Source organism: Sphingomonas yunnanensis (assembly GCF_019898765.1).
In the GTDB taxonomy this organism is placed as follows: Bacteria; Pseudomonadota; Alphaproteobacteria; order Sphingomonadales; family Sphingomonadaceae; genus Sphingomonas; species Sphingomonas yunnanensis.
In genome coordinates, this window is record NZ_JAIOKB010000002.1 from 451326 (window position 1) to 508520 (window position 57195).

Annotated in this window: 46 protein-coding genes and 1 tRNA gene (2 of these 47 running past the window's edge); 26 read left to right on the forward strand and 21 right to left on the reverse strand. The window is 71.7% G+C overall.

Going from position 1 to position 57195, the window contains the following annotated elements:
- Positions 1-195, reverse strand: partial view of a pyridoxine 5'-phosphate synthase gene (locus K7957_RS08305; RefSeq protein ID WP_223011501.1) — the 5' portion only. 546 nt of this gene lie to the left of the window's left edge; only the first 195 of its 741 coding nucleotides appear in the window; the start codon lies at positions 193-195; its stop codon lies off the left edge, out of view.
- Complete coding sequence (pyrE, locus tag K7957_RS08310; protein WP_223011502.1) at positions 195-779, reverse strand: orotate phosphoribosyltransferase; 585 nt, start codon at positions 777-779, stop codon at positions 195-197. Before pyrE ends, K7957_RS08305 begins: the two co-directional genes overlap by 1 nt.
- 196 nt (positions 780-975) lie before the next feature.
- On the opposite strand from pyrE, the gene coxB reads away from it, so the two are divergent.
- The 5 genes from coxB (at position 976) to K7957_RS08335 (ending at position 6834) form a co-directional block, all read left to right on the forward strand.
- The gene (gene coxB / locus K7957_RS08315) at positions 976-2214 is read left to right on the forward strand and encodes a cytochrome c oxidase subunit II (protein ID WP_246616843.1); all 1239 of its coding nucleotides are present in this window, start codon (positions 976-978) and stop codon (positions 2212-2214) included.
- A gap of 4 nt (positions 2215-2218) precedes the next feature.
- Entirely contained in the window at positions 2219-3886 is a 1668-nt protein-coding gene (gene ctaD / locus K7957_RS08320; RefSeq protein WP_223011503.1) for a cytochrome c oxidase subunit I, read from the forward strand.
- 200 nt (positions 3887-4086) lie between these two features.
- Positions 4087-4455, forward strand: a complete 369-nt coding sequence (locus tag K7957_RS08325; protein WP_223011504.1) for a hypothetical protein — start codon at positions 4087-4089, stop codon at positions 4453-4455.
- Between the two features lie 107 nt (positions 4456-4562).
- The gene (locus tag K7957_RS08330) at positions 4563-5864 is read left to right on the forward strand and encodes a UDP-glucose dehydrogenase family protein (RefSeq protein WP_223011505.1); all 1302 of its coding nucleotides are present in this window, start codon (positions 4563-4565) and stop codon (positions 5862-5864) included.
- A 91-nt stretch (positions 5865-5955) separates the two neighbouring features.
- Positions 5956-6834, forward strand: a complete 879-nt coding sequence (locus K7957_RS08335) for a M14 family metallopeptidase (protein ID WP_223011506.1) — start codon at positions 5956-5958, stop codon at positions 6832-6834.
- A 352-nt stretch (positions 6835-7186) separates the two neighbouring features.
- Here the strand turns inward: K7957_RS08335 and K7957_RS08340 are convergent, their stop codons facing one another.
- Positions 7187-8692, reverse strand: coding sequence for an HWE histidine kinase domain-containing protein (locus tag K7957_RS08340; protein ID WP_223011507.1), 1506 nt, complete (start codon positions 8690-8692; stop codon positions 7187-7189).
- Positions 8693-8813: 121 nt separating this feature from the next.
- Between K7957_RS08340 and K7957_RS08345 the strand changes: the two genes are divergently transcribed.
- Complete coding sequence (locus K7957_RS08345; RefSeq protein ID WP_223011508.1) at positions 8814-10103, forward strand: PQQ-dependent sugar dehydrogenase; 1290 nt, start codon at positions 8814-8816, stop codon at positions 10101-10103.
- A gap of 33 nt (positions 10104-10136) precedes the next feature.
- On the opposite strand, the gene K7957_RS08350 is transcribed toward K7957_RS08345, so the two are convergent.
- Positions 10137-11816 carry a PHA/PHB synthase family protein gene (locus K7957_RS08350; RefSeq protein ID WP_343228349.1) on the reverse strand — a complete coding sequence of 560 codons (1680 nt, stop codon included), beginning with the start codon at positions 11814-11816 and terminating at the stop codon, positions 10137-10139.
- 138 nt (positions 11817-11954) lie between these two features.
- On the opposite strand from K7957_RS08350, the gene K7957_RS08355 reads away from it, so the two are divergent.
- Positions 11955-13163 carry an LL-diaminopimelate aminotransferase gene (locus K7957_RS08355; protein ID WP_223011509.1) on the forward strand — a complete coding sequence of 403 codons (1209 nt, stop codon included), beginning with the start codon at positions 11955-11957 and terminating at the stop codon, positions 13161-13163.
- Positions 13164-13290: 127 nt separating this feature from the next.
- Here K7957_RS08355 and K7957_RS08360 read toward each other — a convergent pair whose 3' ends face one another.
- The 3 genes from K7957_RS08360 to K7957_RS08370 form a co-directional block, all read right to left on the reverse strand.
- Positions 13291-13995, reverse strand: a complete 705-nt coding sequence (locus K7957_RS08360; RefSeq protein ID WP_223011510.1) for a gluconate 2-dehydrogenase subunit 3 family protein — start codon at positions 13993-13995, stop codon at positions 13291-13293.
- Positions 13992-15725, reverse strand: a complete 1734-nt coding sequence (locus tag K7957_RS08365) for a GMC oxidoreductase (protein ID WP_223011511.1) — start codon at positions 15723-15725, stop codon at positions 13992-13994. Before K7957_RS08365 ends, K7957_RS08360 begins: the two co-directional genes overlap by 4 nt.
- Positions 15726-15832: 107 nt before the next feature.
- Positions 15833-17620: an aspartyl protease family protein gene (locus K7957_RS08370; protein ID WP_223011512.1), complete on the reverse strand. Its 1788-nt coding sequence runs from the start codon at positions 17618-17620 to the stop codon at positions 15833-15835.
- Positions 17621-18006: 386 nt separating this feature from the next.
- On the opposite strand from K7957_RS08370, the gene K7957_RS08375 reads away from it, so the two are divergent.
- The 3 genes from K7957_RS08375 to K7957_RS08385 all read left to right on the forward strand — a co-directional run bounded on the left by K7957_RS08375 (position 18007) and on the right by K7957_RS08385 (position 21721).
- Positions 18007-18999 carry a ferritin-like domain-containing protein gene (locus tag K7957_RS08375; RefSeq protein ID WP_246616911.1) on the forward strand — a complete coding sequence of 331 codons (993 nt, stop codon included), beginning with the start codon at positions 18007-18009 and terminating at the stop codon, positions 18997-18999.
- Between the two features lie 11 nt (positions 19000-19010).
- Positions 19011-20042, forward strand: coding sequence for a ferritin-like domain-containing protein (locus K7957_RS08380; RefSeq protein WP_223011513.1), 1032 nt, complete (start codon positions 19011-19013; stop codon positions 20040-20042).
- Positions 20043-20242: 200 nt separating this feature from the next.
- Positions 20243-21721 (forward strand): UxaA family hydrolase, encoded by a 1479-nt coding sequence (locus K7957_RS08385; RefSeq protein WP_223011514.1) that lies wholly within the window; start codon positions 20243-20245, stop codon positions 21719-21721.
- A gap of 190 nt (positions 21722-21911) precedes the next feature.
- Here K7957_RS08385 and K7957_RS08390 read toward each other — a convergent pair whose 3' ends face one another.
- Both K7957_RS08390 and K7957_RS08395 read right to left on the reverse strand, forming a co-directional pair.
- On the reverse strand, positions 21912-23009 hold the full coding sequence (locus K7957_RS08390) for a PepSY-associated TM helix domain-containing protein (RefSeq protein ID WP_223011515.1): 1098 nt from the start codon (positions 23007-23009) through the stop codon (positions 21912-21914).
- Positions 23009-25123: a TonB-dependent receptor gene (locus K7957_RS08395; RefSeq protein ID WP_223011516.1), complete on the reverse strand. Its 2115-nt coding sequence runs from the start codon at positions 25121-25123 to the stop codon at positions 23009-23011. Before K7957_RS08395 ends, K7957_RS08390 begins: the two co-directional genes overlap by 1 nt.
- 306 nt (positions 25124-25429) lie before the next feature.
- Here K7957_RS08395 and K7957_RS08400 point away from each other — a divergent pair, with 306 nt between their 5' ends.
- A complete protein-coding gene (locus K7957_RS08400) occupies positions 25430-26824 on the forward strand; it encodes an alpha-L-fucosidase (protein WP_223011517.1) in 1395 nt (464 codons plus the stop codon).
- A gap of 128 nt (positions 26825-26952) precedes the next feature.
- A complete protein-coding gene (locus tag K7957_RS08405; RefSeq protein ID WP_223011518.1) occupies positions 26953-29022 on the forward strand; it encodes a TonB-dependent receptor in 2070 nt (689 codons plus the stop codon).
- A gap of 9 nt (positions 29023-29031) precedes the next feature.
- On the opposite strand, the gene K7957_RS08410 is transcribed toward K7957_RS08405, so the two are convergent.
- Entirely contained in the window at positions 29032-29193 is a 162-nt protein-coding gene (locus K7957_RS08410; RefSeq protein WP_183922175.1) for a DUF1674 domain-containing protein, read from the reverse strand.
- Between the two features lie 87 nt (positions 29194-29280).
- Here K7957_RS08410 and K7957_RS08415 point away from each other — a divergent pair, with 87 nt between their 5' ends.
- Genes K7957_RS08415 through K7957_RS08425 form a run of 3 tightly spaced genes read left to right on the forward strand, consistent with a single transcriptional unit; the run spans position 29281 to position 33077 of the window.
- The gene (locus K7957_RS08415; protein ID WP_223011793.1) at positions 29281-30603 is read left to right on the forward strand and encodes an RsmB/NOP family class I SAM-dependent RNA methyltransferase; all 1323 of its coding nucleotides are present in this window, start codon (positions 29281-29283) and stop codon (positions 30601-30603) included.
- 31 nt (positions 30604-30634) lie between these two features.
- Positions 30635-31297 carry a ribulose-phosphate 3-epimerase gene (gene rpe / locus K7957_RS08420; RefSeq protein ID WP_223011519.1) on the forward strand — a complete coding sequence of 221 codons (663 nt, stop codon included), beginning with the start codon at positions 30635-30637 and terminating at the stop codon, positions 31295-31297.
- Positions 31298-31301: 4 nt separating this feature from the next.
- The gene (locus tag K7957_RS08425) at positions 31302-33077 is read left to right on the forward strand and encodes a heparinase II/III family protein (RefSeq protein ID WP_223011520.1); all 1776 of its coding nucleotides are present in this window, start codon (positions 31302-31304) and stop codon (positions 33075-33077) included.
- A 301-nt stretch (positions 33078-33378) separates the two neighbouring features.
- Here K7957_RS08425 and K7957_RS08430 read toward each other — a convergent pair whose 3' ends face one another.
- The 4 genes from K7957_RS08430 to K7957_RS08445 form a co-directional block, all read right to left on the reverse strand.
- Positions 33379-35508: a M3 family metallopeptidase gene (locus tag K7957_RS08430; RefSeq protein WP_223011521.1), complete on the reverse strand. Its 2130-nt coding sequence runs from the start codon at positions 35506-35508 to the stop codon at positions 33379-33381.
- A 281-nt stretch (positions 35509-35789) separates the two neighbouring features.
- Positions 35790-36566: a polyphosphate kinase 2 gene (ppk2, locus tag K7957_RS08435; RefSeq protein ID WP_223011522.1), complete on the reverse strand. Its 777-nt coding sequence runs from the start codon at positions 36564-36566 to the stop codon at positions 35790-35792.
- Between the two features lie 67 nt (positions 36567-36633).
- On the reverse strand, positions 36634-38073 hold the full coding sequence (locus K7957_RS08440) for a DEAD/DEAH box helicase (RefSeq protein ID WP_223011523.1): 1440 nt from the start codon (positions 38071-38073) through the stop codon (positions 36634-36636).
- Positions 38074-38359: 286 nt separating this feature from the next.
- Positions 38360-38833, reverse strand: coding sequence for a hypothetical protein (locus K7957_RS08445; RefSeq protein ID WP_223011524.1), 474 nt, complete (start codon positions 38831-38833; stop codon positions 38360-38362).
- Between the two features lie 31 nt (positions 38834-38864).
- Here K7957_RS08445 and K7957_RS08450 point away from each other — a divergent pair, with 31 nt between their 5' ends.
- The 3 genes from K7957_RS08450 (at position 38865) to K7957_RS08460 (ending at position 41771) form a co-directional block, all read left to right on the forward strand.
- Entirely contained in the window at positions 38865-40358 is a 1494-nt protein-coding gene (locus K7957_RS08450; protein WP_223011525.1) for an FAD-binding oxidoreductase, read from the forward strand.
- An 81-nt stretch (positions 40359-40439) separates the two neighbouring features.
- On the forward strand, positions 40440-41207 hold the full coding sequence (locus K7957_RS08455) for a SapC family protein (protein WP_223011526.1): 768 nt from the start codon (positions 40440-40442) through the stop codon (positions 41205-41207).
- A gap of 21 nt (positions 41208-41228) precedes the next feature.
- A complete protein-coding gene (locus K7957_RS08460) occupies positions 41229-41771 on the forward strand; it encodes a cytochrome b (protein ID WP_223011527.1) in 543 nt (180 codons plus the stop codon).
- 230 nt (positions 41772-42001) lie between these two features.
- Here the strand turns inward: K7957_RS08460 and K7957_RS08465 are convergent, their stop codons facing one another.
- The gene (locus K7957_RS08465) at positions 42002-42844 is read right to left on the reverse strand and encodes an N-formylglutamate amidohydrolase (RefSeq protein WP_223011528.1); all 843 of its coding nucleotides are present in this window, start codon (positions 42842-42844) and stop codon (positions 42002-42004) included.
- Positions 42845-42999: 155 nt separating this feature from the next.
- Between K7957_RS08465 and cpdR the strand changes: the two genes are divergently transcribed.
- Positions 43000-43377, forward strand: coding sequence for a cell cycle two-component system response regulator CpdR (gene cpdR / locus K7957_RS08470; RefSeq protein ID WP_223011529.1), 378 nt, complete (start codon positions 43000-43002; stop codon positions 43375-43377).
- A gap of 58 nt (positions 43378-43435) precedes the next feature.
- Positions 43436-43510 (forward strand) — tRNA-Val (locus K7957_RS08475).
- A gap of 229 nt (positions 43511-43739) precedes the next feature.
- On the opposite strand, the gene K7957_RS08480 is transcribed toward K7957_RS08475, so the two are convergent.
- The gene (locus tag K7957_RS08480; RefSeq protein WP_223011530.1) at positions 43740-46781 is read right to left on the reverse strand and encodes a PAS domain S-box protein; all 3042 of its coding nucleotides are present in this window, start codon (positions 46779-46781) and stop codon (positions 43740-43742) included.
- Positions 46782-46954: 173 nt separating this feature from the next.
- On the opposite strand from K7957_RS08480, the gene K7957_RS08485 reads away from it, so the two are divergent.
- Both K7957_RS08485 and K7957_RS08490 read left to right on the forward strand, forming a co-directional pair.
- A complete protein-coding gene (locus tag K7957_RS08485) occupies positions 46955-47953 on the forward strand; it encodes an SDR family oxidoreductase (RefSeq protein WP_223011531.1) in 999 nt (332 codons plus the stop codon).
- A 91-nt stretch (positions 47954-48044) separates the two neighbouring features.
- A complete protein-coding gene (locus K7957_RS08490; RefSeq protein ID WP_223011532.1) occupies positions 48045-48416 on the forward strand; it encodes a response regulator in 372 nt (123 codons plus the stop codon).
- A 13-nt stretch (positions 48417-48429) separates the two neighbouring features.
- Here K7957_RS08490 and K7957_RS08495 read toward each other — a convergent pair whose 3' ends face one another.
- A complete protein-coding gene (locus K7957_RS08495) occupies positions 48430-49014 on the reverse strand; it encodes an NADPH-dependent FMN reductase (protein WP_223011533.1) in 585 nt (194 codons plus the stop codon).
- 83 nt (positions 49015-49097) lie between these two features.
- Between K7957_RS08495 and alr the strand changes: the two genes are divergently transcribed.
- Positions 49098-50144, forward strand: coding sequence for an alanine racemase (gene alr, locus K7957_RS08500; RefSeq protein WP_223011534.1), 1047 nt, complete (start codon positions 49098-49100; stop codon positions 50142-50144).
- Positions 50145-50155: 11 nt separating this feature from the next.
- Here the strand turns inward: alr and K7957_RS08505 are convergent, their stop codons facing one another.
- Positions 50156-51235 carry an alpha/beta fold hydrolase gene (locus K7957_RS08505; RefSeq protein ID WP_223011535.1) on the reverse strand — a complete coding sequence of 360 codons (1080 nt, stop codon included), beginning with the start codon at positions 51233-51235 and terminating at the stop codon, positions 50156-50158.
- 13 nt (positions 51236-51248) lie between these two features.
- Here K7957_RS08505 and phaR point away from each other — a divergent pair, with 13 nt between their 5' ends.
- A complete protein-coding gene (gene phaR / locus K7957_RS08510) occupies positions 51249-51806 on the forward strand; it encodes a polyhydroxyalkanoate synthesis repressor PhaR (RefSeq protein ID WP_223011536.1) in 558 nt (185 codons plus the stop codon).
- 608 nt (positions 51807-52414) lie between these two features.
- Here the strand turns inward: phaR and K7957_RS08515 are convergent.
- Entirely contained in the window at positions 52415-53206 is a 792-nt protein-coding gene (locus K7957_RS08515; protein WP_223011537.1) for a class I SAM-dependent methyltransferase, read from the reverse strand.
- 41 nt (positions 53207-53247) lie between these two features.
- Between K7957_RS08515 and K7957_RS08520 the strand changes: the two genes are divergently transcribed.
- Entirely contained in the window at positions 53248-53442 is a 195-nt protein-coding gene (locus K7957_RS08520; protein ID WP_223011827.1) for a hypothetical protein, read from the forward strand.
- A 33-nt stretch (positions 53443-53475) separates the two neighbouring features.
- Here K7957_RS08520 and K7957_RS08525 read toward each other — a convergent pair whose 3' ends face one another.
- Both K7957_RS08525 and K7957_RS08530 read right to left on the reverse strand, forming a co-directional pair.
- A complete protein-coding gene (locus K7957_RS08525; RefSeq protein WP_223011538.1) occupies positions 53476-54690 on the reverse strand; it encodes an aspartyl protease family protein in 1215 nt (404 codons plus the stop codon).
- A 175-nt stretch (positions 54691-54865) separates the two neighbouring features.
- On the reverse strand, positions 54866-56239 hold the full coding sequence (locus tag K7957_RS08530) for a glutamate--cysteine ligase (RefSeq protein WP_223011539.1): 1374 nt from the start codon (positions 56237-56239) through the stop codon (positions 54866-54868).
- Positions 56240-56556: 317 nt separating this feature from the next.
- Here K7957_RS08530 and K7957_RS08535 point away from each other — a divergent pair, with 317 nt between their 5' ends.
- A protein-coding gene (locus K7957_RS08535; RefSeq protein WP_246616844.1) for a DUF5695 domain-containing protein crosses the window boundary here: on the forward strand, positions 56557-57195 show its start. The gene runs 2055 nt beyond the window's last position; only the first 639 of its 2694 coding nucleotides appear in the window; its start codon is at positions 56557-56559; its stop codon lies off the right edge, out of view.

Here is a 57195-nt window from a genome sequence, read left to right on the forward strand (position 1 = left end):
CCGCGCGATATCCTCGTCGGTGATATGGCGCCGGTCCTCGCGCAGGTGCGCGGTGATGCCGTCCGCGCCCGCCTCGGCCGCGAGCAGCGCGGCGCGGACCGGGTCGGGGAAGGCACCGCCGCGCGCGTTGCGCACCGTGGCGACATGGTCGATGTTGACCCCGAGGCGCAGCGGCGACGACGACGCGGGCGCCATCACGCGGCGGCCCGGCTGCCCGGCTTGATCGCCGGGATCGCCGCCAGCTCGGGCGGCAGCGAGTCGGCCTCATAGGTCGGCACGTCGAGCCGGATCAGCGGGAAGAAGGGGACGCCGATGTCGGCCTGGCCGTTCGAGCGGTCGACCAGCGCGGCGCCGGCGACGACTCGCCCGCCCGCCGCGGTGATCGCGGCGATCGCCTCGCGGCTGGAGAGCCCGGTGGTGACGACGTCCTCCATCATCAGCACCTCCTGCCCCGGCGCGAGTCGGAAGCCACGGCGCAGCTCGAACGTGCCGGTCGGCCGCTCGACGAACATCGCCTCGACGCCGAGCGCGCGCGCCATCTCGTGCCCCGCGATCACCCCGCCCATCGCGGGCGCGACCACCGCGCTGATCCGCTGCCGCAGCGCGTTCGGGAGGCGCGCGGCCAGCGCCTCGGCCAGCCGCGCGCCGCGGCGCGGATCCATCAGCACGCGCGCGCACTGGAGATAGCGCGGGCTGCGCAGCCCCGAGGAGAGGATGAAATGTCCCTCGAGCAGCGCGTCGGCGGCGCGGAACTCGGCCAGCACCTCGTCGTCGGTCATCGTCGCGTCACGCTCCTCCACGGCTCCCGCGCGGCATAGGAGGGCGCGCGGCCGGGCGCAACGCGCCGTACCCGCGAAAACCGCCGCGACGAGCAGCCCCTTGAGACAAGGGGTCGGTCTGCTATACGCCTAAGCAGGAGGGGCAGGTTTGCCCGGCCCGCTGACGCGTGCGCCAGAGAGGGGTTTAGAACACAATATGCTGACAACCGGGTTCAAGGCAGGTTTCGGGGCAGGTCGCCGGGGCGCGCTGACAGGATTGATGCTCGCGGCCGGGCTCGCGCTGGCGGGCGTCGCCGGCGGGGCTTCCGCGCAGGCCGCGGCGCCGAGCGCCGGCCCCGCGACGAGCGCCACCGCCGCCCCGAGCGGGCTGCGCCCCGCCGACGCCAACCAGGGCCAGGCCGGCGGCACCGTGCAGAAGGCCGACGCCGCGCCCGCCGCGCCCGCGCTGGCGATGGACGGCGCGCCCGCGATGGACGCGCGCACGGTCAGCACGATCCCCAAGATCGGCCAGCCGGTCGACGGCGTGATCCACATCCAGCCACAGGTCACCAAGAATGGCCTGCGCGCGCACTGGTTTCACGATCGCATCCTGTTCCCGCTGATCACGATCATCTCGCTGTTCGTGCTGGCGCTGCTGGTGTTCGTGGTGATTCGCTTTCGCGCCAGCCGCAATCCGACCCCGTCGAAGACCAGCCACAACACGGTCATCGAGGTGGTGTGGACGCTGGCACCGGTGCTGATCCTGGTCGCCATCGCGGTGCCCTCGATCGGGCTGCTCCAGGCGCAGTTCCGCCCCGCCCCGGCGGGCGCGGTGACGCTCAAGGCGATCGGCAACCAGTGGTTCTGGAGCTACCAATATCCCGACCACGGCGGGATCGAGATCACCGCCAACATGCTCAAGGAAGGCAGCCAGGTCGCCGCGGGCGAGCGCGCGCGCAGCGACGCCGACGGGCCGCGGCTGCTCGCCACCGATAACCGCGTCGTGCTGCCGGTCGGCGTGCCGATCCGGTTGATCACCACCGCCAACGACGTGATCCACAGCTGGGCGGTTCCCGCCTTCTGGATCAAGCTGGACGCGATCCCGGGCCGCCTCAACGAGACCAGCTTCACCATCGACAAGCCCGGCCTCTACTTCGGCCAGTGCTCGGAGCTGTGCGGCGCTCGTCACGCCTTCATGCCGATCGCGGTAGAGGCAGTGCCGCCGGCGCAGTTCGCCGCCTGGGTGCGCGCCAAGGGCGGCTCGATGCCGGCCGCGGGCAAACCCTCCGACAAGGTGATCCCGCAGCCCGGCGCCGACGGCTCGGCCGCGGTGATGGACGAGGCGGCGATGAGCAACGCGCTGACCGGTCCGACCGAGAACGGCACCGACACTCCCACCCCTTCCCCGCAGGGCGCGACCGGCAACCCCGGTGGCGTCGGCGAAGCCGGACGCTAAGACGATGACCGACACCGCGCTCCACCCGTCCGCCTTCCAGGCGCACGATCACGGCCACCATGACGCGCACGCCGACCACAAGCCCGGCTTCTTCGCGCGCTGGTTCATGTCCACCAACCACAAGGACATCGGCACGCTCTACCTGATCTTCGCGATCTGCGCGGGGATCATCGGCGGCGCGATCTCGGGGCTGATGCGCGCCGAGCTGATGCACCCGGGGATCCAGTATCTGCCCAAATGGGTGGCGATGCTCCACGGCGGCACCGAGCAGAGCTTCGACCAGGCGCTCCACCTGTGGAACGTGCTGGTCACCGCGCACGGCCTCATCATGGTGTTCTTCATGGTGATGCCGGCGATGATCGGCGGCTTCGGCAATTGGTTCGTGCCGATCATGATCGGCGCGCCCGACATGGCGTTCCCGCGGATGAACAACATCAGCTTCTGGCTGCTTGTCCCCGCCTTCACGCTGCTGCTGGCCTCGCCGTTCTTCGGCGGCGCGGGCACCGGCTGGACCGTCTACGCGCCGCTCTCCACCTATGGCGAGCCGGGGCCGTCGGTCGACATGGCGATCCTGTCGCTCCACCTCGCGGGCGTCAGCTCGATCCTCGGCGCGATCAACTTCATCACCACGATCTTCAACATGCGCGCGCCGGGCATGACGCTGCACAAGATGCCGCTGTTCGCCTGGTCGGTGCTGGTCACCGCCTTCCTGCTGCTGCTGGCGCTGCCGGTGCTCGCCGCGGCGATCACGATGCTGCTGACCGATCGCAACTTCGGCACCACCTTCTACGACCCCGCGGGCGGCGGCGACCCGGTGCTGTACCAGCATCTGTTCTGGTTCTTCGGCCACCCCGAAGTGTACATCATGATCCTGCCGGGCTTCGGCATCATCAGCCACATCGTCGCGACCTTCAGCCGCAAGCCCGTGTTCGGCTATCTCGGCATGGCCTATGCCATGGTCGCGATCGGCGTGGTCGGCTTCGTGGTGTGGGCGCACCACATGTTCACCACGGGCATGAGCGTCAACGTGAAGATGTACTTCACTGCGGCGACGATGGTGATCGCGGTGCCGACCGGCATCAAGATCTTCTCCTGGATCGCGACGATGTGGGGCGGCTCGCTGCGCTTCCCCACGCCGATGGTCTGGGCGATCGGCTTCATCTTCATGTTCACCGTCGGCGGCGTGACCGGCGTGGTGCTCGCCAACGGCGGCGTCGACGATTACATGCAGGACACCTATTACGTGGTGGCACACTTCCACTACGTGCTGAGCCTCGGCGCGGTGTTCTCGCTGTTCGCCGGCTTCTATTACTGGTTCCCGAAGATGACCGGGCGGATGTACTCGGAGCTGCTCGGCCAGCTGCACTTCTGGGTCTTCTTCGTCGGCGTGAACGTGATGTTCTTCCCGATGCACTTCCTCGGTCTGCAGGGCATGCCGCGGCGCTACCCGGACTATCCCGACGCCTTCGCGCATTGGAACCAGGTCGCGACGGTCGGCTACATGATCATGGCGTCGGGGATGGTGATCTTCTTCGTCAACGTCGTGTGGTCGATGCTGGCGGGTAAGAAGGCGCCCGACAATCCCTGGGGCGCGGGTGCGACCACGCTGGAGTGGACGCTGTCGAGCCCCCCGCCCTTCCACCAGTTCGAGACGCTGCCCAAGATCGACTGAACGGGCGCCCGCTCGTGAGACCATGGCCGGCGCCGCGTCCACCGATGCGGCGCCGGTTGGCGTTCGGGACGCTGAGGAGCGGGCGTGAGGACCTCCCTTCCCCCCTTCCTTCGCGGGGATGACGGTCAGGGGAGTGAGGGCGGGCAAGTCGCCCCCACCCCTAGCGATTCCGTAACCCCTCCCTCGCTACACCCGCCGCGATGGAACTCGCGCGCGCCTACAAGCAGCTGATCGACCAGATCATCGCGATCGCCGGGCCGGCGCCGCTGCTTCACGTCCACGCCGGACTCGCCATCTACCTCTTCGCCCGCCTCCTCCTGCGCGAGCGGCGCGGCTCGCTCGCGGCGCTCCATGTCGTGTTCGCGGCCGAGATGCTCAACGAGGCGCTCGACTGGCTCGCCGCCTCGCCGAGCTGGACGCTGCGCGACACGCTCGGCGACATCACGCTGACGATGCTCTGGCCCGTCGCCATCGCCGCGGTGGCGCACTACCGCCGCCGACGCTGGCGCCGCACGACCGCGCGCCGGGTCCGCTCCGCTGTACCAGCCGCCCCATATCCAAGCAGTTGAATGCTGCACTGCACCGCTTGCGGCTTGCCAGACCGCGAACGTAACGGGTAGCGCTCGGGGCGAGGGGCCGATCGCGTCCCATCGTCAACCAACGAGGAGCGACCACCTTGCGCATCACCATGATCGGCTCGGGCTATGTCGGGCTGGTATCGGGTACCTGCTTCGCCGATTTCGGCCACGACGTGGTCTGCGTCGACAAGGACCAGGGCAAGATCGAGCGGCTGCTCGCCGGCAAGATGCCGATCTACGAGCCCGGTCTCGAGGATCTCGTCGCGCGCAACGTCCAGGCCGGGCGCCTGCGCTTCACCACCGACCTCAAGGAGGGCGTGAAGGACGCCGACGCGGTCTTCATCGCGGTCGGCACGCCCTCGCGCCGCGGTGACGGCCACGCCGATTTGTCCTACGTCTACGCCGCCGCCAAGGAGATCGGCGAGGCGATCTCGGGCTATACCGTGATCGTCACCAAGTCGACCGTGCCCGTCGGAACCGGCGACGAGGTCGAGCGGATCATCGGCGCGGCCGCTCCCGACGCCGACTTCGGCGTGGTCTCCAACCCGGAATTTCTGCGCGAGGGCGCCGCGATCGACGACTTCAAGCGGCCCGATCGCATCGTCATCGGTTCGGAGGACGAGCGCGCTACCGACGTGATGCGCCAGGTGTACCGCCCGCTGTACCTCAACGCCGCGCCCATCCTCGTGACGCGCCGTCGCACCGCCGAGCTGATCAAATATGCCGGCAACGCCTTCCTCGCGACCAAGATCACGTTCATCAACGAGATCGCCGATCTGTGCGAGAAGGTCGGCGCCGACGTGAAGGACGTCAGCCGCGGCATCGGCCTGGACAATCGCATCGGGTCCAAGTTCCTCCACGCCGGTCCCGGCTACGGCGGCTCGTGCTTCCCCAAGGACACGCTGGCGCTGCTCAAGACCAGCCAGGACTATGACGCGCCGCAGCGCATCGTCGAGGCGGTGGTCGCCGTCAACGACAACCGCAAGCGCGCCATGGGTCGCAAGATCGTCCACGCGATGGGCGACGACGTGCGCGGCAAGACCGTCGCGGTGCTGGGCCTCACCTTCAAGCCCAACACCGACGACATGCGCGACTCGCCCGCGATCGCGGTGATCCAGACGCTGCAGGACGCCGGCGCGACGGTGAAGGCCTATGACCCGGAGGGCATGGAGCAGGCCGAGAAGCTGCTCGGCGACGTGATCTATTGCAAGGGCCCGTACGAGGCGATCGAGGGTGCCGACGCGCTCGCGATCGTGACCGAGTGGGACCAGTTCCGCGCGCTCGACTTCGATCGCGTCAAGTCGCTGCTCAAGGCGCCGGTGCTGATCGACCTGCGCAACATCTACACGCCCGACGAGCTCGCCGCGGCGGGCTTCCAGTATACCAGCATCGGTCGCTGAGCCCGAGCGGCGCCGCTTCTCCCCTGCTGCGGGAGGATCGGCGCCGCGCTCCGCGCTTGGCAGCGGCACGCGGGTCTGCTGTCTGGGCGGCATGACCCGCCTCCTTCCCCGTGCGCTCGCCGTCGCGCTGCTGCTCGCCGCCGCGCTGCCCCAGGCCGCCGCGGCGCGCACCGTGCTCTTCATCGGCAACAGCTTCACCTTCGGCGCCAACTCGCCGGTACAGCGCTACCGTCCCGATCGCGTCACCGATCTCAACGGCGAGGGCATCGGCGGCGTGCCCGCGCTGTTCAAGACCTTCGCCGACGAGGCCGGGCTCGACTGGCAGGTCAGCCTCGAGACCTCGCCGGGCAAGGAGCTCGCCTGGCACTTCGAGAACCGGCGCAGGCTGATCGATCGGCCGTGGGACGCGGTGGTGCTGCAGGGATACAGCACGCTGGACCCGGCGCGCCCCGGCGACCCGACGCGCCACGTCGCCGCCGCGCGCGACCTCGCCGCTCTGTTCCGCGCGCGCAACCCCGCGGTGATCGTCGATCTCGTCGCCACCTGGTCGCGCGCCGACCTCACCTATCGACCGGGCGCGCGCTGGTCGGGGCAGCCGATCGTCGCGATGGCGGACGAGCTCGCCGCCGCGACCGACCGCGCCGTCGCGGAGGGCGGCGGCCTCACTGCCGCGGTGGCGGTGGGCAGCGCGTGGAACCGCGCGATCCGCGACGGGCTCGCCGATCCCGACCCCTATGACGGGGTCGCCTTCGGCCAGATCAGCCTGTGGAGCTGGGACCAGTATCACGCCAGCGCCGAGGGCTATTATCTCGAGGCGCTGATGACCTTCGGTACGCTGACCGGCATCGACCCGCACCGGCTCGACGGGCGCGAGCGCGCCGCCGACGACCTCGGACTGAACCCGCGCGTCGCCACGCGGCTGCGCGCCATCGCCAGCGACGAGCTGCGCGCGCGCGGCCGCCTGGGGTGAGGGCGTCGCGGTGGCGGGTGGCGGGTGGCCTAAGTTAGATGGAACGGACCGGCAGCTCTACCGCTTGATCTTGCACGCTGACGCTGATCCAGAACCGTCATCCCCTTGCACGCGGGGATCCAGACGCGCGAACCTTCGAAGGAGCCGCGACGGCAGCGTGTATGGATCCCCGCCCGCGCGGGGATGACGAACAATGGGGTACGACGAACGCTCGCGGACGACGAACAATTGCGGGTGACGGTGTTGGGGGGCGACGAACAATCGCGGATGACGAACAATCGCGGACGACGTCGCGGCGACGGCCACCCTCATCGGGGACCTTCGCACGCGCCGAGACCCTACACCGCCGCCCCTAGACCGGCGCCTCGACCTCGAACCGCGCGCCCTCCGGCGGATAGGCCACCGCCACCGGCCCGCTGACATGCGGTGCGAGCACCCGCTCGATCATGCGCGAGCCGAAGCCGGTGCGCGTCGGCGGGGTCACCGCGGGGCCGCCCTGCTCCACCCAGGAGAAGCGGAAGCGGCGCGCGCCGTCGTCGCCCGACAGAGTCCAGCGGATCGTCACCCGCCCCTCGGGCACCGAGAGGGCGCCGTACTTGATCGCGTTGGTGGCGAGCTCGTGCAGCGCCATCGACAGCGCCAGCGTGATCTCGGGGCTGAGCCGGATCGCAGGTCCGGCCGCGTCGAAGCGGCGGCCCTCGCGATCGGCGAAGGGCGCGAGCACGCGCTCCACGATGTCGCCGATCGCGGCGCCTTCCACCTCGTCGCGCACCAGCAGCTCGTGCGCGGCGCCCAGGCTGGCGATCCGCCCCGCCACCGCACCGCGCGCCGCTGGCAGCGAGGGCGCGTCGCGCAGCGTCTGGCTCACCACCGCGCCGACCGTGGCGAGGATGTTCTTCACGCGGTGCGTCAGCTCGCGCGCGAGCACCGCGCGATGCTCCTCGGCGAACTTGCGGTCGGAGACATTGGTGGTGAAGCCCACCATCGCCAGCGGCGTGCCGTCGGCGCGATACTGCATCTCGGCGTGCACCGCGATCCAGCGCTGCTCGCCCGCCGGGGTGAGCACGCGATACTCGATGTCGTAGGCGGCGCCGCGCTCGAGCGTGGAGGTCAGCGCGGCCACCACGCGGTCGCGATCGATCGGGTGGACGGCGGCGATCAGCTCGTCGAGCGTGACATCCTCGTCCGGCCCGCGACCGAAATTGGCCTTGCAGCTCGCCGAGGAGGTGATCGCGCCGGTCGCCGGATCGAGCGAGAAGGTGCCGAGCCCGCCCGCGCGCAGCGCCAGTTCCAGCCGCTCCTCGCGCTCCGCCAGCGCGGCGTCGCGCTCGGCGACCTCGGCGGCGAGCTGCTCGCGGTCCCGCTGCAACCGCGCGAGCCGGTGGCGCTCGAGCGTGACGTCGAGCTGCGACGAGACGAAGTAGCGCAGCGACCCGCGCGCGTCGTGCACCGGCGCGACCGTCAGCCGGTTCCAGAAGGGCGCGCCGTCGCGGCGGTGGTTGAGCAGGTCGACCTCGATCCGCTCGCGCCGCGCGATCGCCTCGCGCAGGCGCGTCACCTCGGCAGGGTCGGTCAGCGGCCCCTGCATGAAGCGGCAGTTGCGCCCGACCAGCTCGGCCGCGGTGAAGCCGGTCAGCGCCTCGAACGCACGGTTGACGTAGAGCAACGGGTTGTCGGGCAGCGTCGGGTCGCTGATCGCCATCGGGGTGATCGACTCGTCGAACGCCGCGACCCAGGGATCGCCCTGCGCCAGGCGCGCGGCGAAAGCGGCCACCGCCGCGCGGACCGCGGCGTCTGGCTCGCGCGGGAGCAGCGGTGGGGAGGCGCGGGAGGGATCGTCCAAGATGCTGGCTAGCATAGATTAGTCCTTCCGCTACGGCAACTCGCCGCAGGCTGCCGCGCGGCAGCGCGATGCCGCCTAGGCGAGCGCCGGCGGCGCCACTAAGGTCCCCCGCGATACGGGACGAGAGGGAGGATCTATGCTGCGGAATCTATTGGCCTTCACGACGATTTCCGCGGCCTTGGCGGGGTGCGGCGGCACCACCGCCGCCGCCGGTAACCAGCAGCAGCCGAGCGCGGCGGCCTCGCCCACTGCCGCGGCCGCGCCGGTCAATTTCGGCAACGCCAAGCCCGCGGCGGCCAAGCCGTTCGACGCCGCGACCGTGGCGACCTTCGACCAGCCCTGGGCGCTCGCCTTCCTGCCCGACCAGCGCATGCTGGTGACCGAGAAGCCGGGGCAGGTCTGGCTCGTCACCGCCGACGGCAAGAAGACCAAATTGAGCGGCGTTCCCAAGGTCCACGATGACGGCCAAGGCGGCCTGCTCGACGTCGCGGTGTCGCCGCACTTCGCCAGCGATCACGCGGTGTACATCAGCTACAGCGAGCCCGGCGAGGGCGGTGACTCGCTCGCCCTGGCACGCGCGACGATCGACCCGGCCGCGGCGGCGCCCGCGCTGACCGGGCTCAAGGTCATCTGGCGCCAGCTGCCGCGCGGCCAGGGAGGCCAGTTCGGCGCCTATATCGCCTTCGCGCCCGACGGCCAGCACCTGTTCCTCGCCGCGGGCGACCGCCAGCGCATGACGCCGGCGCAGGACCCCGACCAGCCCGTCGGCAAGATCCTGCGGCTGACGCTCGACGGCAAGCCCGCCCCCGGCAACCCCGGCGAGGGCAAGACCGGCGCGACCAGCGTGTCGCTGATCGACCCGCCCGAGAACACCGTCGCCGCGGCCAAGGCGAAGGGGCGGCAGGTCACCGTGCCATCGCCCAACCTCACGCCGGCGGAGACGTGGAGCAGCGGCCACCGCAACCCCTATGGCCTCGCCTTCGACTCGCAGGGCCGATTGTGGTCGGTCGAGATGGGTCCCAAGGGCGGCGACGAGCTCAACCTGATCGAGCCGGGCAAGAATTACGGCTGGCCGCTGGTGTCCTACGGCTCGAACTACGACGACGTGCCGATCCCGAACCCGACGACGCGGCCCGACCTGGCCGAGCCCGCGCTCTACTGGAACCCGGTGATCGCGCCGGCGGGCCTGACCTTCTACGACGGCACCCTGTTTCCCGACTGGCGCGGCTCCGCCTTCGTCGGCGGGCTGGCGGCGACGGCGCTGGTGCGCATCGCCTTCGACGGCACCAAAGCGCGCGAGGCCGAGCGCTGGGACATGGGCAACCGCATCCGCGCGGTGGTGAGCGGGCCCGACGGCGCTCTGTGGCTGCTCGAGGACGGCGCCGACGCCAAGCTGCTCCGGCTCACCCCGAAGAAGGCGGGCTGAGGCGCCGCGCCCTCTCCCCGCGGGGAGAGGGCGTCAGCGCGCGCGCACGTAGCGGCCCGGCGCCGGCTCGATCGCCGCCAGCGCGCCCGCCCCCGGCACGCGCGCGCCGGTGGCGGGCACCTCGTCGGGCGCGTGCGCGCGCAGCCACGCCGCCCAGTCGGGCCACCAGCTGCCCTTCACCTCGCGCGCGCCCGCGACGAACGCGTCGAGCGACGCGGCGCCCGCCTCGTTGATCCAATGCTGGTACTTGCCCGCGGCGGGCGGGTTGACCACGCCGGCGATATGGCCCGAGCCGGCCAGCACGAAGCGCAGCGGTCCGCGGAAATGCTCGGTGAGCTTCCACACGCTCTCGGCCGGCGCGATATGGTCCTCGCGCCCGGCCTGGACGTAGCTCGGCGTGGTCACGCGGCCGAGCTCGATCGGCACGCCCGCCACGACCATCTCGCCCTTGGCCAGCCGGTTGTCGCGGTACAGGTCGGTGAGATAGGCGAGGTGCCATTTGGCCGGCAGGTTGGTGACGTCGCCGTTCCAGTGGAGCAGGTCGAACGGCACGTGATCCTTGCCGAGCAGGTAGTTCTGCGTGACGTAATTCCAGATCAGGTCGCGCCCGCGCAGCAGGTTGAAGGTCGCGGCGAGGTAGCGGCCGTCGAGGAAGCCCTGCGGGCTGAGCGACGCCATGACGGCCAGCTGCTCGTCGTCGACGAAATGGAGCAGGTCACCGGCGTGGCTGAAATCCACCTGCGCGGTGAGGAAGGTGGCGCTGGCGACCCGCGCCTCTTCCCCCCGGGCGGCGAGCAGCGCCAGCGTCGCTGCCAGCGTCGTCCCCGCGACGCAATAGCCGACGGTGTGGACCGCGGGCACGTCGAGCAGCGCGCGCACCGTGTCGATCGCGTCGAGCTGCGCGGCGACGTAATCGTCCCAGGTCACCTCCGCCATCGTGGCGTCGGCCGAGCGCCACGAGACGACGAAGACGGTGATCCCCTGCTCCACCGCCCAGCGGATGAAGCTCTTCTCGCGCGTCAGGTCGAGGATGTAGAAGCGGTTGATCCAGGGTGGGAAGATCACCAGCGGCGTGATCAGCACCCGCTCGGTCGCGGGGGCGTATTGGATCAACTCGTAGAAGGGCGTGCGCTTGACCACCTGGCCGGGCGTGGTGGCGAGGTCCTCGCCGAGCGTGAAGGCACCCTCCTTGCTGTGGGTCACCTGCCCGCGCTGCAGATCGTCGAGCAGGTGCTGCAGCCCGGCGAGCAGGTTCTCGCCGCGCGTCGCGATCGTGCGCTCGATCACCTCGGGGTTGGTCAGCGCGAAATTGGACGGGCTCATCGCGTCGACGAGGCCGCGCACCGCGAAGCGCCACTGCGCGCGGGTGCGCTCGTCGACGCCGTCGAGCTGGTCGACGCCGCGCAGCAGGTGGTCGGCGACCAGCGCGTAGCTCTGCCGGATCCAGTCGAACAGCGGATGGTCGCGCCACGCCGCGGCGGCGAAGCGGCGGTCCTTCTCGGGCTCCGCCGCGGCCTCCTTGCCCGGCGCGGCGAAGCGCTGCCACAGCGCGAGATACTCGCTCCAGAAGTCCTGCACCTGCGCCGCCGCCTTCTCGGGCGCGGCGAGCGGCACCCCCGCCTCCATCAGCATCTGCTGCGCGCGACCCGCCACCCAGGTCCAGTGCTGGAGCTCGGCGAGATCGGGGATCGGAGGCTTGGTCGTCGCGCTCACGGCTCGTCGCTCCTCGTTGGCGCGACCGGCATAGCGCAAGCTCCTTGCGCGGCGAAGCCGAGCCACAGGCTTTTTCTGTCGGGCGGGTGCCGCGCGGGGCGAATGGCGATATAGGTGAGCGGAAAGGAGTGCCCGCCCGTGTCCGACGAATTCTACCGCATGAAGCGACTGCCGCCCTATGTCATCGCCGAGGTCAACGCGATGCGGGCACAGGCGCGCGCGGGCGGGGAGGACATCATCGACCTGGGCATGGGCAATCCCGATCTGCCCCCGCCCGATCACGTTATCGCCAAGCTCGTCGAGGTCGCGCAGAAGCCGGGCGCGCACGGCTACTCGCAGTCGCGCGGCATCCCCGGGCTGCGCCGTGCCCAGGCGAACTACTATGGCCGCCGCTTCGGGGTGGAGGTCGACCCCGAGAGCGAGGTGGTGGTGACGATGGGGTCGAAGGAGGGGCTCGCCAGCCTCGCCACCGCGATCACCGCGCCGGGCGACGTGGTGCTGGCGCCCAACCCGAGCTACCCGATCCACACCTTTGGGTTCATCATCGCGGGCGCGACGATCCGCGCGGTCCCGACCACACCCGACGAACATTATTTCGAGAGCCTCGACCGCGCGCTGGCCTTCACCGTGCCGCGCCCGAGCGTGCTGGTGGTCAATTATCCCTCCAACCCGACCGCGGAGACGGTTGACCTCGCCTTCTACGAGCGGCTGGTCGCCTGGGCGCGCGAGAACCAGGTGTGGGTGATCTCCGACCTCGCCTATTCCGAGCTCTATTACGACGGCAAGCCGACCGTCTCGATCCTCCAGGTGCCCGGCGCGCGCGACGTCGCGGTGGAGTTCACCAGCCTCAGCAAGACCTATTCCATGGCGGGGTGGCGGATCGGCTTCGCGGTCGGCAACCGCAAGCTGATCGCGGCGATGACGCGGGTGAAGTCGTATCTCGACTATGGCGCGTTCACACCGGTGCAGGCCGCCGCCTGCGCCGCGCTGAACGGCCCGCAGGACATCGTCGAGAAGAACCGCCAGCTCTATCACAAGCGCCGCGACGTGCTGGTGGAGAGCTTCGCGCGCGCCGGCTGGGACGTGCCCGCGCCGCGCGCCTCGATGTTCGCCTGGGCACCGCTGCCGCCCGCGCTGGCGCATCTCGGCAGCCTGGAATTCTCCAAGCAGCTGCTGAGCCATGCCAAGGTCGCGGTGGCGCCGGGCGTCGGCTACGGCGAGAACGGCGAGGGCTTCGTGCGGATCGCGCTGGTCGAGAACGAGCAGCGGCTGCGCCAGGCGGCGCGCAACGTGAAGCGCTACCTGCAGAGCATGGGAGTCAACGTGCCGGGCAAGGCGGCGGGTTGAGCCGAGGGCGGGAGACCGCGGCCCGGCTCGCAGAGGCTCGGCTTCGGACCCCCACTTTCACCGATCCTCCTCTTGCAGGGGAGGATCGGCCATCGCCTCTCCCGGAGCGGCTGAGCCGTTTTGCCGCTCAGCTCCGCGCCACCGCCGGGGACAGCTTCAGCTCACCCAGCACGCGGTCGAGATGCGCCAGCGCCTCGGGGGTCGGCCCCGGGTACGGCCCCTCGGTCGGCTGGTCGCCGATATAGCCCATGTCGGCCTTGCCCTCGGGCAGGCTGTAATAGCCCGTGACGAAGAGGTAGCGCAGCTTGTCCATGAAGGCGACCGGCGCGACCATCCGCGGTGCGGGCGTTTCCACCATCAGCGCGTCCATCAGCGTCGTGCGCTGCGCCGGCGCGAGCGCGACGAACGAGCGGCCGCCGAGCGCGCGGCTCTGCGCGTCGAGCCAGGCGAGCCCGGGCAGGATCCGCTCGCGGTCGGCGCGCTGCACCGGGTAGGGCGCGCTGACCCACTCGTCGACGAAGGCGGCGACCCCCAGCTTGCCCGCGCCCGGCGCGTCCCCCTCGGGCGGCAGGATGAGGTCGCCCAGCAGGTCGAGCGTGGCGCGCTGCGCGCGGTCGAGCGTCAGCGGCCACGGCACGCTGGGCTCCATCAGCTTGGGATCACGGCCGTAGCCGGGCGCGGGCCGGGGCGCGGGCGGCGCGGGCCAGTCGACCACCGCGAACGGCGGCGCGACCGCGGCAGTACCGGCCTGCGCCAGCGCGGGCGGCTCGAACAAAGGCAGAGCGGCGGCGGCGGCGAGCCACTGCAGCGTGGTACGGCGCGATAGCGTCACGCGAGAGCTCCCGTCTTGATCCGTTGTGCCAGCCGCTCCGAGTTGCGCAGCGCGAGCGCGAGGATGGTCAGCGTCGGGTTCTTGTGCGCGCCCGAGGCGAACACCGCGCCGTCCATCAGCACGAGGTTGGGCACCTCCCACGCCTCGCCGTAGCTGTTCACCACCGAATGGCGCGGACTGTCCCCCATGCGCGCGGTGCCGAGCTCGTGAATGATCTCGCCGCCCGCGGTCATGATCTGCTCGACCGGCAGGTCGGGGCTGAGGATCGTCCCGCCGAGCCGCTCGAACACCGCGTGCGCGGAGCGGCGCCCGTGCGCGACCTGGTTGACCTCGTTCTGCGACCATTTGAACGCGAAGCGCAGCACCGGGATGCCGAACTTGTCCTTCACGCCCGGGTCGATCTCGCAGAACGTGTCCTTGTTGGGGATCATCTCGCCGCGCAGCGTCAGCCGCAGCGTCGCGCCCGAGGACTGGCGCACCGCCTGGCGCAACGCGCTGCCATAGGCGCGCGGCAGCGTCGCGGGCGGCGGGATGTCGAAGCGGCCGCCGATCTCGAAATGATAGCCGCGCGCGAAGTCGAGCTCGCCGCGCGCCTGCTCCTTATACTGCCAGAAGGGGATATAGATGTGCTGCCCGCCGATTCCGTCCTCATTGTAGCGCGGACGCCCGGCGAGCTTCGGGATATAGGCGCTGAACGAGGCGCCGGTGGAATCGGTGAGATTGCGCCCCAGCTCGCCCGAACCGTTGGCCAGACCGCGCCGGTCGGTGCCCGAGTTGAGCAGCAGCCGCGCCGTCTCGCCGGTGCCCGCCGCCAGCACCACCGCGCGCGCGCTCACCTGGTGGCGCTGCCCGGTCCTGCGGTCGACATATTCGACGCCCGTCGCGCGGCCGTTCGGCCCCATCAGCACGCGCGCCACCATCGCGTCGGTGACGACGCGCAGCCGCCCGGTCGCCTGCGCTTGCGGCAGCAGCGAGGTGGTCGTCTGGAACATCGCGCCGATGGTGCAGCCGCGCGTGCAGGGCGTGGCGTTGAAGCAGGCGCTGCGCGGCGCGACGTCGTCGGGCATGTCGCGCGTGAGCACCGCGGTGTGCGCGGCGCGCACCGGGATCCCGATACTCTCCGCCGCGGCCTTGATCATCATCTCGGTGACGCGCGGCTTGGGCGGCGGCAGCAGGCAGCCGTCGGGCGAGTCGGGGTGGTTCTCCAGCCCGAGCTTGCCGCCGTTGACCCCGATCATCCGCTCGACCCGGTCGTAATAGGGCGCGACGTCGTCGTAGCCGATCGGCCAGTCGACCCCGAGCTTGTCGCGGGTATAGGGCTTGAAGTCGTACGGGCCCCAGCGCGGCGAGTGGCGGCCCCAGTGGTTGGTGCGCCCGCCCAGCATGCGCGGACGATACCAGCGGAAGTCGCTGCCCGGGCGCGAGGTATAGGGCTCGCCCTCGACCTCCCAGCCGCCGCCCACGGTGGCGTCGAAATAGCCGAAGGGCTTGTCCGGCGTGCCCGCACCGCGCAGCGGCGCGTCGCTCTCGGGCGCGAACATGTTGACCTCGGCCTTGGGGTCATAGTCGCGCCCGGCCTCGAGGATCAGGCAGCGCAGCCCGGCCTTGGTGAGACTGTGCGCCGCCATCGCGCCGGCGGCGCCCGATCCGACGATGATCACGTCCGCCGGCGCGTCGGTCGCGCCCGTGCGCGCCACTGCGACGCCCGCCGCTCGGGCCTGTGTCGACATGATCTCTCCCACTCCACCCACGCTCGTCGCCCTTCCTAAAGGTCGAGACAGTCAGCGCAATCCCTTGATCGCCTGGGGTCGGCGAGGGAGGCGGAGGGGACGGCCGATCACTCCAGCCCGATGCGCCGCGCGCGCTCGGCGATGCGCGGCTCGATCGCCAGCGCCGCGGCGCGGTCGCGCGCGGCCTGCTCGGCCCGGCCCTTCCTGGCCGCGGCGAGCGCACGCGCGTAGAGCGACCAGGCCATGCGCGGCGCGAGCCGCAGCGCGCTGTCGTAATCGGCCAACGCGGCGTCGAGCTCGCCGCGCCGCAGCCGCACCAGCGCGCGGCTGTCGAGATAGGCGGCGCGATCGGGGGCGAGCTTGAGCGCGGCGTTGCAGTCGGCGAGCGCGCCGTCGAGATCGCGGTTGAGCTGCGCGCGCGCCCAGCAGCGGCCGTTGAGCGCGTTGGCGCGGCGCGCGTCCTCGGGATGCGCGCGCAGCCAGGCGTCGTAGCTGGTGAGCGCCGCGGCGGGGCGGTCGACCCGGTCCCACAGCCCGGCGAGCGTCAGCCGCATCGCGTTGGAGGGCGCCAGCGCGGCGTCGGCCGCCTCCAGGTCCGCGGTGGCGCCGGAGCGGTCGCCGCCGTTCAGCCGCAGCATCGCGCGCTGCAGCCGCGCCTCGGCGTCCTGCGGCGCGAGCTCGACCGCGCGGTCGAGGTCGGCGAGCGCGGGCAGCGTCTGCCGGTCGGCGAGCCGCGCCGTGGCGCGCTGGCGATAGTAGCGCGCCTCCCTGGGCGCGAGCGCCACGGCGCGGTCGAAGTCGGCGAGCGCCTCGGCCAGCCTGTGGTTGGAGGCGAGCACCGCGCCGCGCCGGCCGAACCCCTCCGCATCGGTGGGGGCGCCGGCGCGATCGGTCAGGTCGATCGCCTCGCCCGCGGCGGTGCGCGCGCCGCGCGGGGTGAGCCCGAACAGCGGGCCGCCCTCGTAGGTGACGTACATCGTCCGCGTCGCGTTGCTGACGAACAGGCGGTGCGTGAGGAAGAAGTCGGCGCCGATCAGCATGTCATTGCCGCCCAGCTCGACGTCGGCGATGACGATCTGCGGCCGGGCGATCGCCTCGCCGCCGATCTCGATCTTGCCGAACGGCGCGCGCCACGAGGCGACGCCGCGCCGCCCCACGCCGATGCCCTGCCCGACCGCCACCGCCCCGGGCGAGTCCGGGGTCACGCCGATCCGTCGCGCCGCGGCGAGCGTCAGCATCGACTGTTCCGCGCCCGAGTCGAACACCGCGCTGACCGATCTGCCGTCGATCGTCACGCGCGCGACCGTGTGCGGCTTGAACGGGCCGTCGCGCTCGGGCCGCTCCAGCTTGAGCACCGTCACCGGCTTGTCGCCGGCCCAATAGGCGAGATTGACCTTGCCGCAGCCGGTCGAATGCATCAGCCGCACCATGCCGTGTGGCAGGTCATATTCCACGTCGGCCAGCCCGAGGATGTTCTGCCCGAGCAGCCCGGTCGCGCCGGTGTCGCTGCCGCCGACGATGAACTCGACCCGCGGCAGCGTCACGCCGCCCAGCGAGAAGTCGCGCACCACCGCCACGCCCGCGCTGGCGGCGCCACCGACCCCCTGGATCGTGAACGACGGCGGCAGCGCCTCGACCTTGAGCCCGAGCTCGGCCGCGCTGGCGCGCGACAGGGTGCTGTAGAAGGCGCCGCTGTCGAGGATGAACGAGACGTCACGCGCGCCGACGCGGCCCTGCACCGTGGGGCGCCGCCCCGCCATCGTCACGGGCAGCTCCAGCATCTTGCTGACCTGGCAATCGGCCCGCGCCGTGCCGGGCGCCGTCGAGGCACCGACCGCCGCCGCCAGCGCCGCGAACACCGCCGCCCGCGCCCGTCCCGTTCGTCCTACGTGCATCGCCCCACCTCCGCCGCGAGCGTCGCGCCGCGCCCACCGCCACGCAAGCACTCGACGATCACGGCCGCCCGCCTTTTCACTCCGATCCGACGCGAAGCCTGATCGCGAACCTTCCTTGTTATACGAGGAGCATCTGGTTGGGGCCGCAGCGTGCTCCATCGCAGGCAGGAGCTCAGGGCCAGGAGCACCAACTCGCGAGGCACTGGGCTCCGGCGTCCGCCGGAGCACGATTCGACCTGGATGTATCGCTCTGGCCGCTGGAACAGTCGCACCGGCCATCATCGCCGCGCCGGGTCACGACGCGATCGTTCCGGCCCTGACGCATCCTTTTCGCCGCCCCCTCGTATCCCCCTCGCGGCCGGCATCGCGCCGCACCGGTGAAGGGAATGCGTGGGATGGCGGCGGGCGAGAGACTGATCGAGGCGCAGGCGCGCCGCCGCGACGGGCGCCGCGCCTTCTTCCGCGGCGCCGCGACCGCGGCAGTGCTGGGTGCGGGCGGGTTCATCCTGTCGCAGGAGGCGAGCGCGCAGACCGCGGCGAGCGACGCCGACATCCTCAACTTCGCGCTCAACCTCGAGTATCTCGAGGCGCAATTCTACAGCTACGCGGTCTCCGGCGTCGGGCTGGCGGCGGACCAGCTCGGCGGCACGCAGACGCAGGGGTCGGTGACCGGCGCGCGCCAAGCCGCGCTGAGCGATCCCGCGGTGATCCAATATGCGCGCGAGATCGCCGCCGACGAGGTCGCGCATGTCGCGTTGCTGCGCCGCGTGCTCGGCAGCGCCGCGGTGGCGCAGCCCGCGATCGACCTCTCGACCACGGTCTTCACCGCCGCCGCCAAGGCTGCCGACATCGACCTCGACGCCAGCGGCGGCATCTTCGACCCCTATGCCAGCGACGACAATTTCCTGCTCGCCGCCTATCTGTTCGAGGACGTCGGCGTCACCGCCTACAAGGGGGCAGCGCCGCTGCTGAGCGACGTCGCGATCGTCGACGCCGCGGCGGGGCTGCTCGCCGCCGAGGCGTTCCACGCCGGGCTGATCCGCAGCGCGCTCTACCGCCGCGGCGTCGACGTCGATGGCCTGCGCGAGAAGGCCGACAAGATCTCGGACGCGCGCGACGATCTGGACGGCAACGATTCCTCCGATGGGCCGCCGCGCCGCGAGGGCGACGACGACCAGGGCATCTCCCCGGTCACATCGATCTACGGCCGTGCTGCCAACGTCGTTCCCACCGACGGGCGCGGGCTGGTGTTCGGCCGCACGGTCGAGCAGGTCCACAACATCGCCTATCTCACCAAGCAGCAGGTCAGCGCGGGCGGCTTCTTCCCGGCGGGGACCAACAATGCCAATGCGGCGCTGCGTCGCTCCGGCGCGAACTGAGGAGCGGCGCGATGAGTGACCCTATCGAATTCCTCGACCTGATGGAGCGCGCCGAGCAGCAGCGCCGGGCGCGGCGCGGCTTCATCCGGCTATGCGGCGGCGCCGCGGCGATGACGGGCGGCCTGGCCTTGTTGTCGGGCTGCGGCAACGACGATGGCGGCCCCTCGCCGACGCCCTCGCCCACGCCGACGCCGAGCGGCGCGGTCACCGACGTCGCGGTGCTCAACTTCGCGCTTCAGCTCGAGTATCTCGAGGGCGCCTATTACGCCTATGCCGTCTCCGGCAGCGGCGTCGACGGCGCGCTGCTGGGCGGCATGGGCACGCAGGGCACGGTGGTGACCGGCAGCGGCGCGGGCGCGGCGCGCGCGGTCGACTTCAGCGACGACGTCGTCGCCGAATATGCGCGCGAGATCGCCGCCGACGAGATCGGCCATATCCGCTTCCTGCGCGAGACGCTGGGCAGCGCGCGCGTGGCGCAGCCGGCGATCAACATCTCGGGCAGCGCGAGCGTCGACGTCGCCGGCACCACCGCCGTCGGCGCCTTCACCGCGGCGGCGCGCGCCGCGGGGGTGATCGGCGCGGGCGACATCTTCGACCCCTATGCCAGCGACGAGAATTTCCTGATCGGCGCCTACCTGCTCACCGACGTCGGCGTCAGCGCCTATCGCGGTGCCGCGAAGCTGCTCAGCAACAAGACGTATCTGGAGGCGAGCGCGGGCCTCCTCGCGGCCGAATGCTACCATGACGCGACGATCCGCGCCGAGCTGTGGCGCCGCGGGCTGACCGTGCCGAGCGTCTACACGCGGGTGAGCCAGATCTCGGCGCTGCGCGATTCGCTCGACGGCGCCGGCGACACCGACCAGGACATCGGCACCGCCTCTACCGCCAACCTCGTCCCGACCGACAGCGACGGCCTGGTGCTGGGGCGCAGCGCGGCGCAGGTGCTCAACGTCGTCTTCCAGAACGGCGCGGCGGTGACGGGCGGCGGCTTCTTCCCCGCCGGGCTCAATGGCACGATCCTGACGAGCGGCACGGCGAGCTGAGCGCGGCGACGGCGCGCCCGTCTTCCGCCGTGTTCCGCGCCGTGCTCCGGCAAAAGCCGGAGCCCGGAGCCGCAAGCGTCGCACTGTCGGTCCTGGGCTCCTGCGTGCGCAGGCGCACGCCCTACGTTCGAAGGCGGCGGTTCAAACCGGCTGAATGATGCGCTAGTGCCGAAGCCATCGGTTCGTGACCCGGAGATAAGATGGCCCGCGCCCTCAAGATCGCGCCCGGCGATAGCGTCGCCACCCTGCTCGACGACGCGCGCGCGGGCGAGGCCGTCGCGCTGGCCGGGGACACGCTGACCCTCGCGCAGGACGTGGCGCGCGGGCACAAGGTCGCGGTCGCCGCGCTGGCGTCGGGCGAGGCGGTGATCAAATACGGCTATCCGATCGGCCACGCCACCGCGCCGATCCGCCCGGGCGAGCACGTCCACTCGCACAACCTCGCCACCGCGCTCGACGCCACGCTCGACTACCATTACGCGCCCGCACCGCCGGCGACGCTGGAGCGCTCGGCGCCAGCGAGCTTCCTCGGCTATCGCCGCGCCGACGGGCGCGTGGCGACGCGCAACGAGATCTGGGTGCTGCCGACGGTCGGCTGCGTCGCGCGCACCGCCGAGCGGATCGCGACGCGCGCCGCCGCGCTGGTCGGCGACGCGGTCGACGGCGTCCACGCCTTCACCCACCCGCACGGCTGCTCGCAGCTGGGCCAGGACCTGGGCGGGACGCGCGCGATCCTCGCCGCGCTCGCGGCGCATCCCAACGCGGGCGGCGTGCTGATCGTCGGGCTCGGCTGCGAGGAGAATCAGGTCGCCGCGCTGATCGAGGCGATCCCGCCCGCGGCGCGCGGCCGGGTGCGCGCGCTCACCGCGCAGGCGAGCGTGGACGAGGTGGAGGACGGCGTCGCGATCGTCGCCGAGCTGGCCGAGGCGGCGCGCGCGACGCGCGAGCCCTGCGCGCTCGGCGAGCTGGTGCTCGGCGTCAAGTGCGGCGGCTCCGACGGTCTGTCGGGGCTGACCGCCAACCCGCTGGTCGGCCATATCAGCGACCGGGTCGTCGCGGCGGACGGCAGCGTGGTGTTCACCGAGATCCCCGAGATCTTCGGTGCCGAGCAGGCGCTGATGGATCGCGCCAGCGACGCGCGCGTGTTCGACGGCATCACCGGGCTGGTCAACGGCTTCAAGCGCTACTTCCTCGACCATGGTGAGACGGTCTCGGAGAACCCCTCGCCCGGCAACGTCGCGGGCGGGATCACCACGCTGGAGGAGAAGTCGCTCGGCGCGGTGCAGAAGGCCGGACGCGGGCCGATCAGCGACGTGATCGGCTATGGCGCGGCGGCGCGCGCGCGCGGGCTGACGCTGCTGGAGGCGCCGGGCAACGACGCGGTGTCCTCGACCGCGCTGGCCGCCGCGGGCGCGACCGTGATCCTGTTCACCACCGGGCGCGGCACCCCGCTCGGCTTCCCCGTGCCGACGGTGAAGATCGCCTCGAACAGTGGCTTGGCGACGCGCAAGCCGGGCTGGATCGACTTCGACGCGGGCGCGGTGCTGGAGCGCGGCTTCGACGCCACCGCCGACGCGCTGCTGGCGCGCATCGTCGCGATCGCCTCGGGCGAGTCCACCGCGGCCGAGCGCAACGGCGAGCGCGAGATCGCGATCTGGAAGCGCGGCGTGACGCTCTGAGGGGAGCTCTACTCGCCTGACGTTCTTACCAGTCCTGCCCTGCGTGGGGAGGTGTCCGCGCGTCAGCGCTGACGGAGGAGTGCCCCCGATCGTGAGTCAATTGACCCTCGCTGCCCGGTCACCGCTCCGTCAGGCCTGCGGCCGGCCACCTCCCCTTACAGGGGAGGATCAGCCGGAGCCCGCTGCGAGGCTACAAGGCGATCCGCTTGGCCGCCACCGCCGCACGCCTCCCTCGCCGCGCCGCGCTCACCCGCGCACGCGTAGTCCAGAAGCCATAGACCGCGAGACTGCCGAGTAGCGCCAGCGCCAGCCCCGAGGCGGTCATCGCCAGCTTCCACGCCAGACCGCCGACCTTGGCCGCGTGAAGCGGGTAGAGCTTCTCGCGCATGCGCTCGTGCGCCCCGCCGGTCGTGGGATCGGCGACGCCGACGATCTCGAGCGTGGCGGGGTCGGCGTAGACGAAGGTGCGCCCGTTCGGCGTCCACTCGGACGGCTGCCGCAGCCGCAGCGCCAGCGGCGCGCCCGCGCCGCGGGGCCATTGCACCCGCCTCAGCGCCGCACCGGGGAAGCGACGCGCGGTCGCCGCGAGCAGCGGGGCGAAGCGCCGCGGCGCCGCGGTCGGCGCGTCGGTCGTCGCCAACTTGGGCGGCCGGACCCGGTCGCTCGCGCCGAGCGGTGCCAGCAGCAGCCGCTCCACCGCCGGCAGCGCCATCATCGCGCCGGTGAGCAGCGACAGCGCGAGCAGCGGCGCGGTCAGCACGCCGAGGTCGCGGTGATGGTGGACGATCGCGCCCGAGGTCATCCGCGCCGGCCACAGCCGCGGGCGGAAGCGCGCGCGCGTGCGCCACCACAGCACGACGCCGCTCACCACCAGCATCAGCCCGACCAGCGCCGCGACGCCGTTCACCGTCTCGCCCGCCTCGCCGAGCAGCAGCCGGTGGTGGAGGTCGAACAGCAGCAGCTCGGGCCGCTGCCACGCGCTCGACCAGCGCGCCACCAGCTCGCCGCTCTGGCTCAGATAGGCACCACCGCCGTCGCGGAACACGACCTGGTGCACGCCCAGCCCCTCGCCCGCCAGCGTCACGCGGTCGAGCGGACGCGCGCCCGCCGCCAGTGAGTCGAGCACGCGCGCGAGCGCCGCGGGATCGTGCGTCACCGCGTCGCCCGCGTGCGGCACGAGCGTCAGCCGGTCGCGCCACACCAGCAGCGCGCCGGTGATGCCGAGCAGCGCGAGCAGCGCGCCGACGATCGCGCCGACCCAGCGGTGCAGCAGCGCCAGTGCGCGCATCAGAAGCTCGCCTGCCAGCTCAGCGTCGCGTTGCGCCCGCGCCCGGTATAGAAGCGCGCATTGTCGGTCGGCCCCTGCGTGTCGCTGTAATAAGTGACATAGTCGGTGTTCCCGAGATTCTGCACGCTCAGCATCAGCCGGCCGATCGGCGCATCATAGGCGAGATAGGCGTCGAACAGGCGGTACCCGCCGAAGTCGTTCGCGATCGGCTGCCCCTGGAAGCGGCGCGACAGGTAATAGCGCCCCTGCACCCGCGCGCTGAAGCGCCCGGCGCGATAGTCGGCGCTGAAGTTGAGCCGGTCGGGCGAGATATTGGCGCCGTCGAGGTCGGCGTCGAGTCGGCCGTCACCGTTCGTGTCGGCCCGGCCGGTGACGTGGCTGTAGCCGAGCGCGACGTTGAGTCCCGGGAGCGGCGTGAGCGTGTCGAGGTTGATCTCCAGCCCTTCGATGTCGATCGGCTGGCGCACCACATTGAAGATGCCGTCCTCGCCGCGCACCAGCACCGAGCCCGCCTCGCTCGACGAGCGATAATAGGTGCTGCTCGCGGTGAGCGGGCCGCGCTTGAACTCGACGCCCACCTCACGGTTGTTCGAGATAACCGGGGTGAGATCGAGGAAGTCGTCGATCCGCACGTTCGGCTGGTTCACCGCGCGCAGCACGCGACCGATGTCGGCGATCGTATAGCCCTCGGCGTAGCTGCCATAGGCGCGGATGCCCGCGGCGGGCTCGAGCACGACGCCGCCGTTCCACAGCGCGCGCTCGAACGCGGGCGAGCCGCCGGTGACGCGGCGCGCGCCCGAGGTCGCCAGCGTGGTGTAATCGGGCACGTCGAGCCGGACATTCTCGTAGCGCACGCCGCCGGCGAGCCGCACCAGCCCGTCCGCCAGCTTCAGGTTGCCCTGCGCGAACGGCGCGAGGCTGCGGAAGTCGGTCCGCGGCACCCACTCGCGTCTGGTCTGAACGAGCGTCTGCGCGGTGCGGTCGACCAGCGCGTCGAACCCGGCGGTGAGCGTCAGCGCCTCCCAGCCGGGCACCGCGCGCTCGTAGCTCACCTTGCCGCCGAGCTTGCGCGAGACGTTGCGCGACTGGTCGAACAAGGTGCCGACCGGCGCGATCGCGGCGTCCTGGAAGGTCGCGAGCACGCCGCCCGCGAAGGTGTCGCTGGTGCGATTGTAGAAGCCCTGCAGCGTGAAGGCCCCGCCCGCCAGATCGCGGTCGGTGAGGGCGGCCGAGACCATCTGCGCGACACCGGTCGAGGGCTGCCCCGGCGTCGAGCCGCGCCGCGTCGTCGCCGGGATCCCCAGCGCACGATCGCCCTCCACCGGGACGTAATGGTCGCGTCCCTCGAGATGGAAGCGGCTCGCCACCACCTCCAGCCGCGCGCCGTCGCTCAGCGCGACGCCGGCGCGCGCGAAGAAGGAGAGCGTGTCGGTGTCCTGGATCTCGCTCTGGTTGCCGTCATAGCCGATTCGGCGCCCGCGCCCGTCGAGGAAGGCGCCGCGCCGCTCGAACGCCGCGCCCGCGGTCGCGTCGACGCGACCGGCGCGGAAACTGACCAGCGCGCCGAGCTTGCCGCCGAGCGACTCGCCCGAGAGATCGTCCCCCGCATTGCCCTGCACCAGCGTGCGCCCGCTCCAGCCGTCGCGCTCGGGCGCGCGCACCGTCACCTGGTTGACCACGCCGCCGGTGGCGCCGATGCCCTGGAGCGCGTTGGAGCCGTAGATCACCTCCACCCGATCGATGAAGAAGGGGTCGATCGTGTAGCCGTCGCGCGCGCCGTCGCGGATCGGCGTGGTCTGCGGGATGCCGTTGATCGCGTAGAGCGGCGAGCGGCCGCGCAGCGTCTCGCCGACGCCGGTGATCTTCTCGCGCGTCGGCGAGAAAGCGGGGAGCAGCGCCGACACCGCGTCGACCACCGATCCCGACACCGCGACCTGGCGCGACAGCGTCTCGCGATCGATCACGTCGACGGTCAGCGGCAGCGCGCTCGCGGGCAGGACGGTGCGCGCCGCGGTGACGACGACCTCGCCGTCCCCCGGTACGGGCGCGCCCGGCAGCTGCGCGCTCGCGCCCGAGGCGCACAGGGCCGCCAACACTCCCCAGCTGATCCGCATCTCGTCCCCTTTCCCCCGAGTCGCCGGCCCGGCCATCCTCCTCTCGTGCTCCCGCGCACGCGGGAGCCCAGCAGCCCCGAGCGCCACCGGCCGTGGCTCTCCTTGGCTCTGGGTTCCCGCGTTCGCGGGAAAGCAGCTGATGACCGAGCCGATGATCCTTCGCAGCGCGATAAACGCCACATTAAGCTAATGCAAGTCGGTTGCATTAGTCTACGTCCCGTTGATCGCGCGCGACGGTCACTGGCGCCGCCGCATCGCTGTGCTACGCTCGTCACAGAGGCGGACACGTCGGAGAGGGAGCCAGCTATGGCATGGGGTTCGAAGGGCCTTGGCGCGGTCGTCGCCGCGGCAGTGATGGCGGCGCTGGCGTCACCGGTCGGCGCGGCGGCGCAGACCACCCCCGCTCAGCCGGACGCGCCGCCGACCGCGGCGACCTACACGCCCGCTGCCGCCAATCTCGCCGCGCGGACGTGGTTCCAGGACGCCAAGTTCGGCGTGTTCCTCCACTGGGGACTCTACAGCGAGCTGGGCGGCAGCGGCTCGCCCGGGCTGGCCGAGTGGATCATGCAGGAGAACAAGATCCCCGCCGCCAAATACGAGCGGCTCGCGCATTTCTTCAACCCGACCCGGTTCGATGCCGACGCCTGGGTGCGCTCCTTCAAGGACGCCGGCGCGCGCTACATCGTCATCACCAGCAAGCATCACGACGGTTTCGCCATGTTCGGCAGCAAGGTGTCGCGCTACAATGTCGTCGACGCGACGCCGTTCAAGCGTGACCCGATCGCCGAGCTGGCAGCGGCCTGCCGACGCCAGGGCGTCAAGCTGTTCTTCTATTACTCGCAGCTCGACTGGCACAACCCGGACTATTTCCCGCGCGGCCGCACCGGCCACACCACCGGCCGCCCCGAGTCGGGCGACTGGGAGAAGTACCTCGACTATCAGGACGCGCAGCTGCGTGAGCTGCTCACGCAATATGGTCCGATCGGCGGGATCTGGTTCGACGGCTGGTGGGACCAGGAGAAGACCGCGCTGCGCGACCGCTGGCGGCTCGACCGCACCTACGCGCTGATCCACTCGCTCCAACCCGCCGCACTGATCGTCAACAACCACCACCATGCCCCCTTCCCGGGCGAGGACTATCAGACCTTCGAGCGCGACCTGCCCGGCGAGAACACGATGGGCTTCAACGGCGACAGAGCGACGATCGGGCGGCTGCCGCTGGAAATGTCCGAGACGATGAACGGCAGCTGGGGCTTCAACCTCGTCGACGACAAGTACAAGTCGCCCGAGACGCTGGTGCGCACGTTGGTCGGCGCGGCCGGACGCAACGCCAATTTCCTGCTCAACACCGGGCCGATGCCCAACGGCGAGATCCAGCCCGAGAATCTCGCCACCTTTCAGGCTCTCGGCGAGTGGATCAAGCGATACGGCGAGAGCGTCTACGGCACGCGCGGCGGTCCGGTAGCTCCGGGCGCCTATGGCGTGACGACGCAGCGCGGCGACACGGTCTACGTCCACCTGCTGCGCGCGCACGACGGGCGCGTCCGGCTGCCGCTGGCGGCCAAGGTTCGCTCGGCGCGACTGCTCGACGGCGGCGCGGCGGTGACGGTCATCGCGCGCGGCGGCGCGATCGAGCTCGCTGGACTGCCGCCGCTTGAGGACGACTGGGACCAGGTGGTGGCGCTCCAGCTGCGGCGCTGACCAATCTCGATGGCTGCATTTTTGTCACCGCATTGAGCCACCATTTCCTATAGTTGCGATTGACACGCATTAGTGAGTCGTGGCGATAGCTCCCGGCGCCGCAAGGAAGCGGTGGATGGGGAAGATCGATGCACGCACTCTGGGCGACCGCCCTCGCTGTCCCGTTGTTCGTCGCGAGCGGGGCCGCGCTCGCCGGTGAGCCCGGGAGCGACGACGACGTGGTCGTCACCGGCAAGCGCGACGGTTACGGCGCCGCCGATACCGCCGCGGCCAAGACCGTGGCGCCGCTGCGTGATCTGCCGCAGTCGATCGCCGTCATCCCTGCTGCCGTGCTGCGTGACCAGCGCGCGCTCTCGCTGCAGGACGCGCTCAAGAACGTGCCGGGCATCGGCTTCGCCGCCGGCGACGGCCAGCGCGACCAGGTCACGATCCGCGGCTTCAGCGCGATCGCCGACCAATATGTCAACGGCTTCCGCGACGACGCTTTGTACTTCCGCGACCTCTCGAACACCGAGCGGGTCGAGGTGATCAAGGGGCCCGCCGCGGTGCTGTACGGACGCGGGTCATCGGGCGGGCTGATCAACCGCGTGCTCAAGCGCCCCGACGTGGACGTCACCTCGGCCACCCTCACGAGCGGCAGCTTCGGCCGCGCCCGCGCCGAATGGGACCTCGGCCGTTACGCCGCGGCGAGCGGCGTCGGCATGCGCCTCACCGGTGCCTATGAGGACAGCGGCAGCTTCCGCGAGCAGCAATTCCTGCGCCGCGTCGCGCTGGCGCCCTCGCTGCTCGTGCAGGGCGGATCGACCAGCCTCTACGCCGTCGCCGACTACGTCCGCGACCGCCGGCTGATGGACCTCGGCATCCCCGCGCTCGACGGCCGCCCCGTCGACGTGCCGCCCGGCACCTATTACGGCGCCGCCAACGCGCGCGACGCCGACACCACCGAGAGCCAGGTGTTGTCGCAGACCGTCGTGGTGGAGCACGCCCTCACCGACGGGCTGCGCTTCCGCGACGGCTTCCGTCACTATGACTATGCGCTCGAGCGCCACAGCACCCTGCCCGACTCGGTCGATGCCAAGGCGCTCACCGTCACGCTGCGCCACGGCCGGCTCGACCGGCAGGAGGAGGGCTGGTCCAACCAGGCCGAGCTGACCCAGACACTCGCGCTCGCCGGCACGCGGCACCAACTGCTCTACGGCTATGAGGCGGCGCGGCAGCTCAAGGACGCCACCACCTACGCGCAGCGCGTGGTCGCGCGCACCGCGCTGTTCGACCCGGTGCTGCCGGTGGTGGACGATCGCAGCTTCACCGCGCTGAGCGCACGCACCAGCACCACGCTCGAGACCCAGGCGCTGTACCTCCAGGATCTCGCCGATCTCGGCCACGGCGTGAAGGCGCTGGTCGGCGCACGCCACGACTGGTTCTCACAGCGCACGCGCCAGCTCCTGCCCGGGCAGCCCAATCTCGCGCGGCTCGACCGCACGTGGAGCCCCCGCGCCGGACTGGTGCTCCAGCCGGACACCGCGCAGTCCTATTACGTCTCGTGGAGCCGCAGCTACCAGCCCTCGGCCGAGACCTTCGCGCTCGCCGCCAACAACGCCGAGCTCGCGCCCGAGCGGACCGTCAACCGCGAGGTCGGCGCCAAATACACGCTGTTCGGCGGCCGGCTCGCGCTCCAGGCCGCGGGGTTCGTGCTCCGGCGCACGGGGATCAAGGGCACCGACCCGGCCGCACCGACCAAGCTGATCCCGATCGGCACCCAGCGCACGCGCGGGATCGAGCTCTCCGGCCAGCTCGACCTCGCCGCGGGGCTCCACGCCATCGCCGGCTATTCCTACCTCGACGCACGCGTCACGGCGTCGGCCAACCCGGCTTTCGCGGACAAGCGCGCGACGATCACCCCGCGCGATGCGGCCAATCTATTCGTCACCGAGGACGTGGCCGACCGGTTCGGCGTCGGCGGCGGGCTGAACTATGTCGGCGACCGCTGGGCCGATCCCGCCAATACGACGGTGCTCCCGCACTACGTCACCGCCGACGCGATGGCCTGGTGGCGCATCGGTGCGGCCCGGCTCCAGCTCAACGGCTATAACCTTGGCGACAGGCACTACATCGTCGCCGGGCACGGCACCTCGCCGCTGCTCAACCTGCCGGGGGCGCCGCGGACCGTACTGGTCACGTTGCGGCTCGACGGCTGAGCCGGCGCGTCAGAAGTCGATCGCGATCCCGTCGCGCTCCCAGTCGCCGTAGCGCACGGGGTCGCGGCCGAGCGGGTCCTGGGCAGGCCGGTCGAGCGGCTCGGGGGCGGGCACCGGCGGGTTGGGACTGAGGTGCGCCGGGGGCTTCACGTGGTCGGGGCGCTGGCCCATGCGGACGTCCTTCCGATTGATCGCTCGCGTCGACAGGGACATATGCGCGGGCATGACCTGCTTCAACCCGCGCGCGCCGCGCTGATCATGGCGCGCCCCGCCGCCCGACCCGTCAAGCCCGCCCGCCCCGCGCGCGGTCCCGACCCGCTCGGCACCGCCGCGCGCCGCGCCGCGCTGCGCCTGCTGGACGCGGTGCTCCGCCGCGGCGAGCCCCTCGAGTCCGCGCTCGCGCTCGCCACGCGCGCGCTGCCCGGCGGCCCCGACCGCGGCCTCGCCCACGCCATCGCCGCCGAGACGCTGCGCCGCCTGCCCGACCTCGACGCGCTGATCGACTCGGCGACGCGCCAGCGCCTGCCCGACGACGCCAAGGCGCGCTTCGTGCTGCGCGTCGCGCTGGTCCAGGCGCTCGCGCTGGGCACGCCGCCGCACGCCGCCATCGCCACCGTGCTGCCCCTGGTCGACGGCGGCCCCAAGCGACTGGTCCACGGCGTCTTCGGCACGCTGATGCGCGGCGGGGCGAAGCTGCCCGACGTGCCGAGCCTGCTGCCCGCGGTCGCGGAGCGCTGGCGCGCGCACTGGGGGGAGGACGCGGTGGCCGCCGCGGCGCGCGCGATCGCCGCGCCGCCGCCGCTCGACCTCACGCTGCGCGACTCCGCATCGACCGCCGACTGGGTCGAGCGGCTCGGCGGCACCAGCCTCGCGCCCGGCCATGTCCGCCTCCCCGCCGGCGCGGGCGCGGTGAGCGAGCTGCCCGGCTATGCCGAGGGCGCCTGGTGGGTGCAGGACCTCGCCGCCTCGATCCCGGCGCGGCTGCTCGCGGCCGGCACCGCGCCGGGGGGGCGCGCGCTCGACCTGTGCGCCGCACCGGGCGGCAAGACGCTCCAGCTCGCCGCCGCGGGCTATGCCGTCACCGCGGTGGACGTGTCGGAGAGTCGCGCGGCGCGACTTCGCGACAATCGCGATCGCACCGGGCTCGCCTATGACATCGCGCTGGCCGACGTGCTCGACTGGTCGCCCGACGCGCCCGCGCAGGCGGTGCTGGTCGACGCGCCGTGCAGCGCTACCGGCATCTTCCGCCGCCACCCCGACGTTCTCCACCGCGCCGGCGACGCCACGATCGCCGAGATGGCCGAGTTGCAGGCGCGCATCCTCGGTCGCGCCGCCGACTGGGTCGCGCCGGGCGGGACGCTGGTCTACGCCACCTGCTCGCTCGAGCCGGCCGAGGGCGAGGCACAGCTGACGCGCTTCCTCGCCGCCCGCGGCGACTTCGCGCTGACCCCGCCGACCGAGGGCGAGCTGCCGCAAGGTGTTGCGCCGACGCGCGAGGGCTGGATCCGGACGCTGCCGGGAACGGTCGAGGCGGTCGGCGGGTGCGACGGCTTCTTCGTCGCGCGGCTCACGCGGCTTTAACCCGGCGCCGCATCGCGCTACCTCGGCGCGCATGACCAGACCCGTGCGCATCGCCCCGTCGATCCTCTCCGCCGACTTCGCTCGGCTGGGCGAGGAGGTGCGCGCGATCGACGCCGCCGGTGCCGACTGGATCCACATCGACGTGATGGACGGCCATTTCGTCCCCAACATCTCGATCGGCCCCGCGGTGGTCAAGGCGCTGCGCCCGCACACCGCCAAGCCGTTCGACGTCCACCTGATGATCTCGCCCGTGGACGCCTATCTCGACGCCTTCGCCGAGGCCGGCGCGGACACGATCACGGTCCATCCCGAGGCGGGGCCGCACGTCCATCGCACGATCCAGCACGTCAAGGCGCTGGGCAAGCGCGCCGGCGTGGTGCTCAACCCCGCCACCCCCGCCAAGATGCTCGACTATCTCATCGACATGGTCGACCTGGTGCTGGTGATGAGCGTCAATCCCGGCTTCGGCGGGCAGCATTTCATCGACAGCCAGCTGCGCAAGATCGCCGCGATCCGCAAGATGATCGACTCGACCGGCGGCGCGATCGACCTCGAGGTCGACGGCGGGATCGACCCGGACACCGCGCGCCGCGCGATCGACGCCGGGGCCGACGCGCTGGTCGCCGGCACCGCCACCTTCCGCGGTGGGCCCGACTGCTACGCCGCCAACATCCGCGCGCTGCGGGGCGACTGACACGATGAGCAAGGACGGACGCGGTCGCGGCCCCGAGGCGCGCGGGGGACAGGCGCATCACGACGAGATCGAACCGGGCAAGCGGCTGGTGCGCGCCGCCCCGGCGACCGGCGCGCCGCTGGCGCAGCAGGTGGTGCGCTGGTTCGAGCGGCTGACCTGGCGCACCCCGCTGCACGACCGCCGGCTCGATGGGCAACACCCGCCCAAGCTGCTCGCGGTGCCGGTCGATCCCTTCCCCGGCGACGCGCTGGCGGGCGAGGCGCTGCTCGAGGGCTGGCTGTTCGCCGCGGGCGAGCAGCGCGCCATCGCCGAGCTCGACCCGCTCGCCCCGGCGCGGCCGGGCTTCACCGACTATCTCCACGGCTTCGCCTGGCTGCGCGATCTCGCCGCCACGGGCGAGCGCGAGCGCGCCGCGGTCGTCGCCGAGACGCTGGCGCAGCGCTGGCTGATGGCGCACGGCGAGCGCCCGACCGAGCCGGCGTGGCGCCCCGACGTCGCGGCGCGACGGCTGCTGATGCTCCTGTTCCACGCGCCGCTTCTGCTCTCGTCGAGCAACCTGGTGGCGCGCTCGCGCGTGCTCACCGCGATGGCGCGCGGCGCGCGTCACCTCGATCGCACCGCGGACAAGGCCCCCGCGGGTGCGCCGCGCGTGCTCGCCTGGGGGAGCGTGGTCGCCGCTGGGCTGCTGCTGCCCGGCGGCGAGACACGGCGCAGCGTCGGCGAGGACGGGTTGGCGCGCGCGCTGGCGGGCGCGCTGAGCGACGACGGTGGCGTGGTCAGCCGCTCGCCGGCGCAGCTGTTGGCGGTGATGGAGACGATCGGCCTGCTGCGCGCGCTCTATGATTCGCGCCGCGAGCCGCTGCCGGAGGCGCCCGCCGCGGCGCTGACGCGCGTGACACCGACGCTGCTCGGCAGCGCGATGGGCGACGGCGGTCTGGCGAGCTGGCAGGGTGGCCTACCGCTCGACGCCATGCGGATCAACGACGCGCTGCAGGCGAGCGGCGCGTTCGGGCGCCCGCTGCGCCAGTCGCGCGACTGGGGCTATCAGCGGCTGAGCGCGGGCGGCGCGGTGCTGCTCGTCGACGCCGCCCCGCCCCCCGCCGCGCTGGTGCCCGACGGCGGGTGCGCCGCGACGCTGGCGCTGGAATTCTCCGATGGCGCGGAGCGGCTGATCGTGAGCTGCGGCGGCGCCGGCCACGCCCGCGCGCGCGGCAACGACGCGATGGCGCAGGCGCTGCGCACCACCGCGGCGCACTCGACGCTGGTGATCGCCGACACCAACTCGACCGCGCTCAACCCCGACGGCACACTGGGCCGCGGCGTCACCGCGGTGGAGCTGGCGCGGCAGGAGTCGGACGTGGGAAGCAGGATCGAGGCCCGCCACGACGGCTATGCGCGGCGCTTCGGCTTCGTCCACCAGCGCACGCTACTGCTCACCGCCGATGGCGGCGAGCTGCGCGGCGAGGATGCGGTGCTGCCCGCGCCGCAGCCGGCGCGCTGGGGCCGCCGTGTCGAGGGCGCGATGACCCCGCTGGCGTTGCGTTTCCACCTCGGCCCCGGGGTCGACGCGGTCGCCACCGCGGACGCGCAGGCGGCGATGCTGCGCACGCCGTCGGGGGCCTTCTGGCAACTGCGCGCGCGCGCCGACCGGCTGACGGTGGAGGACAGCGTGTGGAGCGACCCGCACGGCCGGCTGGTGCCGACCAGGCAGATCGTGATCGACTCGCTCGCCCCCGCGGGCGGCGCGACGATCGCCTGGGTGCTGCGCCGGGCGCGGTGAGAGGGCGGCGCCGCTCCGATCGGCTGTCGGCCGGACGGTCAGGCGAGGTTCTTCGAAGCGGAACTTCGCTAAGCGGCACGCCAGACTGTGGCGGAGTAACGTAGCGCTGATCTCACCAAGCTCCCTCGCCTTCAGGGGACGGTTGGGGTGGGGCCTCTCCGCCGGCGCAGCGTTCGCGGATGCGCCCCACCCCAACCCCTCCCCTGAAGGGGAGAGGCTCACTCACGTCATCGGGTCGAGTACTTGATGACGCCCCGGCCGAGAAGCCAGCGTATCACGGCGGCTTTCCCCGCCCACCCCGTCACGGTGCGACGCGCGACCCGTCCGCGTTGAGCCCGAGATTGTGCAGCAGCGGCGCCACCTCCGGGTCCTTGCCGTAGAAGGCGCGGAACATCGGCGCGTAATCCTCGGTGTGCCCCTTCGACAGGATCATGTCGCGGAAGCGCTGGCCGTTGGCGCGCGTCATGCCGCCGTTGCGCTCGAACCAGTCATAGGCGTTGGCATCGAGCATCTTGGTCCACTGATAGGCGTAATAGCCGGCGGAATAGCCGTTGCCCCAGATGTGGAGGAAGTAGCTCGAGCGATAGCGCGGCGGCACGTCGGCGGTGTCGAGCCCGGTGTCGGCGAGCGCCTTCGCCTCGAACGCGTCGGCGTCCTGCTTGCCCGCGCTGGCCGGCAGCGAGTGCCAGCTCATGTCCATCTCCGCCGCGGCCAGCGCCTCGCCGAACGAATAGCCGGTGTTGAACGTCGCGGCGCGCTTGATCTTGCCGACCAGCTCGGGCGGGATCACCGCGCCGGTGCGATAGTTGACCGCGTAGTGCGGCAGCACCTTGGGATCGAGCGCCCAATGCTCGTTGAACTGCGACGGGAACTCGACGAAGTCCCGCGCGGTGTTGGTGCCCGATACCGACGGATAGGTCTGGTTCGCGAACAGCCCGTGCAGCGCGTGGCCGAACTCGTGGAACATCGTCGTCACGTCGTCGAAGGTGATCAGCGCGGGCTGGCCCGCCGCCGGCTTGGTGAAATTGCCGACGTTGTAGATCACCGGCTTGGTGCCGAGCAGCTTCGCCTGGTTGACGAAATTCGACATCCAGGCGCCGCCGTTCTTGTTGTCGCGCTTCCAATAGTCGAAATACATCAGGCCGATGGAGCGCCCGTCGCCCTCGAACACCTCGTAGACCATCACGTCGGGCTGGTAGACCGGGATGTCGGTGCGGCGCCTGAAGGTGACGCCGTACAGCTGCTCGGCGGCGTAGAACACGCCGTCGGTCAGCACCTTGTTGATCTCGAAATAGGGCTTCAGCTCATCCTGGTTGAGGTCGTACTTGGCCTTGCGCAGCTTCTCGGAATAGAGATCCCAGTCCCACGGCTTGAGCGCGAAACTGCCGCCCTCCGCCCGGATCTGCGCCTGGAGCTCACCCGCCTCGCGCTTCTGCTCGGCCGCGACCGGCGCGCCGAGCTGGCGCATGAAGGCCAGCGCGGTCGCGGGCGTCTTCGCCATCTGGTCGGACAGGACATAGTCGCCCCAGGTGGCGAAGCCGAGCAGCTTGGCTTTCTGCGCGCGCAGTGCCGCGATCTGGCTGATCGTCGCGCGCGTGTCGTTGGCGTCGCCTCTGGTGGCGCGGGTCCAGCTCGCGTTGAACAGCGCCTCGCGCGTGGCGCGGTCGGTGAGCGTCGCCAGCGCGGGCTGCTGCGTCGTGTTCTGCAAGGTCAGCACGTATTTGCCCGCGAGGCCGCGGTCCTTGGCGGCGTCCGCGGCGGCGGCGATCTCGGCGTCGGAGAGGCCGGCGAGCTTGGCCCTATCGTCGACCACCAGCGCGCCCGCCTTGGCGGCGGCGAGCAATTTCTGCTGGAAGGCGGTCTCGAGCGTGGAGAGCTGCGCGTTGAGCGCGCTCAGCGCCTTCTTGTCGGCGTCGTTCAGCTGCGCGCCGGCATGGACCATGTTCTCATAGGTGAGCGTCAGCACCTGGCGCTGCTCGGCGTCGAGCTGGAGCGTGTCGCGCTGATCGTACAGCGTCTTGACGCGCCAGAAAAGCCGCGGATCGAGGTTGATCGCGTCCTGGTGCGCGGCGAACTTGGGCGCGAGCACCTCCTGCGTCTTCTGCAGCGTGTCGTTGGTGTTGGCGCCGTTGACGCCCGAGAAGGCGAGGCCGGCACGCTCGAGCAGGCGGCCCGACTTCTCCAGCGCGGCGATCGTGTTCTCGAAGGTCGGCATCGAGCGGACGTTGACGATCGCGGCGACCTCGCGGCGCTGCTCGGCCATGCCCGCCTCGAGCGCGGGGAGATAGTCCGAGTCCTTGATCTTGTCGAAGGGCGGCGCCTGGTAGGGCAAGGCGCTCGGCTGGGCGAAGGGGTTGGTCGGGCTGAGCGTCTGCGCGACCGCGGAGGAGGACATCAGCGCCACGAGAGTGGCGGCGGCGAGGGAACGCATCGTTGCTCCTTGAGCTGGAGGATGCGTGCCTGATGCACCCGCGCGGAGGTAGGGGCAAGCGTGCTGCCCTAACGTGGGTTGGCCTGCCCTGCCCGCCCCCGAAGCTATCGCTTCTGGCCGACTCGCAGGGTGCCCGCGCCCCCGAACTGCCCCATCATCCCGGGCTTGACCCGGGACCAATGGTGCCGCGAACGCCCACCCCGTCGTTCCTGCGGAAGCATGGATCCCGGATCAGGTCCGGGATGACAATGGTGTGTAGGGCGGCGGTCACTCCACGCGCCTCAGTCGGACAGCCTTCCGTCCTTGAGCGCCGCCGCGTCGAAGGTGAACAGCACGTCGGGGTCGGGCAGCGGCACCTCGCGCGCGATCTCGGGCGGCGCGGCGCGGTGGAGCAGGTGCGCCAGGATCGCGCGCCGCGCCGCTTTCTTGTCGTCGGCGCGGACGCAATGCCACGGCGCCAGCGGCGTGTGCGTGCGCGTCAGCATGACGTCGCGCGCGGCGGTGTAATCGTCCCATTTCGACTGGGCGACCGCGTCCATGTCGGAGACCTTGAGCGCCTTGAGCGGGTCCTCGCGCCGCGCCTCGAGCCGCTCGCGCTGCTCGTCCTTGCTGATGTCGAGCCACAGCTTCACCAGCTTGATCCCGCTCTCCACCAGCATCCGCTCGAAATCGGGGGCGTCGCGCAGGAACTCGGCCTGCTCGGCCGCGGTGGAGAAGCCCATCACCACCTCGACCCCGGCGCGATTGTACCAGGAGCGGTTGAAGATCACGAACTCGCCCGCAGCGGGCAGATGCGCGACATAGCGCTGGAAATACCATTGCGTGCGCTCGCGGTCGGACGGTTTGGGCAGCGCCACCACGCGCGTGGCGCGGACCGAGCTGTGCTCGACGATGCGCTTGATCGCGCCGTCCTTGCCGGCGCCGTCGCGGCCCTCGAGCACCAGCACCACCCGCTCGCCGCTGCGCGCCGCCGCCTGATGGGTGTGCACCAGCGCGAGCTGGAGCTCCTCCAGGCTGGCGTGCCCCTCGCCATGCTTGTCACCGTGATCCTTGCCCATGCGTGTCCCGCTCCGTCGCTTGACCCGTGGCTATAACGCACCGGGGGCAGGAGGATGCCCGCGCGGCTCAGACGGTCAGTGTGACCCGCAGGAAGTCGGGCACCGGGCCGTTCCAGCCGCCGTCGTCGGGCGCCTCGTCGCGCTCGCGGTAGCGCTCCTGCCGCGGCGCGGCAGCGCGCGGCTCGGCCGCGGGTCGCTCGGCGCGCTCGTCGCGCGCCGGACGCGCGGCGCGGCGCGGACGCTCACGCGGCGCGGCGACCGCGGGCTCAGCCGCGATCGGCTCGGCCGGCGCCTCGCTCCGCGCGCCGCGACGCTGGCCGCGCTCGCGCCCGCGGCGGGGGCGCTCCTCCTCGACCGCGTCCGCGTCAGTCTCGGCGTCGGCGCCCGGCAGCGCCTCGAGCCGCGCGATCTTCTGGCCGGTGAGCTTCTCGATGTTCTCGATATTCTCGAGGTCATCGGGCGCCGCCAGCGTATAGGCCACGCCGGTCGCCCCGGCGCGGCCGGTGCGCCCGATGCGATGGACGTAATCGTCCGGGTGCCACGGCGCGTCGAAGTTGAAGACGTGGCTGACGCCCTTGATGTCGAGCCCGCGCGCGGCGACGTCGCTGGCGACGAGGATCGTCACCTCGCCCTTCTTGAACTTGTCGAGCTCGGCGAGGCGTGCCGGCTGGTCCATGTCGCCGTGGATCTCACCGCTGGCGAGGCCGTGCTGCTGCAGGCTCTTGTTGAGCTCGCGCACGGTGGTCTTGCGGTTGCAGAAGATGATCGCGTTGCGCACGTCCTCGCGCGCGAGCAGCTGGCGCAGGACGCGACGCTTCTCGAACGAGCTCCCTTTCACCGGCACCACCCACTGGGTGATGTTGACGTTGGTGCTGGCCGGACGCGCCACCTCGATCGTCTTGGGATTGCTGAGGAAGCGATCGGCGAGCTTCTTGATCGGCGGCGGCATCGTCGCCGAGAACAGCAGCGTCTGGCGCGTCGCCGGCAGCTTGGTGCAGATCTCCTCGATGTCGGGGATGAACCCCATGTCGAGCATGCGGTCGGCCTCGTCGATCACCAGCATCGAGCAGCCGGTGAGCAGGATCTTGCCGCGGCCGAACAGGTCCATCAGCCGGCCGGGCGTGGCGATCAGCACGTCGACGCCCTTCTCCAGCGCCTTGACCTGGTCGCCCATCTGCACGCCGCCGATCAGTAGCGCCATCGAGAGCTTGTGATATTTGCCGTAGGTGGTGAAATTCTCGGCGACCTGCGCGGCGAGCTCGCGCGTCGGCTCGAGGATCAGGCTGCGCGGCATGCGCGCGCGGCTGCGGCCGTGCGCGAGGATGTCGATCATCGGCAGCACGAAGCTGGCGGTCTTGCCGGTGCCGGTCTGCGCGATGCCGATGATGTCGCGCATCATCAGCACGGGCGGGATCGCGCTCGCCTGGATCGGCGTCGGCTCGGTATAGCCGGTGTCACCGACGGCGCGGAGAAGTTCGTCGGAGAGGCCGAGATCGGCGAAGCTCATGCAGATGTCCGGGCTGTGGGGCGCGGCGAAACCGCAGGGATAGCCTAGCCCCGAGCGCTTCCCTATCCGCGGTGAGAAGTCAAGGAGATTGCGGGTTGACGGCAGCGGGGGGCGAGGAAGGCACCGCCATCCATCTCTTCCTTACGTCATCCTGACCTCGTCTCAGGATCCACCGCGCCGCGTACTCAGGTGCTTCGGCGCCTGCCGACGAATGGATCCTGAGACGAGCTCAGGATGACGCCACGCGAGGGGAAGCGGTCCGCGCTCTCGCGCCCTGCCAACACCGTCACTTCCGCTGCTTCGGCACCAAGGTGCGGAACTTGCTGATGGGGCACAAAGCGCCCGAGCGCGAGCGGATCGAATCGCGCCCGGCGCAGATCTGGCCGTCGCTCGTCGGGCGCAGGTAGAAGCCGGCGTAGAAGTCGAGCGTCGGGCAATCGTCGTCGAGCTTGGCGCGGATGCGGCGCGCGCCCTCGATGACGAGGTCGACGTCGCCCTTGGTATCGATCGCCGCGCCGGTCAGCGCGGTGACGCGCAGGCACTCGGGACCGCGCTTCTCCTGCCACTCGACCGGCGCGGGCGTGACGACGCGCGCGCCGCGCGGTGCGGGGGCGACGCGCGGGATGCGGATGATCAGCCGCTCGTGGATCGTCAGCTGGGCATATTGCACCCCGTCCCAACCCGGATCGGGCGCGCGCGCCGACACCGCCAGCGGGGCGGCCAGCAGCAGCGACAGAACGGGCAGGAAGCGCTGGAACATGCGGCACGGCCCGTTGCGGAGAATCGGTTGAATGGCGGCTGAATTGAACGCGGGCGCGTTGTCGGGCAAGAGGCAGAGCGTGACCGACGCGCAACACCGCCTCGCCGAAACGCTCGCCCGGCAGCTCGCGCCCGGCGCGATCGTCACCGATCCGGACGCGATCGCGCCCTGGCTGGTCGACTGGCGGCGGCGCTGGCACGGGAGTGCCGCGCTGCTGCTCCAGCCGCGCGATACCGAGGAGGTGCGAGCGATCGTCGCCGCCGCGCGCGACCTCGCGGTGCCGCTGGTCCCGCAGGGGGGCAACAGCTCGATGGTGGGCGGCGCGACCCCGCCGGCGGACGGCAGCGCCGCGATCCTCTCGCTGCGCCGGATGAACCGGGTCCGCCACCTAGACCCGGCGGCGGGGCTGGTGGTGGCGGAGGCGGGCGTCGTGCTCGCCGACCTCCACGCCGCCGCGCTGGCGCAGGGGCGGCGCTTCCCGCTCTCGCTCGGCGCCAAAGGCAACGCCACCGTCGGCGGGCTGGTCTCGACCAACGCGGGCGGGACGCAGGTGCTGCGCTTCGGCACGATGCGCGGGCTGGTCGCTGGGGTGGAGGCGGTGCTGCCCGACGCGTCGCTGCACGAGGGGCTGGCCGCGCTGAAGAAGGACAATCGCGGCTACGATCTCGACCAGCTGCTGATCGGGGCCGAGGGCACGCTGGGCGTCGTTACCGCGGCGACGCTGCGGCTGGTGCCCGCGGTCACGGCGCGCGCGGTCGCCTGGGCCGGGGTCGAGTCGCCCGACGCGGCGATGGCGCTGCTGCGCCGCCTCCAGCGCGCCACGCCCGCGCTGGAGAGCTTCGAGCTGCTGCCCGACGAGTCGCTCGCCGCGGTGCTGGCCTATCTGCCCGACGCGCGCGCGCCGCTGGGCGGGAGGCACCCCTGGCACGTGCTGCTCGAGGTCACCGCCGACGCGGCGGGCGACGATCCCGCCGCGCTGGTCGAGGCGCAGCTCGCCACCGCGCTCGATGCCGGCGAGATCGCCGACGCCGCGCTGGCGCAGAGCGAGGCGCAGGCCGAGGCGTTCTGGCGGCTGCGCGAGTCGATCTCGGACGCCGAGCGCGCCACCGGCCCCGCCGCGCAGCACGACATCTCGGTGCCGGTCGAGGCGATGCCGCGCTTCATGGTCGCGGCCGCGGCGGCGTGCGACGCGCGCTTCCCCGGTACGCGCGCCTCGGGCTTCGGCCATCTCGGCGACGGCAACGTCCACTTCCACGTCCGCGCCGCGCCCGGTACCGATCCGGCGCACTGGTACGCCGAGCAGGTGCCGCTGGTGTCGCGCTTCGTCCACGACCTGGTCGCCGCCGCGGGCGGCTCGATCTCGGCCGAGCACGGCATCGGCCAGATGAAGCGCGCCGAGCTGGAGCGGCTCGGGCCGCCGGCGCGGCTCCACGCGCTGCGCGCGATCAAGCGCGCGTTCGATCCGGGCCAGCTGTTCAATCCGGGCAAGCTCGTCGCGCTTGCGCCCGACCGCGGCAGTGAATAACCCCGGCCACCATCCGCGCGGCGACCGGGGGCGACGCGCCGCGACCTGACTGCCAACCCTCACCGTCCTTTGGAGATTCGCATGGCCAGCGCGCCGCAACTGCCGCTCTTCTACAACGGCCTCGAGCCGCTCTCGAGCGAGACGCACGCCAACTACAAGGTGCAGCCCTCGACCGTCGCGCCGTTCCTCGCCAACCAGCACGCCATCCCGCTGACGGTGGAGGAATTCCCGCTGGTGCAGCGGCACATTCCGATCGTCTTCTCCTCGGGCGACGACGCCATCCCGCTGGCGCTGATGGGGCTCAACGAGGGCGTCAACGTCTTCCTCGACGACAGCGGCAAGCTGCTCGAGGAGACGATCTACGTCCCCGCCTATGTCCGCCGCTACCCCTATATGCTCGCGCGGCTCACCCCGGACGCGCAGGAGCTCTCGCTGTGCTTCGACCCGACCTCGCCGACGATCGGCGCGTTCGACCAGGGCGACGCGCTCTTCGAGAATGGCCAGCCCACGGAGCTGACGCGCAACATTTTGCAGTTCAACGAGAACTTTGAGCAGGCTGCGGCGCGCACGTCGCAGTTCATGAACGAGGTGCGCGAGCTCGGCCTGCTCATGGAGGGCGAGGTGACGATCCAGCAGGACGGCGTCGAGCAGCCCTTCGTCTACCGCGGCTTCCAGATGATCGACGAGCAGAAGCTGGTCGATCTGCGCGGCGACCAGCTGCGCAAGATGTCGCAGTCGGGCCTGCTGCCGCTGCTGTACGCGCACCTGTTCTCGCTGTCGCTGATGCGCGATATCTTCGCGCGGCAGGTGCGGCTGGGCAAGATGCCGCAGCCGCAGCTGACGATGTAACCACCAGCGGGAGAGACGGCGATGGCGACTCGGGCATATCAGGCGGAGCGCTACTCACGAGTCGCCATCGCCTTCCACTGGACCATCGCCGCGCTGGTGATCTTCAACATCGCGGTGGGGCTCGGACACGACCCGATCCCCGCGCTGCGGGCGCTGATGCCGGCGCACAAGGCGATCGGGCTCACGGTGCTGGCGCTCACCGCGCTCCGGGTCGCCTGGCGGCTCGCGCACCGCCCCCCGCCGCTCCCCGCTCACACGCCCGGCTGGGAGCGCGGCGCGGCGCACGCGACGCACTGGACCCTCTACCTGCTGCTGGTGCTGCTGCCGCTGAGCGGCTGGGTGATGGTGTCGGGACCCGAGGGACGGCGCCCGCTCAGCTGGTTCGGCGCGTTCGACCTGCCCTATCTGCCGGTCACGTCGCCCGCGGCGGAGGGCGCCGCGAAAGCGCACGGCCTGCTCGGCTGGGTGATGCTGGCACTGGTGCTGCTTCACGTCGCCGCGGCGCTGCGCCACCACCTGCTGCTGCGCGACCAGGTACTGGGACGGATGCTGCCCGGCGCGTGAGCGGCACGCGACGGTGGGAGCCGGTGCGAAGGCGACGCTGCACCGGTGAGCGCTCGGTTCATCGCATCACCGCGACGATTCATGCTGCCGGGCTTGCAACCGAAAGCGGGTCTCCTAAGTTAAGGACGTACGGCGCTCGTGTCCCCCCTTTCGCGAGCCCGTATGACACGCCTCTGGCGTGTCTCCTCCCTGAACCTTGGCCACCGCGTGCTCGCACGCGGTGGTTTTTTTCATTCTGCTGCGAGCGGTGTGGCGCCCGTCGCCGCCAATGCCTCGTCGGCGAGCGAGTCGATCACGCCGCGGAGCAGCGCCACCATCGCCGGCGCACCGCCACCCAGCGAGTCGAGGCGGCGATCGAGGTAGAGTGAGCGGTCGAGCTCGAGCTGGATCGCGTGCACGCCCTGGTGCGGCCGCGCGTGGCGCTCGAGGATATGGCCCCCGGCATAAGGCGTGTTGAGCGTGTAGCCCAGCCGCGCGGCGCGAACCGCGCCCTCCACCCGCGCGACGAAGCGCGCGCCGGCGGCGCGACCGAAGCGGTCGCCGATCACCAGCCGGATCCGGCCGCCCGCGATCGGCGGCATCGAGTGGATGTCGAGCAGCACCGCGCAGCCGAAGCGTGCGCGCGCCTGCGCCAGCGCCTCCTCGAGCGCGGCGTGATACGGTCGATGCGCCGCCGCGATCCGCGCCTCCACCTCGCCGGCGCTGAGCTTGCAGCGCCACAGCTCGCCCGCCGTCGCGGTCCGCCGTGGCACCAGGCCGATGCCGGCGCGCACCTTGGCGGATAGCGGCGCCCCGCCGCGCGCACCGTCGTCGAGCAGCGGGTCGCGCTCGTGCTCGGCGCGATTGAGGTCGATCCAGGCGCGCGGCGCGTCCTGGACCAGCAGCGTCTCGTCGCGGCGGGCGGCGAGCGCCAGCGCGTCGACCAGCCGGTCCTCCAGCGTCGCGAGACAGGAGAGCGGCGCGCGCAGCGAGTCGCGCAGCGCGATGGGATAGTCGCGACCCGCGTGCGGCACCGACAGCACCACCGGCGAGGCGGGCGGCGTGTCGCCGATCAGTCGAAAGCTGCGCGTCATCTGGGCGCGACCCTATGGAACCCGCCGCGGCACCGCAACGCATCGTCGCTCGTTATGGGCTAATGGGACGGCAAGGCCGTTCGTTCACCATGTCCGCTGGTGGAAAAATCAACGCGGATCGGGCATAAGCATCGGCTCGGGAGCATGGACACGTGATGATCAGGATTCTTCTGGCCGAGGATGATGCGGTGATGCGCGAGTATCTGACGCGCGCGCTGGAGCGTTCCGGCTATGCCGTCACCGCGGTGGACCGCGGCACTGCGGCGCTGCCGCTGATCACCGAGGAGCGGTTCGACCTGCTGCTCACCGATATCGTCATGCCCGAGATGGACGGGATCGAGCTCGCCCAGAAGGCGCAGGAGCTCGCGCCCGGCATGCGGGTGATGTTCATCACCGGCTTCGCCGCGGTGACGCTGAAGGCGGGCAACACGATGCCGCAGGCGCGCGTCCTGTCCAAGCCGTTCCACCTGCGCGACCTCGTGCTCGAGGTCGAGCGGCTGTTCGACGTCGACGCCGCCAACGAACTGATCTGAGCCGCGTGCGAAAAGGCGCTTGCACCCGCCGCCGGGGCCGGTTAGAGGCCCCACCCTCGGGCGTGTAGCTCAGTGGTAGAGCACTGTGTTGACATCGCAGGGGTCGCAAGTTCAATCCTTGCCACGCCCACCATAAAAACCCCGCTAGGCTCTCGGCTTAGCGGGGTTTTTGCTGTTGCGGCGACGTGCGCGCCGCGCCGGCCCTTCGGTCTGCCGGAGGCCGTGGGAGACGGTCTCATCTCGTCTGGACCGCCATCCTGCTCCGGCGCACGCCGGAGGCCCCGGGATCACCAACGTCATCGCGTGCCGCTCGCGGCTCCAGCGGGCGCGGGAGCATCTGTCGGCATAGGTGGATCAGTCCCCTAAGCGTCGCGCTCCGCCACCAGCGCACGCGGCGGCGGCGTGCCGATCACGCGCAGCAGGTCGGCAGCGCCATAGGGCTTGGGCAGCAGCCGCACCCCCGCCGCCGCGGCGTCGACCGAGCCGGTATCGCCGCTCGCCACCACGACGCGGATGCCCGGGCGCAGCGCGGCGGCGCGCGCCGCCAACGCCAGCCCCGACGTGCCGGGAAGGTGGATATCGGTGATCAGCACGTCGATCGGCACGGTCTGGAGCGCGGCCATCGCCTCCTCCGCGCTCGCTGCCTCGATCACCACCTGCCCGGCCTCCTGCAGCACCTCGGCGGTGGCGGAGCGGATCAGCGCGTCGTCCTCGACCAGCAGGATCGTCGCGCGTGGCGGCGTAGCGGTCGGCGCCGTGCTCGCGAGCGGCACGGCGCGCGTCGGCAGCGCCGCGCGCTGGCGCTGGTTGGCGAGGACATGGCGGATCTTCCGCGCCAGCGCCTCGCGCGTATACGGTTTGGACAGCAGCTCCAGCCCGGGGTCGAGCCGCCCGCCGTGGACGATCGAGTTCTCGGTATAGCCCGAGGTGAACAGCACCGCGAGTTCGGGCAGCCGTTCGCGCGCCTTGCGCGCCAGCTCGGGGCTCTTGAGCGACCCCGGCATCACCACGTCGGTGAAGAGCAGGTCGATCGGAATGCCGCTCTCCACCACGCTCAGCGCGCTCTGCGCATCGACCGCCTTGAGCACGCGATAGCCGAGATCGGCGAGCAGCTCGACCACGGTGGCGCGCACCTCGTCGTCGTCCTCGACCACCAGCACCGTCTCGCTGCCACCGGTGATCGGCCCGGTATCGACCGCCACCTCGACGTCCTCGCTCTCCAGCGCGCGCGGCAGATACAGCCGGATCGTCGTGCCGTGTCCCGGCTCGGAGTAGATGTTGACGTGCCCGCCCGACTGTTTGACGAAACCGTAGACCATCGAGAGGCCCAGGCCCGAGCCCTTGCCCTCGGCCTTGGTCGAGAAGAAGGGCTCGAACACCTTCTCCATGATCTCCGGCGTCATGCCGCTGCCCGTGTCGCTCACCGCCAGCATGACATATTGGCCGGGCGACACCTCGTCGTGGCGGCGCGCGTAATCGTCGTCGAGGTGCGCGTTGCTGAGCTCGATCGTCAGCTTGCCCTCACCCTCCATCGCGTCGCGCGCGTTGATCGCCAGGTTGAGCAGCGCGTTCTCGATCTGGCCGGGGTCGATGAAGGTGTTCCACAGCCCGCCGCCGAAGATCGTCTCGATCTCGATGCCCTCGCCGATCGCGCGGCGCAGCATGTCGTCCATGCCGCGCACGAAGCGGGTGACGTTGACGGTCTTGGGCTCGAGCGCCTGGCGCCGCCCGAAGGCGAGCAGCTGCGCCGCCAGCCGCGACCCGCGCCCGACGCCGGCGAGCGCGTTGGCGACGCGCGTCTCGGCGCGCGCGTTGCCGGCGATGTCCTTCTGCAGCAGCTGCAGGTTGCCCGAGACGACCTGAAGCAGGTTGTTGAAATCGTGCGCCACGCCTCCGGTGAGCTTGCCCACCGTCTCCATCTTCTGCGCCTGCGCCAGCTTGGCCTCGGCGGCGCGGCGCGTGGCGATCTCGTCGATCACGCGCGTCTCCAGTGTCTCGTTGAGCTGGCGCAGCTGCTCCTCGGCGCGCTCGCGGTGGCGCACCTGGCGCTCGAGCTGCCCGGCGTGGTCGCGCAGTGCCGCCTCGGCGGCGCGCTGGTGCGTGATGTCGGTGTGGACGCCGACCCACTCGGCGATCGCGCCCTTCTCGTCGAGGCGCGGCACCGCGCGGATCGCGAAGGTGCGCCAGGCCCCGCAATGGCGCCGAACGCGATGCTCGAACACGAAGGTCGACTTGGCCGCGACCGCCTGCTCCCACGCCGCCAGCGTCGGCGCGACGTCGTCGGGATGCACCGCGGCAGACCAGCCGTGGCCCTGGTAATCCTCCATGCGCTGACCGGTGAGCAGCGACCAGCCGGGCTGTTCGCCGACCATCCGGCCCTGCGCGTCGTTGGTCCACAGCACGCCGTGCATCGCCTCCATCGCGGCGCGGAAGCGCGCGTTGCTGGCGTGAAGTGCCTCCTCGCGACGGACCCGGTCCTCGATGTCGAGCACGATCACCTGGAAGCCGGCGACGCTGCCGTCGGCGGCGCGGCGCGGCAGGTAGCGCACGTCGGCGCGGCGCAGGCTCCCGTCGCCGTGGCGGATCGCCGAGTCGGACACGATCGTCTCGCCCGCGAGCGCGCGGTCCATCAGCGCGCGCCGCTGCGCGTAATTCTCCGCGCCGATCACGTCGCGCGCGTGGCGGCCGACCACCTGCTCGGGGGTCAGCCCGAACCAATCGAGGTAATAGCGGTTGGCGAAGCGGAAGACATGGTCGCGGTCGATGAAGGAGACGAGCAGGGGCAGCGCGTCGGTGACGGTGCGCAGCTCGGCCTCGCTGTCGGCGACCTGGCGCTCCAGCTCGACCCGGCCGGTGTTGTCGATCACGGTGCACAGCACGCCGCCGACGCTGCCGTCGACCGCGTAGACGGGCGTGTAGAACAGGTCGAAGATCAGCTCGGCGGGCGCCCCGTCGCGCAACAGCGTCAGCGGCTGGTCGCGGTAGGAGACGATCTCGCCGGCGAAGCCGCGCTCGAGGATCGTGCGGTTCCAGTCCCAGAGCTCGGGGAAGACGCTCGCCGCGGTCTCGCCGAGCGCGCCCGGGTGGCGCGCGCCGACGATCGCGCGATAGGCATCGTTGTAGAGCATCACGCCCTCGCGCCCCCACATCAGAACCTTGGGCACGGGCGAGTTGACCACGTTGGCCACGGTGGTACGCAGCTGCGGCGACCAGTCGGCGAGCGGCCCCAGCGCGCTGCGGTCCCAGTCGCGCGCGCGGATCAGCGCGCCGGTCGCCCCGCCGCCGATCGGCCAGGCGCGCACCAGATCGCCGGTATCACCAGCACTGCCCGAGGCGAGCACCTCGGTGATCACCGACTCGCGCTCGGGGGTCGGTGACACGTTGCGCGAGGGGCGTTGGGTCATGCCCGGCATGTCTGGCCTCCGTCGGCGCTGTGTCAATCGGTGTCAGGATAGGGTGTGTCTGATCTACGTCGGCTTTCCAGTTGGTTAACGGCGGGAGCGGGCGGCACCGGACGCGATGAACCCATCCCCGCCCGCGTTGGTTACCTCCCGGCGAAATCACGAGAGGATGACCGATGCCGCCGCAGCTCAAGCCGATCGACCAGCAGGTGATCCTGATCACCGGCGCCAGCTCGGGCATCGGGCTCGTCACCGCGCGCACCGCGGCCGGTCGCGGCGCCAAGGTGGTGCTGGTCGCGCGCGACAGCGACGCGTTGGCGACGATCGCGCGCGAGATCGAGGAGGCGGGCGGCCAGGCCGAGTTCGCCACCGCCGACGTCGGCGACCTGCGCGACGTCCAGCGCGCCGCGACGAAAGCGGTCGAGCGGTTCGGCCGCATCGACACCTGGGTCAACGCGGCGGGCGTCGCGATCTATGCCAAGCTGGTCGACACGCCGATGGACGAGCACGAGCGGCTGATGCGCACCAACTACCTCGGCGCGGTGCACGGCTGCCTCACCGCGGTGGAGCAGCTCCAGCGCGAGGGCGGCGCGCTGATCACGGTGGGCTCGATCGTGTCGGACATCCCCACCGCGGGTATGGGCGCCTACGCCGCCAGCAAGCACGCGGTGAAGGGCTATGTCGACTCGCTGCGGATCGAGATCGAGGGCGATCGCCTGCCGATCTCGGTGACGCTGGTGAAGCCGTCGGGGATCGACACGCCCATCGCCGAGCACGCCGCCAACCATCTCGACGGCGCCGCGCTGCTGCCACCCCCGGTCTACGCCCCCGAGCTGGTCGCCGAGGCGATCCTCGAGGCGGCGCAGCATCCGAAGCGCGACATCACCGTCGGGGGCACCGGCCGGCTCCAGGTGCTGGTGGCGGAGCATTTCCCGCCGCTGCTCGACAAGCTCGGCCACAGGCTGCTGCCGATGATCCAGGACCGCACCCGCGCACCGTCGCGGCGCGACAACCTCGCCGCGCCGTTCGACGACGGGCGCGAGCGCTCGCGCGACCAGCACGGCCGCTCGGTCAGCCTGTACGACGCCGCCGGCCGCCACAAGTTCGCCGCCGCCACCGCGGTCGGCGCGGGCCTGGGGCTAGCGGTGCTGGCGCGGCTGCGCGCGCGGAGCTGAGCGCCAGCTTCTACCCAGGTTAGGCCATTGCCGCGGAACGTCCCGCGCGTTCAACGGGTTAATCCGATAGATCAGCAGGGTAGATCAGCTAATGGGTCAGGTATGCGGCACCACAGTCCTCCTCGTCGAGGATGAGCTGTTCGTCCGCATGATCGGCGCCGACGCGCTGTCCGAGGCGGGGTATCGCGTGATCGAGGCGAGCGACGCCGACGAGGCGCTCGCCCGGCTGGAGCGCAGCGACGACGTCCAGGTGCTGTTCACCGATATCCGCATGCCCGGCTCGATGGACGGCCTCCAGCTGGCGAGCGAGGTGCACCGCCGCTGGCCGTCGATCCGCATCCTGCTCACCTCAGGCGACACGCGCCCGACGAAGGCCACGATCCCCGACGACGGCCGCTTCCTCGCCAAACCGTACCGCTTCGAGGCGCTGTCGCGCGAGCTGGACCAGCTGCTGGCGCACTGACCGCCGCCCTCGCTCAGTAGGGCGGCGCGACCCGCCCGCGCTGCGCTTTCGCCGCCTCGGCCCACCAGGCGAGATCGTCGGCGAAGCGGCCGAACTGGCGCTCGAGCGACTCGCCCGCGCCGCCGCTCGGCCGCGCCTCGGCGTCGAGCGTCTGCGTGATCGGGCCGACCACCAGCGTGCTCGAGATCACCGGCATCCCCATCTCGGGCAGGATCGCGTGCCACGCGCTGTTGCTGCGCGCGCCGCCGAGCCGGCCGGCGGAGTAGCTCGCCACCGCCGCGGGGCGCCAGAACCATTCCTCGAGGAAATGGTCGGAGAGGTTCTTCAGCCCTGGCTGCGGACCCCAGTTATACTCGCCGGCGACGAACACGAAGGCGTCGGCGCCGCGGATCTGGCCGGCGAGTCGCTCCATCGCCGCCGGCGCCTCGCCCGCCGCATATTCCTTGTACATCCGGTCGAGCAGCGGCAGCCCGACCTCTCTGGCGTCGACCAAGGTCGGCGTGTCGCCGCGCGCGGCGAACCGGTCGACGAGGTAGCGCGCCAGCCGGATGCCGGTGCGATCGGCGCGGTACGAGCCGTAGAGGATCAGGACGTTCATCGCCCTGTCCTGCCCGCCGCGCCGGGTCGGGTAAAGCCCCGCGCGGTGGCGCCGCGCGCGCGGGCGCGCTAGGCGCCAGCGCGATGACCGACGCCCCGCACCGCCTCGACTGTTCCGCCGCCGCGCTCGCCGACAATTGGCGCGCGCTCGCGCGGCTGAGCGGCGCGGCGGCGTGCGGCGCCGCGGTGAAGGCCGACGGCTATGGCCTGGGCGCGATCGCGGTGGCGACGCGGCTCGCCGACGCTGGCTGTCGCGACTTCTACGTCGCGACCTGGGCGGAGGCGGCCGCGCTCGTCCCCGCGCTCGCCGGCGGCCCCGCGCGGATCGCGGTGCTTCACGGCGCGCGCGGGGCCGATGTCGCTTTCGCCGAGCTGCCCGGCGTCCGTCCCGTCCTCTCCACCGCGGCGCAGGTGCGGCGCTGGCGCGAGGCGGGTGCGGGTCGCGCGTGCGACGTGATGGTCGACACCGGGATGAACCGACTCGGCGTCGCGCCGGAGGAGGTGGCCGACGGGCTGCTCGACGGGCTCGCGCTCGACACGCTGTTGAGCCACCTCGCCTGCGCCGACGAGCCCGGCCACCCGCTCAACGCCACGCAGCGCGCGCGCTTCGCCGCGCTGGCGGGTCAAACCGCGGCGAAGCGGATGAGCCTGGCCAATTCGGCGGGCATCGCGCTCGGCGCCGACTATCATCTCGACCTGACGCGGCCGGGCCTCGCGCTCTACGGCGGCGTGCCGGTGCCCGCACTCGGCGACGTGCTGCGCCCGGTCGCGACGATCACGGCCGAGGTGTTGCAGCGCCGCCTGGTGCGCGCGGGCGAGACGGTGGGTTATAACGCGACGTGGCGCGCGCGCGCGGACACCGCGGTGGTGATCGCCAACCTCGGCTATGCCGACGGCTATTACCGCGCCTTCTCGGACCGCGGGCGCGCTTTTGCCGGCGACGCCGCGCTGCCGGTGATCGGGCGGGTCTCGATGGACCTGGTCGCGCTCGACGCCACGGGGGTCGACGTCGGCGAGGGCGAATGGCTGCGCTTCGACCCCGACCTGCCGGCGATGGCGGCGGCGAGCGGGATGAGCCAATATGAGCTGCTCACCGGGCTGGGGCGGCGGCTGGAGCGGCGCTGGGTCTGAGGCGGAAGCACTCACGACGCGACCGCGCGCAGCCACTCGGCGAGCGGATCATAGAGCAACGCCCGGGCGCGGCCGCCGACCATCATCCCGACGTGCCCCGCGCCGACGTCGCGCCGCTCCGCCAGCCCCGCCGCGGTCGCCGCGGGCACGATCCGGTCGCTCAGTGAGACGAACTCGATCGACGGGCACGCCAGGTCCTCCGGCGCCACCACCCGCCCGCCGACCCGCCAGGCGCCCGCCCCCGACGCGTCCTCGCCCACCAGCGCGCCGAACAGCTCGGCGCCCGCCGCATAGGTCAGCGGCGCGCCCGCGTTGGCCCAGTCCTCGAGCAGGACGAAGCGCGCCAGCGTCGCGGCGTCCACGGTCGCCAGCGCCTCATATTTGGCGACGGTGCGCGCCGGGTCGAGCTGCCAGAAGCCCGACTGGAGCACCTCCATCGGCAGCACGCCGAGCGCGCGGCAGGCGGGCTCGGCCCGCGCCCACGAGGCGCGCATCGCTGCTCGCGCGCGCTCGCCATAGCCGGCGAAACGCCACGGCGCCGCCACCGTCGCCACCCCGGCGCAGCGCCGGCCGAGCAGCGCCGCCGCGGCGAGCGCCAGCGTGCCGCCGAGGCAGTAGCCGACCAGCAGCGGCGGCCGGTCGAGCCGCGCCAGCAGCGGCAGCAGCCGCTCGGTGACGTGCCCGGCGAGGTCGAGCGCGGCGTCACGCTCGCGCGGGTGACCCCAGTCGAGCAGCCAGGGATGAAGGCCCGCGGCGACGAGATGGTCGACCAGCGAGCGACCGCGCGCGAGATCGAGCACCGAGGGCGGGTTGATCAGCGACGGCACCAGCACCACTGGCGGCGCGTCAGCGGCCCCGCCCCCGTCGCGCAGCCGGGCCGCACCGCGGCGATGCCGCGCCGGCTTCATCCGCCGGCGGGCGCGCGGCGCCTCCTGGTAGCGGCGCAGCCCCGCCAGCGCCGCGGCGCGCCGCTCGGGCGATGCTGCGGTCTCGCGGCGCAGCATGTCGAGGAACAGCGGCAGCGGCCGGGGCACGTCGCGCTTGTGTTGCGGCGCGAAAAATTGTGCGTTACCGAAGGGAAGATCGGTCATGGGGGCTCGCGCGATGAAGAAACAGCAGGGCGACGGCGTGGTCGTCATCAAGAAGTACGCGAACCGCCGGCTCTACAATACCGAGAGTTCGTCCTACATCACGCTCGAGCATCTCGCCGCGATGACCCGCGCCGGCCGCGAGTTCAAGGTGGTGGACGCCAAGACCGACGAGGACATCACCCACAACGTCTTGACGCAGATCATCATGGAGGAGGAGAGCCGCGGCCAGACCATGCTGCCGGTCAATTTCCTGCGCCAGCTGATCGCGCTCTACGGCGACTCGATGCAGGCGATGGTGCCCGACTATCTCGAGGCGTCGATGGAGAGCTTTCGCCGCAACCAGACGCAGTTCAAGACCGCGGTCGAGGGCGCGTTCGCTGGCTCGCCCTTCGCCGAGATCGCCAAGCGCAACCTGGAGATGTTCGAGGCCGCGGCCAACGCCTTCAAGCCGGGCGCGACGGCGGCACCGGCGGGCGGCGCCGCGCCCGTCGCGGGCAAGGACAGCGAGGTCGCCGCGCTCAAGGCCGAACTGGCGCAGCTGCGCGACAAGGTCGACAAACTGGGCGAGTGAGCACGGCGGACGGACGGTACCGAGTCCCCGCGAAAGCGGGACCCCGGCGCGAATGTTGCGAATGTTGAGCCGCCGGCGCGTCTCGGACGAACGTTGAGTCGCGGATGCATGCGGTCGCGAGGGGATCGAGGACGTCGTCACCCGACCCGTCTACCAGCGCGCGGCCAGCGTAGGACAGCGCTCGCCGGGCGGGTCACTTCCCGGGCCACGGCGAGGATCGTTCGGGCGGACACAGCGGCGCCACCACGAAGGCTGCGGTGTAGACGGCGCCCTTCGTCACCACGCAAACGCGCCGCGTTCCGGTTCCGGCGCGCCCCGGCTCCTCCCGCCGTCATCCTGAACTCGCTTCAGGATCGACGGATCCGGAGAGGTAATGTTGATCATCCCACAGGCGGTTTACCCCTCCCGTCACCCCGGGCTTGACCCGGGATCCATGGTGCCGCGGAAACCGCCGGCGTTCCTCTTGCGGACCCATGGATCCCGGCTCGAGGCCGGGATGACGGTGGTGGAACAGGGACGAACCCAGCAGCACCTGGACCCGCGGCACCATGGCTCTCGGGACAAGCTCAGGATGACGCCTGCGGGTCGAGCGCGGGAGAGCCTCGCCCTCAGCGCGGCTTGACGAAGCGCAGCGTTATCCGGTCGCTCTCGCCGATCGCGGCATATCTGGCGCGGTCCTTGTCCTTGAGCGCGTAGCTCGGCGGCAGCGTCCACACGCCGTCGGGCCAGTCGGCGCTGTCCTTGGGGTTGGCGTTGATCTCGGAGCGTCCCGCCAGCTTGAACCCCGCCGCGGTGGCGAAGCCGATCACCGAGCTGGTCTTCATATAGCCGCTCTTCTCCTCCGCCGCGCTCGGGCGCGCCTCGGGCAGGCGATGCTCGACCACGCCGAGCGTCCCGCCCGGCTTGAGCATGCGGTACATCGCCGCGAACATCTCGCGCGCGCGGTCCTCGCCACCGAAGCGCCAGTTGTGGACGTTGCGGAAGGTCAGCACCACGTCGGCGCTGCCGTCGGGCACGCCGGGCTGCCCCGTCTCCGCCGGGAAGGCGGCGAGCCTGACCTTGCCGTAGGTGGCGGCGTCCTTGGCCTGGAGCGCCCGTACCGCACCCAGCCCCTTCTCCCACGGGCCGGCGGCGTAATAAGCGCCGGTGCGCGCCGTCAGCGGGGCGAGGATCTCGGTGTACCAGCCGCCTCCCGGCCACACTTCCACCACCGTGTCGCCGGGCTTGACCCCGAAGAAAGCGAGCGTCTGCGCCGGGTGGCGATAGCGGTCACGCGCCACGTTGGCGGCGGTGCGCGTCGGCGCGGCGACCGCGGCGGCGATCGGCGCGGGGACATTGGGGGTGCTGGCCGCGGCGAGCAGCGGCGCGGCGAGCAGCAGGGAGCAGGCGAGACGATGCATCGGCGATCCTCCGGGACAATGACGCACAGGCTGACGCGCGCGTGACCGATGCGCAAGCCTCCCTCGTCGTGATCGCTTCGCTGGCGTTCGCGCTGGCGCTGTTCGCCGGCTGGCGCGCGCACCGCCGCACCCGCCGCGCCGACCCCGACGCGGTCGGCTGGATCGACTGGACGCTGGTGCAGATGGCGGCGCTGATCGCGCTGGCGGTGTCGGGCTATGTCGCGCTGAAAGGATGAGGCCGTGCAGGAACGTTGGCCGGCAGCCCGCGCTCAGTAGAAGCGCCGCAGCACCAGCAAGCGCTCGCCCGCGCCGTCGCACAGGCTGAGCCGCACCGCGCGTCCCGGCGCCCCCGTTGCCCAGCCAGCCACCGGCTGGCTCGCATAGCCGGGCGCGATCGCGACGCCGTCAACCGCGCAGATCGTATCGCCGACGTGCCAGCCCGCCGCCGCCGCGGGGCCGCCGCGCATGACGTGGAGCACCTTCAGCCGGTCGCTCGCCAGCCCGAGCAGCAGCCCGCTGGTCGAGCGCGCCACCGGCGCGCCGGCGGGCAGCGCGCGCAGCAGCATGTGCCCCGCGCCCGGATCGAGCAGCACGCGGTAGCGCTGGAGAAAGCCCGAGCCGATCCGCCCCGCCACCCCGATCGTGTCGGAGAAGCCGCCAACGGGCTCGACCCGCAGCTCCACGTCGCGCGCCGCGACTCGACCGACCTGGAGCCGCGGCACGATCGCGAGCTCGCTCACCACCGCCCCGGCCAGCCCGTAGGAGACGGTGGTGGTGGTCGGCACCGCGCGCGCCGCCGCGCCCGCCGTCGCCCAGGACTCGGCGCCGAGCGTGATCGACGAGCCGTCGCCGGTGTCGACCACCATCGGGCGCAACCGCGCGCGCCCGAGCGCCACCTCGCTGACATAGACCAGCCGGTCGGGCGCGATCGACAGCGGCGCGCTCAGACCGGCGAAGGGCACACGACCGCTGCGCAGCAGGCGGAAGCGCCGCGCGCCATAGTCGATGTCGAGCGCATAGGCGGCGGTGAGGTCGCGCCCGACGAGCAGGTCGACCGGAGTGGCGCTGCCGGTGGCGGCGGCGGGCAGCTCGGCCACCGCGAGGCTGCCGCCGCGCCGGGCGAGCCCGCCGAGCGACAAAGTCGTGGTGTCGACGCGCCCGACGTCGACGCTGCCGCCGATCACCGTCGCCTGTCCCTCGGCCCGCACCGTCAGCCGGTTGGCGACGGCGTAGCGCTTGGCCAGCACCGAATAGCTCACCCCGGTGTCGAGCACCGCGGTGACGTCGCGGCCGTCGAGCGCCATGCGGAAGCGGATCTGGTTGCCGGGGGTGAGATCGAAGTCGACCCAGTGCGCCTCGGTGTCGGGCGCGAGCGCGCTGCGGCCGGCCCAGGCGGCGCGCGGCTCGGGCAGCGGCGGCGCGGCGGCGAGCAGCAGCGGCAACAACAGGAGGGATCGGGCGCGCACCGCGCGGGTGTAGCGCATCGCCGCGGCGAGTCACGGGGAGAGCGGGAGGACTTGTGTGTCGCTATGGGTGGCTAGCTGGCTGCCGTCGCCGACTACGTCCCGATCGTGCCCGGGGCCTCATCACACACACGATCAATCCTCCCCTGCACGCGAAGGACCGAAGGGCAGTCGTTCTGCTGCGTGTCTGCGAAGGCTAGAAGCTCGCCTCGGCATAGACCTTCGATACGTCGCCGCCCCAGGCGCCGTGGTAGCGCTCGAGCAGCTGCTCGGCGGGGACCTTGCCGCTGCGGACGATCTCGCGCAGCGGCTCGAGGAAGCCGGTCTCGTCGTCGCCCGCGGCGTTGGTGCGCCCGCGCGCGCGCAGGCCCAGCGTGGCGATGTCGAGCGCTGCCCCCGCGATGTCGCGCAGCGTGCCCCCGCCCGGCAGCGGCGCGGCGAGCCCCAGCCGCGGCACCGAGTCGCGCAGCGTCTGGCGCTCGTCGATCGTCCAGTCCTTGACCAGGTCCCAGGCGGCGTCGAGCGCCCCCTGATCGTAGAGCAGCCCGACCCACAGTGCTGGCAGCGCGCAGATCCGGTTCCACGGCCCCCCGTCGGCGCCGCGCATCTCGAGGAAGGTCTTGAGCCGCACCTCGGGGAAGGCGGTGGAGAGATGGTCGTTCCAGTCGTCCAGCGTCGGCTTCTCGCCCGGCAGCACGCTCAGCTCGCCGCGCAGGAAGTCGCGGAACGACAGGCCCGCCGCGTCGATGTAGCGGCCGTCTCGGTAGACGAAGTACATCGGCACATCGAGCATATAGTCGGCGTAGCGCTCGTAGCCGAACCCGTCCTCGAACACGAACGGCAGCATGCCGGTGCGCGCCGGGTCGGTGTCGGACCAGATGTGGCTGCGATAGGAGAGGAAGCCGTTGGGCTTGCCCTCGGTGAAGGGCGAATTGGCGAACAGCGCGGTGGCGAGCGGCTGGAGCGCGAGGCCGACCCGGAACTTCTTCGCCATATCGACCTCGGACGCATAGTCGAGGTTCACCTGGATCGTGCAGGTGCGCAGCATCATGTCGAGCCCCATCGTCCCGACGCGCGGCATGTGGCGCAGCATGATCGCGTAGCGGCCCTTGGGCATGATCGGCAGCTCGGCGCGGGTCTTGTCGGGCCACATGCCGAGCCCGAGGAAGCCGATCCCCAGCGTCTCGCCCGCGGCCTTGACCTGGGCGAGGTGGCGGCCGGTCTCGGCGCAGGTCTGGTGCAGATTCTCGAGCGGCGCGCCGGAGAGCTCGAACTGCCCCGCCGGCTCGAGGCTGACGCTGCCGTCGGCGCCGCTGAGCGCGATGACGTTGCCCCCCTCCTCGACCGGGCGCCAGCCGTGCTGGACCAGCTCGCCGAGCAGCGCGCGGATGCCCGCGGGCTCGTCGTAGGAGGGAGCGTGATGGTCGCCGCGCGCGTAGACGAACTTCTCGTGCTCGGTGCCGATGCGCCAGCGCGCCGCCGGCTTCTCCCCCGAAGCGAGATGGGCGATCAGTTGGTCGCGCGATTCGATGACCGCCGCGCTGTGATCCGAAACGGTCTTCGTCGTCATGGCGCCGCGCTTACGCGCGGATGAACGGGCGCGCTAGAGCCGATCGACGCCTCGTTGACGCAGGATCGCGCGGTGCGCGGCGCGGCAGTCAAGCGGGTGGGCGCCTGTTCCATCGAAGCTGAAGCGTTCTCCGGCGAACGCCGGAGTCCAGGGGACCAGGGACGGCGTTCGTGGCTCCAGGCTCCTGCTCGCGCAGGAGCACGCTCGCGCTTCAGCTGTGGCAGATCGGATCACGACAAGGCGACGCTTGATCTCACGGGTAGAGTGCGACACGCTACCGTATACGATCTGTCTGGAAGCCGACGATGCGCCCTGCCTTGCTCCTCCTCCTCCTCGCGCTCGCGCTCTCGCCCGCCGCGGCGCGATCGGATGGCGCCGCCGCGATCGCCACCGCGGGCTACCGGGTCGGCGGCTTCACGCTCGCGCTCCGCCGCGACACACAGACCGCGGCGAGCCTCCGCCCCGACGGCGCCGCCGGCTTCGACTTCCTCCCCGCGGGGCGCGAGGCCGAGCGCGCGGGGGACGGCTATGTCCATCTCGGCGATCTCCACCTGCGGCTGCGCACGCCCGGGGCGGCGTGGCGCGACTTCGCCTCCGCCGCGGCGCGCCGGCCGATCGCGCCGCTGCCGCCCGCGCGCGGGATGATCGCGGGCGCCGACATCACCGCGACGATGGGGGCGGGTATCCCGCTCCGCGTCGTCCGGCGCTGGCTCGTCGTCGACGGCGCACCCGCGCTGCGCTTCACGCTGACCAACACGAGCGGCGCGCCCGTCGAGATCGGCGCGCTCGGCCTGCCGATGGTGTTCGACAACATCATCACGGGCCGCGACCTCGATCAGGCGCACGCGCAGGCGAGCTTCGTCGACCCCGCGATCGCGCGCGACGCGGGCTATCTCCAGGTCACGCGGCTCAACGGCGCGGGTCCGGCGCTGCTGGTGCTGCCTGAGAAGGGCACG

Coding starts and splice junctions, on each gene's coding strand:
- alr (WP_223011534.1), top strand. CDS start 49,098: ATGACCGACGCCCCGCACCGCCTCGACTGTTCCGCCGCCGCGCTCGCC.
- K7957_RS08480 (WP_223011530.1), bottom strand. CDS start 46,781: ATGACCCAACGCCCCTCGCGCAACGTGTCACCGACCCCCGAGCGCGAG.
- pyrE (WP_223011502.1), bottom strand. CDS start 779: ATGACCGACGACGAGGTGCTGGCCGAGTTCCGCGCCGCCGACGCGCTG.
- cpdR (WP_223011529.1), top strand. CDS start 43,000: ATGATCAGGATTCTTCTGGCCGAGGATGATGCGGTGATGCGCGAGTAT.
- K7957_RS08380 (WP_223011513.1), top strand. CDS start 19,011: ATGAGTGACCCTATCGAATTCCTCGACCTGATGGAGCGCGCCGAGCAG.
- K7957_RS08375 (WP_246616911.1), top strand. CDS start 18,007: ATGCGTGGGATGGCGGCGGGCGAGAGACTGATCGAGGCGCAGGCGCGC.
- K7957_RS08460 (WP_223011527.1), top strand. CDS start 41,229: ATGGCGACTCGGGCATATCAGGCGGAGCGCTACTCACGAGTCGCCATC.
- K7957_RS08525 (WP_223011538.1), bottom strand. CDS start 54,690: ATGCGCTACACCCGCGCGGTGCGCGCCCGATCCCTCCTGTTGTTGCCG.
- K7957_RS08505 (WP_223011535.1), bottom strand. CDS start 51,235: ATGACCGATCTTCCCTTCGGTAACGCACAATTTTTCGCGCCGCAACAC.
- K7957_RS08400 (WP_223011517.1), top strand. CDS start 25,430: ATGGCATGGGGTTCGAAGGGCCTTGGCGCGGTCGTCGCCGCGGCAGTG.
- K7957_RS08405 (WP_223011518.1), top strand. CDS start 26,953: ATGCACGCACTCTGGGCGACCGCCCTCGCTGTCCCGTTGTTCGTCGCG.
- K7957_RS08490 (WP_223011532.1), top strand. CDS start 48,045: ATGGGTCAGGTATGCGGCACCACAGTCCTCCTCGTCGAGGATGAGCTG.
- K7957_RS08345 (WP_223011508.1), top strand. CDS start 8,814: ATGCTGCGGAATCTATTGGCCTTCACGACGATTTCCGCGGCCTTGGCG.
- K7957_RS08390 (WP_223011515.1), bottom strand. CDS start 23,009: ATGCGCGCACTGGCGCTGCTGCACCGCTGGGTCGGCGCGATCGTCGGC.
- ppk2 (WP_223011522.1), bottom strand. CDS start 36,566: ATGGGCAAGGATCACGGTGACAAGCATGGCGAGGGGCACGCCAGCCTG.
- rpe (WP_223011519.1), top strand. CDS start 30,635: ATGACCAGACCCGTGCGCATCGCCCCGTCGATCCTCTCCGCCGACTTC.
- K7957_RS08440 (WP_223011523.1), bottom strand. CDS start 38,073: ATGAGCTTCGCCGATCTCGGCCTCTCCGACGAACTTCTCCGCGCCGTC.
- K7957_RS08365 (WP_223011511.1), bottom strand. CDS start 15,725: ATGTCGACACAGGCCCGAGCGGCGGGCGTCGCAGTGGCGCGCACGGGC.
- K7957_RS08325 (WP_223011504.1), top strand. CDS start 4,087: ATGGAACTCGCGCGCGCCTACAAGCAGCTGATCGACCAGATCATCGCG.
- K7957_RS08370 (WP_223011512.1), bottom strand. CDS start 17,620: ATGCACGTAGGACGAACGGGACGGGCGCGGGCGGCGGTGTTCGCGGCG.
- K7957_RS08485 (WP_223011531.1), top strand. CDS start 46,955: ATGCCGCCGCAGCTCAAGCCGATCGACCAGCAGGTGATCCTGATCACC.
- K7957_RS08455 (WP_223011526.1), top strand. CDS start 40,440: ATGGCCAGCGCGCCGCAACTGCCGCTCTTCTACAACGGCCTCGAGCCG.
- K7957_RS08385 (WP_223011514.1), top strand. CDS start 20,243: ATGGCCCGCGCCCTCAAGATCGCGCCCGGCGATAGCGTCGCCACCCTG.
- K7957_RS08450 (WP_223011525.1), top strand. CDS start 38,865: ATGGCGGCTGAATTGAACGCGGGCGCGTTGTCGGGCAAGAGGCAGAGC.
- K7957_RS08495 (WP_223011533.1), bottom strand. CDS start 49,014: ATGAACGTCCTGATCCTCTACGGCTCGTACCGCGCCGATCGCACCGGC.
- K7957_RS08430 (WP_223011521.1), bottom strand. CDS start 35,508: ATGCGTTCCCTCGCCGCCGCCACTCTCGTGGCGCTGATGTCCTCCTCC.
- phaR (WP_223011536.1), top strand. CDS start 51,249: ATGAAGAAACAGCAGGGCGACGGCGTGGTCGTCATCAAGAAGTACGCG.
- K7957_RS08340 (WP_223011507.1), bottom strand. CDS start 8,692: ATGCTAGCCAGCATCTTGGACGATCCCTCCCGCGCCTCCCCACCGCTG.
- K7957_RS08395 (WP_223011516.1), bottom strand. CDS start 25,123: ATGCGGATCAGCTGGGGAGTGTTGGCGGCCCTGTGCGCCTCGGGCGCG.
- K7957_RS08515 (WP_223011537.1), bottom strand. CDS start 53,206: ATGCATCGTCTCGCCTGCTCCCTGCTGCTCGCCGCGCCGCTGCTCGCC.
- K7957_RS08425 (WP_223011520.1), top strand. CDS start 31,302: ATGAGCAAGGACGGACGCGGTCGCGGCCCCGAGGCGCGCGGGGGACAG.
- ctaD (WP_223011503.1), top strand. CDS start 2,219: ATGACCGACACCGCGCTCCACCCGTCCGCCTTCCAGGCGCACGATCAC.
- K7957_RS08530 (WP_223011539.1), bottom strand. CDS start 56,239: ATGACGACGAAGACCGTTTCGGATCACAGCGCGGCGGTCATCGAATCG.
- K7957_RS08335 (WP_223011506.1), top strand. CDS start 5,956: ATGACCCGCCTCCTTCCCCGTGCGCTCGCCGTCGCGCTGCTGCTCGCC.
- K7957_RS08410 (WP_183922175.1), bottom strand. CDS start 29,193: ATGGGCCAGCGCCCCGACCACGTGAAGCCCCCGGCGCACCTCAGTCCC.
- K7957_RS08465 (WP_223011528.1), bottom strand. CDS start 42,844: ATGACGCGCAGCTTTCGACTGATCGGCGACACGCCGCCCGCCTCGCCG.
- K7957_RS08445 (WP_223011524.1), bottom strand. CDS start 38,833: ATGTTCCAGCGCTTCCTGCCCGTTCTGTCGCTGCTGCTGGCCGCCCCG.
- K7957_RS08415 (WP_223011793.1), top strand. CDS start 29,281: ATGGCGCGCCCCGCCGCCCGACCCGTCAAGCCCGCCCGCCCCGCGCGC.
- coxB (WP_246616843.1), top strand. CDS start 976: ATGCTGACAACCGGGTTCAAGGCAGGTTTCGGGGCAGGTCGCCGGGGC.